The following is a 55,144-nucleotide window of genomic DNA, read 5'->3' on the forward strand; positions in this document are numbered from 1 at the left end:
CGGGACCCGCACGGCGCCAAGCTCACACCGGCGGGAGAGGCGCTGCTCGCCTACGCCGAGCGGATGCTGGCCCTGCACGACGAGGCGCGTACCTCCATCGCCGGCCGTGGCGCCGCCCCGTCGGGGCGGCGGGCGATCGGGCTGGTGGAGGACCTGGGCGGGCGCCCGTCCGCGCGAACCGATTCGGCGACGAATTTCGAAGCCGGCGTCGATCTCCCGGCACACGTCTTAGTCGTTGCGGCAGTGTGGGTAGGGCAGCACCGATTCAGGGACTGGCACGGGGGAAGCGGTCATCCGCCAAGTCCGATTTCTCAACACGTTTCTCGACACGCTGGGAGCGCGAGAGCGGGATCTTCACACCCTGTTGTTGATCACGTTGAGAAACGATCGATTCCCAACGCCTCGCCGGCCAGATGATCAGCAAGTGGCGGCTCGCCGTAGTCATGGGGTGCCGCGTTCCGTGCCATGGTCAGCATCGGGACACCGGCACACAGCGCGGGGTCACTTCGCCAGTACCCGGACCTGATCGGCCGGAGGAGCGGCCACGGTCGGCTGACCCCAATTGGAAAAGGTGATCTCCATCGGCGTCTTCGCGGTCAGCCGTTGCCGCACTGGCCGCCCCTGGCCATCGAGCCAGAGCTCGAACCTGGCCTGCGCGCCGAACTCCTTGAGCAACTTGTCGCGCAGCCGCGCCTGCGCCGCCGTGTCGCCAGCCCGGACCATGACGTACTCGTCCTCGGTGTCCTGCAGGAGCGGCAACGGGTCGTACACCTCCAGGAACGCACCGAGATCCAATCCGTCGAGTGCCGCCTGCACGTCGATGGTGACCGTGTAACGGTCGAGCCCGCCATCGAATGCCGGGCCGCTCACTCGTCCTCGCGCTGCCAGCAGTGCGTGCACCCGGTGGCTGTTCACCAGCGTCATGGCCTGGCTTGTCACCACGCCGATGCCCAACAGATTGTACGGCTCGTGCTCTTCGGTGATCTTGTCCCAGATCTTGCCCGGCGCCACCTCCTCCCCCAGCATCTGCACATACGCGGCACCGCCCGTCCGAATGAGCCGCCCGCGCAAGCCCTCGCCCAGATCGGCGAAAACGTCCTGGTCCTGCCCTTTGATGACCACAGTGGCGCTCTGGGTCCCCTTCTTTGCCACCCGCTTGACGTCCGGGTGCGCCTGCAAATACGTCCCGACATATGCGGCGACCTCGGGAGCGGTCTTCGCTCCCGAGCCGCAACCCGCCACCAGCAGCGCCAACACGGCGATCACCACATATCTGGGCATGCCCGGCATGCTCGCACAGCTGCGTGCAGAACCCGCTGGGCGGGACGTGCAGATCGCGTGCAGAAAGATCTGTCCATAACCCCGAAGCCGCGCGTCGGCTCCGAAGAATTCTTCCCGTCGGCCACGTCCCTTACGGCGGTGTTTCCACGAGTCAGAGCATCAGGAGGGCGGTGTACGGACGCCGCGAGCGAGAGTCGGCATGGGAAGCGTCGGGCCGATTTCGTGTGATCGGACATGAACCGCGTCGTCCCGGCAAGGCCGTGCTTCGTGGTGGTGATCAGCGTGATGCTCGCTCGCGCTGCCGGGCCCGTCGATAGCGACAGGCCGTAGCACGGCGGCGCGCCCGCACCACGCGCGAGAGGTCGGGGCCCGGATACCGCGGGTATCCGGGCCCTGACGCGTCAGCGGCGCGGCGCCTGCCACTGGGTGTCGAGCCGGCCGTGCCGCATTCGGCCTACCAGGCGGACGTGCAGCGTCTTCGGCGTGTTGTCGCCCGCGTCCGTGCTGATCGCCAGCGTGCTGTGCCGCACCGACAGCTCGTTGGCGTCCACCACCATGCCCGGCGCGAGGACCAACTCCACGTTGCCGCCGCGCACCCGCAGCTCGATGACCAGCTCGGGCGCGCTGCGCACCGCGCTGGTCAGGTCCAGCAGCACGTCGCACCACGCGGTGCGCAGCGCGAGCCGGTACGGCAGCGTCCACCGGCCGTCACGGCGCACCGAGCCGTGCCGCTCCTTGATGGTGAGCAGTTCGGCCGCCGGCTCGGCCGGCGTCCCAGCGAGCGGCAGCGTGAGTGCGTCGCCGCCGCCTGGCACCGCGACCAGATCGGTGATGAGCGGGGCCAGCGCGTCGATGGTGCGGGCTGCCAGCGCCGCGTCCAGCCGCTCGTCGAACTCGACCGGGTCGAGCCGGCCGTCGGCGACGGCGACGTGCAGCAGCTCGATGACCCGGTCGCGTTCCGCGTCCGACGCGCGCAGCGCGGGTGAGCTGGGTGGATCTGCCGGCATCCTGCCTCCTGGGCGGTGAGGTGGTGGCGCCGTGCCACCGAAATTGCTGACTGATCGGTCCGAGAAGACAGCTACCTAGGAGATCTTGCGGCGGTAGGTGTTCATGGCGAAGCCGTACGCGATGACGAGGATGCCGACACACCAGGCCAGGGCGATCCAGATGTCGGTGCCGACCGGCTGCTGGGTGAACAGGTCGCGGATGGCGTTGACGATGGAGGTCACCGGCTGGTGCTCGGCGAAGAAACGCACCGGGCCGGGCATGGTGTCGGTGGGCACGAACGCCGAGCTGATGAACGGCAGGAAGATGAGCGGGAAGGAGAACGCGCTCGCGCCGTCGGCGGTCTTGGCGGTCAGCCCGGGGATGACGGCGATCCAGGTCAAGGCCAGGGTGAACAGGATCAGGATGCCGGCGACCGCGAGCCATGCCAGCACTCCGGCCCCCGAGCGGAAGCCCATGAGCAGGGCGACGAGCACGACGACCACGAGCGAGACCGAATTGGCGACCAGCGAGGTCAGCACGTGCGCCCACAGCACGGACGAGCGCGCGGTCGGCATGGACTGGAATCGCTCGAAGATGCCGCTCTTCATATCCGTGAAGAGCCGGAATGCGGTGTAGGCGATGCCTGAGGCGACCGTGATGAGCAGGATGCCGGGCAGCAGGTAGTTCACATACGAATCCGACCCTGTTTTGATCGCGCCGCCGAACACGTAGACGAACAGCAGCATCATGGCGATCGGCATGATCGCGGTCGTGACGATGGTGTCCACGCTGCGCGTGATGTGGCGCAGGGATCGTCCCAGCAGGACGGCGGTGTCGCCGAAGAAATGCTTGCTCATCGGTGTTCCTTACGCGTCCGTGCCGACGTTGCGGTCATTGCCGGCGTCGCCGTCCTTGCCGTCGGTCCCGACGAGGGCGAGGAAGACGTCCTCGAGGGTCGGCTGCTTCTCGACGTATTCGACCTTGGCGGGCGGCAGCAGCTGCTTGAGCTCGGCCAGGGTGCCGTTGACGATGATCCGACCCTCGTGCAGGATCGCGATCCGGTCGGCGAGGTGTTCGGCCTCGTCCAGATACTGCGTCGTGAGCAGCACCGTCGTGCCCTGGCCGGCGAGTTCCTTGACGGCCTGCCACACCTCGATGCGCGCCTGGGGGTCGAGCCCGGTCGTCGGCTCGTCGAGGAAGATGACCGGCGGATTCCCGATGAGGCTCATCGCGATGTCGAGGCGGCGGCGCATGCCACCCGAATACGTCGACACCTTCCGCGCGCCCGCCTCGGTCAGCGAGAAACGCTCGAGCAGGTCATCGGCGATCCTGCCGGGATCCTTGAGGTGCCGCAACCGGGCGACCAGCACGAGGTTCTCCCGCCCGCTGAGGATTTCGTCGACGGCCGCGAACTGCCCCGTCAGGCTGATCGACTCCCGCACGTCCGCCGGTTGGGTGGCGACGTCGAAGCCGTGGACGCGGGCCGTGCCCGCGTCGGCCTTGAGCAGCGTGGACAGGATTTTCACGACCGTGGTCTTGCCCGCCCCGTTGGAGCCGAGCAGGGCGAAGATGCCGCCCCGGGCCACGTCGAAGTCCACGCCGCGCAGCACCTGCAGTTCCTTGTATGACTTCTCCAGGCCCTGCACGTGGATCGCGGGCCCTCGGACCTTATTGGCTGTCATTCAGATATCCGTTCTCTGTTTCGTCACGGCTTGTCGCCCGTGACGCGATCGATGGCGCGATTGATGGCGTTGGTCAGCCGTTTCCGCTCCCGGCTGGATCCACCGACCCTGCGGGTAGTTGCGAAGAAACGCCCCGGCCAACTCCACCGGGTCTTCCCCGACGACTTCGCGGAGCGGGGTTCCGTCCGCCGCGCTCTGCTCGAACAGATCGGCGAGATCCTCCAGCATCGCCGGCAGGCCGTCCGCCTTGTCCGACGGCCCGAAGAACTGCAGGTACCGCTGCAGCGCATCGATCGCCGTGTGAAAGGTGTGGCGGGAAGCCGCCGCGTGCGCGCCTTGCATGGCCGATCGCGCCCCTTGTCCTCGATCGGCCCGGTGACCGTCTCCAGGTACTACCGGTCCATGTCTGCCTACTTCCTTCGCGGAGCTGTTCGAGCCGTTCGGTGAGGAAGCTCCAGGTCCTCCAGAACTCGTCGAGATACTCCCGTCGCGCGCGTGCGTGCAGGGAATACACCTTGCGCGCACGACCTCTCCGGCCCGGATGGAGCTCGAGGCGGTCTTCGCGGTGGTCGCGCCGTGCGTGTGGTCGGCGACGATGTCGTCGGTGGCCGAGTTCACCCGCAGGTCGCCGGTGGCCTCGCCGATTCGGGTATCCGGCGGAGTTCTTGGCTACCCCGCAGGCGCCGATCGCCGGACGTGGACCTCGCCGCTGCCGGTGTGGAGGTCGACCGGGCCGCATCGAATGAGCGGCTAGAGTTCAGATTGGCAGTTCAACCGTGCTCTGCTGTAGCGGGCGCGGCCTCGGGGGGTGTTCCAGCACCCTCTCGGGGACCCGTCCTGGACGGCGCCTACTCGCAGAAGACACGCACTTGGGCATAGGCCTTTCAGCTTGGGGTCTGATCCTGACAACGGGCCGAACCGGCGCCACACTCCAGCGAGTGCGCGGTCAGCAACGAGCGTTCCGGCATCCGCGACTTGATCAGCTGATGTATGCGCTTGGCGTGGGTGCTGTCGTCCTGCGGCCGTACCGCTTGAGATGCGGGATGCCTTCCTCGTCGATGAACAGGCTCTCGTTGGTGGGATATCCGGCGTCGGGCCCGGCAGCGACTGTCCTGAGCCGGTCATGCAGCTGATCGCAGAACGTGGTGGCGTCGGAGGCCGGAGGTCTTCTGCGGGACCGACCTCGGCCAGGTAGGCGGGTCAGTCGTCGATTGCCTGGTAGAGGGTGGTCCAGAAGTCGTGGATGGCCCGCGCCGAATCCGGGGTGGACATTCCGGTCTGGGTGAGCAGGATTCCGACGAGCTGGTTGCTCGGGTCGGCGTATGTAGTGGTGCCGGCTCCGCCGTCCCAGCCGAACTGGCCGATGGGCGCGAAGTCACCACGGTAGGTGCGCACCGCCATTCCGAAGCCCCAGCCGCCGTGCTGCCCCTGGCCGTGTGACAGATGGACGACGTTGCGGGCCCAGGCTTCTCGAGCGGCTAGCTGCTCGGGCGTGAGGCGGTTGGTGGTCATCAGCTCAACGGAGGGCCGGGACAGGATCCGTTGGGTCCCGTGCATCCCGTGGTTCAACAGCATCCGGAAGTAGGCGTGATAGTCGTCGACGGTTGAGTCGAGTCCGCCGCCGCCTGACTGGAACGCCGGAGGCCGGCTGTGGTGTCCCCCTTCGACCTCGTCCGCCACGATGAACTCTCCGGTCTGCGGATCGGGGGCGTACAGGGGCGGCAGCCGGTCGATCTTGTCGGCGGGCACGTGGAAACCGGTGTCCTTCATGCCCAGCGGATCGAAGATGCGTTCGCGCAGGAACGTCTCGAACGACTGGCCGGCGACCCTGGCGACGAGAACGCCGAGCACGTCATCGCCGACGTTGTACAGCCACCGCTCTCCAGGCTGGTACATCAGTGGGAGCGTGCCAAGGCGGCGCATCCACTCATCCGGTTCCGGTGCCGGCAACATCCATTCCGTGCCGTAAACCCCCTGCTCGAAGAACGCGCTCATCATCGGGGAGCCCATCGCGGTCGTATCCAGTCCGAGCCCGAACGTGGAGGTGAGCAGGTCCCGCAAGGTGATCGGACGCCGCGCCGGCACGGTGTCCTCCAGCGGGCCGTCGGCCCGCTTGAGCACCCGCCGGTCGGCGAGCTCGGGCAGCCACCGATCTATCGGGTCGTCCAGCCGCAGCCGGCACTCATCCAGCAGGACCATCGCCGCCGCCACCGCGACCGGCTTGGTCGTCGAGGCCATCCGGAAGATGGTGTCCCGGCGCATCGGCGCGCCACCGTCACGGCGCATCGTCCCGATCGCTTCGACGTGTGTCTCCTCGCCCCGGCTGACCAGGGCGACGAGCCCGGGAATCCTTTTGGACTCCACATGCCGTGCCAGCACCTCGCGCAGTCTGCGCAGCCCTGCTTCGGAGAAGCCGCTATTGCTTTTTTCCATCATGAATCTCCTTGCATACAGTGTTCGATACACACAGATGTTCGATCTTGCGAGACCCGTCCCGGCTGGCGCTCATGGGCTTTGCATGGGCGACGCACGAGGGTCGGGGGTGAGCTCGGCGTGGCCCAGTTCGCAGCCTCGAGGGCGCAATCGCTGAACCGTTCATGGCATCCACCATCGCCAACCGCTCTGATACTGGCTGTCGCCGTGGTGATGCCGCCGCGACATGCGGCGAGAAGTAGCCAGCCGGGCATGACCCCTTGGCCGCGTAGTGCAGACAGTCGATGAGAGTGGTGCTCGGCACCAGGCACGATGTGCTGTGTCGTTATCAGACTGTCGTGACTTCTTTTCCGGTGTCTTCGCCGGCGCGCGTGATGGCGTCGGCCAGCTGCTTCCGCGCACGGGTGGGGACGTAGCCACCCTCCGAGTAGTTCTGGACGAACGCCTCGACGAACTCCACCGGGTTTTCCCCGACGATCTCGCGGATCGGCGTTCCGTCCGCAGCGGCCTGTTCGAACAGGTCGGCGAGGTCTTCGAACATCGACGCATTGCTGTCGCCGTCGGTCGGCACGAAGTGCATCAGGTACCGCTCGATCGCTTCGACCGCCGTGCGGTAGTTCGGCGGAAGTTGTCTCACGCGCGCCTGGTACTGCCGCCACCGCCGCTTGGGGCCGATCACCTTTGTGAGGAAGCCGACTTTTTCAGCGTCGAACATGGTCATCTTCCTCCTTTGCGGAGCTGTTCGAGCCGTTCTGCGAGGAAGCTCCAGGTCCTCCAGAATTCTTCGAGATATTCCTGTCCTTGAGCGTTCAGGGAATACACCTTGCGCGGCGGCCCCTTGTCGGACGGAACCTTCTCCACGTCGACCAGGCCGCGCCGCTCGATCCTGACCAGCAGCGCGTAGACCGTGCCCTCGGCGATGTCGGAGAAGCCCTGATCCCGCAGCCACGCCGTGATCTCGTAGCCGTAGGCGGGCCGGCCGGAGAGGATCGCCAGGACGATGCCCTCCAACGTTCCCTTGAACATCTCCGTCAACTGCTTGCCCATGGATCACCCCCCCTTCAGCTACCTAGTGATGCGTACTACTGGTACAAAGTAACACTGACTACCGGTACATAGCAACACCGAATAGCTGAAGTGCAAGCCGGGACCGCAAGCGTGTGGACGCAAGCGATCTGACCACTGCTTGCCAACGAGTCCGCCGCCCACCTCCTATGAGTCTTCCGAGGCGCCGCCCAGCCCAGGCTCGTCGAGATCGGTGAACTCTGCGGTCTGACCTGCGGGTGGCGCCTTGATCGAGACCTTGCCGCCCCAGCCGTCGAAGCTCGTCTCGACGCTGACCCGCCTGCCTTGGAGGATGTCCGTGTCGAGCAGGCCGGCGGCCGTGTAGGAAATGGCCAGCCGCTTGGGCAGGGAGCGGGCGTCGAGGACCAAGGAGTAGGAGACGACGGTCTTGTCGTCGTTGCGGTAGGTCAAGGTGTTGCGGAACCAGGGCGAGATCTCAGCGAGTCGCCCGAAGGTGATGGTGCCGGAGTAGCCGTCTCGCGTGCGCTTCCCATCTGCGACCAGAGTTTTGAGCGTGGCGGGCTCGGCGGGGTTCACGAGCATGCCGAACCAGCCGACCGTGCCGCTGCCGCCGTCGAGCTTGCCCTTGACCGGCACCTTGTACCAGGGTTTGCCCTTGGGCAGGTCGTCGGCCCACATGCCGCCGGACAGGTACGCCTGCCCACCAATGTTGATCATGCGCTCGTACGGCACCCGGAGCACACCCTTGCCCAGACCGCCGTAGGAGGGGTGGAACGTGGCGGTGATGCTCGCAGCGAAGATGGCCTTGCTGTCGAACTGAAGCGTGCCCTTACGCCGCAGAAGCGGCTTCGCCTTGCCCTTGTGGACGAACGACGACATATCGATGAACCGCACCCCTTTGCCCGCGCCGATCTGGCTCTTCAGCGCACGGACCGGATCCTTGGGAGCGGCGGCCTGCGCTGGCGCGGCACAGGCCAACAGGGCGGCAGTAGCCGATAGGGCCGCGGCGAGCGTTCGCATAGTGCCTGATTCCTTTCCGGCATCACTACGACGGCGGGCCCGGAACCCGCGGCGTACACCGTCTTCACCACCCCCTCCACGTCCACGAGTCGGCGGGGGAAGTCTGTGATCGCGTCGTCAAGTCGTCCGCTGGCAGCGCTCATGGTGACAGCGTGGACTGATGCCCCCGCACAAGGTGAGAGGCCAGGTCGCCATGTATGCGGGTAATCTCGCCATGGTTGGTGATGAGGAGGCGAGCGTGAGCGCGCTGCGGGTCGGTGTCCTGGCCTATCCAGGCTGCTTCGCGTCCGAGGTGTTCGGCGTACCCGATCTCTTGACGATGGCCACGCATGTTGCCGGACCGGACGGCTCCGGATACGAGGTGTCGATCGTTTCGCCTCGTCGTCGTGTCACCGCATCGGGTGGTGCGGCGCTGGACGTCTCTCCGCTGCGCGAGGTGGATGTCCTTGTCGTGCCAGGGTTCGAGCTCCTGCCGGGCCTGGACGTGGACGCGAAGCTCGCACCCCTCGCCCCTGAGATTGCGGCGATCCGCTCACACGCTGCAGCGGGCACTGCCGTCGTCTCGATCTGTGTCGGTGCGTTCCTGCTCGCCGAGGCTGGATTCCTCAACCGACGCCGGGCTACGACGGCCTGGCTCCTCGCGGACGAACTGGCTCGACGCTGTCCGGACGCTGACGTCCGACCCGAGCGTCTGGTCGTCACCGACACGGGGGTGACGACGACGGCGGCCTTCAGTGCCATGTACGACTTCGCGCTGGATCTGATCCGCCAGCACAGCGGTGCCGGCGTGGCACGGACAACCGCGCGGGTGGCGCTCGTCGACGATGCGCGATCGTCCCAGACCCCATACGTTGACGCGCGATTTCTTCCGCAGCCCGGAAACGAGTTCTCCCACAAGGTCATGCGACGGCTCGACCAGAACCTGGCCGCCCGATACGAGCTCGCCGCGTTGTCGGACACGTTCAAGGTCAGCACTCGGACGCTGCTGCGGCGCTTCGCGGACGAGACCGGCCAGAGCCCGCTGGAGTACCTGCAGACGAACTCCACCACCTCGACCGGCAACTTCCCGCGGTGTCGGGGAAACCGACCGGCGCGGGTGCAGAACTTCAGCAACAAGGCGAACCCGAGGCGCGTCGCACCCTGCTTGCCAGCGACCAGGTCCTGCTCGTCCCTCGGCACATTGGGCTGGCGGGTTGCATCCGGTACCTGGGTACAGGTTCACCGTCGGGGTATGAGTGAATCGTTGCCCCTGGCAGAGGAGTCGTGGGTACCGGCAGCGTGCACACTGCCGTACTGGCCACACCCCGACCCCACACCGACAGCCTCAGGAAGCGTTGCGGTACAGGTCCCGTCTCTCGGGCAACTGCTCGAGGCCGGCCGACCGGTAGGTGGCGACGGCGCCGACGTTGGAGCTCGGCGTGCACACGACCACACTGGACGAACCCAACTCCTGGAGTGTGCGCGCCGCGGCGACCGTGATCGCTCGGCCGTAACCGTGACCGCGGTGTGCCCGGTGCACCCCCATCGGCTCGATCAGGCCTAGCTTGCCCTCACCCGCCGACCACACCGTCACGGCCGCCACCGCCTCGCCCGGCTCATTGCGAACGACCAGGCACCGCGCGTCGACATACGGCGCACCTGCCGCCATCGCGTGCCAGCGCTCGTCGGTGAACGTCGACCCGTCGAACGACGCCCGCAGGACCGCGGCCCACTCGTGCGCCTGTTCCGGCCCGATCACCTCGACGCGAACGCCGGGATCCGGCACAGGCGCGCCGAGGTCACGCCGAAGTAGTGTCCACGGCTCGCCACTCTCCCAGCCGTCCTTGAACAACAGGTCCTGGACCAGCGCACTTATCGGCGCCTCGACGTACACCTTGCCCTCGAGCAGCACACCACGCTCAGGCGCCGACACGTCCTCGACCACCTGCTGCGCCAACTCCTCGTCCCGCAACGCCTCCGGCGCGAACGCCAACCGCAGCAACTCCGCACCATCCAGCAGCCCGACCGCCAGAACCGCCCCAGCCCGACTCCAGGTCCGCGTAGCCTCCGCCGTCCGCTCCGCACCGAACCGCCAGAACCACCCCACATCCCCCGGATGCAACTGCACAGGCCCGCCGTCGTACTGCCACTCCCCCAGCACCCGCACCACGTCGCCGAGCCCGTCGACTCCCGGCCTGCCCATCTCGATCGCCATCCCCCGATCACACACCACCCCACTGACCCTCCGCACCCGAATTTCTGACCACCCGGTCGGCGACCGCGGGAATCCCGGGCTTGCGGAGCTTCCCGCTCGCCTTGGGGATCATCACCTGCAGCACTTCGACCGGTTCGAACTCGCCCGACTTCAGCTCGTCTCGAATCCGGCCCAGGAACACCAGGCCCGTCCCATCCGGTCGTACTGGGCCGACCCGACTTCGTCGAGGCTGCTCCCACCCTCCCCGGCGACCCCCGGGTCAGGCAGCCTCCTACTTCCGCCCCACCGCTACGACGGTGAAGCGACGGCGGTCTCTCACCTCCGATCCGGACAGACAGCGCCTCGTGGCGCACTGACACGTTTCTTAACGGCACCCCAGCTCGGACCAGCGGTTCCCTGAGCGCGGGATGGTGTTCGGTAGGCGATCCGCCTGCGGAACACGTGTATGGTGGCGGGCCGGCTACGGGAGTGCTCGACTCACCCTGCACCAACGGGTCTCCGGGGAACAGCCGCAATGTCACAGACTCAGCGATGACGTGAGTGCCCGTGCTGCGGATCAGGACAGGGACGCGGTGCGCTTCGCGATATCGGGTGCGTAGACGGTCATCCAGTGCGGGTGGAGCCGGTAGTAGACCACGTCGTTGTCCCAGTCGAAGAAGTCGTCGCCGTAGAAGCCCTTGAAGTACGCGAGCAGATCTGGCCAGTCTGGGGCCGGCTTGCCGTCCTGGGGGTTGAGGGTCTCTACCGTGCCGTGCGTGAACACGCCCAGATCCTCCCCGCGCATGTGCGCGACACTGGCGGCAGGGCGGGCGGCGAGGTGGCGGGCCTTGGCGGCGCTGCGCGCCGTGCCGAAATACCACTTGCCGTGCAGGAAATGCCCGTCCACGCCGCTGATCCTCGGCTCGCCCTTCGCCGTTACGGTGGACAGGGCGAGCGTGCACATGCCGGTCAGGATCTGGGTGAGTTGCTCCGCGGTCACGGTGCTCTCGGTGACGATCGAGCGGAGGTGCGAGGTGGAGCGGGACAGGGAGGTTTCGAGGAGAGCCTGAAGCTCTTTGAGCTCTTCTGGCGTTTCGCGCATTGAGGTCCTTATCTATCCGTAGGCCCGGCCCACGTCCATTGAGGCCGACCGGTGAATCATCCTCGGCCCAGAACTCGACACCTTGTGTCCTATTTTCTGGACCCGTCTTGCGGACCACGCGGGCTCCTCACAGGCCGGGGACGCGCGCCAGCCGGAGACGACCAGCACAGCCGAGGGTCAGTTACTGATGACGGGCATGGCCCGCAGATAGCGGGTGTCGGTCAGCCGAGCAGAGCGCGAGTGCCGTCGTCGATGACCGTGGTCAGCCACGGCTTGACCGCGGGGCAACGGGGCGGAAGCACCACGAGAGTAGGAGGCGTAGGACAGGCCGCGGTCGATGGATCGCGGGCGCGCCAGATACACCGACGACTGCCGCCGCCCTTCTTCCCCGCGCGTCCAGGCAGGCGCGTTCAGCCGGGGCAACGGCTGGGCGAAAGCCTCTTGCAACGTACGCAACGCCACCGGAAGTGCGCAGCCGGCAGAAGTTCCAGCATTGATCCCGGCCAAGCTGTTCAGCGACGCCGAAAAGACGGGCCGGGGATACGGCTGCAGGGCTCAGTCAGTTGGAGTCTGCTACGCGAGGTCGATGCCGGCCGAGCGCATTCTTGCCTCGAACAACTCGGCCAGCCGTGCCCAGGCCGGCTTCTGCTCGTGTCCGTGGTGGTTGAGCAGCCTGTACCGGAGCGCGGTGCCTGCGTCCGGGTGGTGACGCGGCGGCGCTTCGAGCGACCCGGTGCATGTGCGGGCTGAGGCGCTTGGACGGCGAGCAGCCGGTGCCCGGTTCTTGGTCAGGACGTCTTCCGTGCCGCCTTGGCCTTCGTGCCGACGCCGCCGAACAGGGCAAGGCCGCTGACGACGATCCGCGGCGCCCCCCGCTTCCTGCGGACGGCGCTTCTGTCGAACCCGCCGAACAGGCCGAAGCCCTTGACCTCGACGTCGACGTCGTCGGGAACGGTGACCTCCGTGTAGCCCCAGAGGGCGAAGACACGGACCCTGATCTCGTGGTCGGTGAAGCGGGCGTCGCGCAGGTCGATCTCGCCGCCGCCGAACATCGAAAACGACGTGAACTCGCGCGGAGCGACCCACTGGCCCTTGCGGGTGAACCACCCGAACACGCTCATCGCGAAGCGGGAGCTGGGCGCGTCATTCACCACCAGCGTGTCCGTGCGGCCGGGCTCGGGAAGATCGCGGCCCGCGCGCTCCAGCTCGGCCTGGGTCTTCGCCCCGTAGACCTCGGTGAGCCGCTGGTCCAACTCGGCCAGCTCGATCCGCCCCACAGCGGCGGCCGCCTGCAGCCGTTCGGCCGCACGCTCACGGTCCTCGTCGGAGGCGCGCACCTGGTGGTCTGCGCTGGGATGCTCGACCATGCTCAGTCCTGTTCTGTTCGATCAGCGTGGCTGACGGCATCCTATTCTCCAAGTGGCCAATAAGTCATCCGGGCGGCTCCAGCCCGGACTCCTCCACCATGTGAGCCCCCAACATGGTGGCCAGCTGGACCCGGAACTCCGCCTCGTGCGCCGGATTGTCGGGATCATGTCCCATGCCTGCCAGCCACGACCGCCCGCCGATGGCGAACCCGTACGCCGCCGACAGCCCGATCAGCGCCACCGCCTCGATGCGAGACCGGCCCGGAACGGGCCGCCCCACCAGCGCGCCGCGGATCCCAGCCTCGATCGCGTCCATCAGCTCCACCAGCTCCGGCCGCGCCGCCCCCCGATAGTCGGAATGCATCTCGGCCCAGACGAACAGGCGCAGGTAGCGCTCGTCGGCCAGGGTGTCGAACAGCACTCCCATGATCCCCGCCGCGGTCGGCACACCCCGCTCGGCCCTGATCCGCTCGCGTACCCGCTCCTCGACGCGATCGTTCTCGGCCGTCAATACCTCGCGGACCAGGGCGGCATAGGTGCCGAAGTAGTGGGTCACGAGCCCATGGGCGACACCCGCCGCCTCGGCGATCTGTCTCAAGCTGACATTGTCCGGACCTCGTTCCCTGATCAGCCGGGCCGCCGCCGCCAGCAGCTCCCCCCGCGATTCCTCGGGACTGCGCCTGCGTCGTCTGGGTGTCATGAACGGCAGCCTATTGTCCACTGGACAACCGGCTGCCGCCTGTACGCCATCGTCACCGTGCCGTCGTGGGCGCTGCAGCCACAGGAGCGATCACTTGGCGTGCTCGCCACGCCCGACGAGGGCGCACAGCCCAGCCGACCTCGTAGCGCAACTCCAGGAACCGGAAGTAAACCGTCCGCGCGGCCGCCCGGCCGGTGCGAGTGGATGGCTTGATGTCGCGCAACGCCTTCCCGAAGTAGGTGTCGTCGTCGGTGGGCTCCATCTCCCACAACGGCCGACCAAACCAGGCCCGCCCCTGCTCCACGTGCACCACATCCGAAGAGATCGTCCCGTCCGTCAGCCTCGCCGCCGCCCTGGCCAGCACGAACCCGGCCGGCATGTCGGTCTCCAGCGCCTCCAGGTCCTCGGCGGTGGCCGGAGTACGCACCCCCGAAGATCCTTCACCACAGCGGGCCCGCGACCTTGCCGAACACCTCGTCCAGATCGTCGACGTGGTGCAGCGAGGTCGGGTAGGTACGTGGCTTGAGGACACCAGGAAGTTTTTGCCCAATTCCCATCGTGTCAGTGGCTGCCCACGTCATCGCCCTCATAAGCGGGTTGGTTATCGGCCCCAGAATGGGGGGTCGCCCCAGTCACGGAGCGGCTGCCTCCTCGGTCGTAGTCCGGCTCCTGTACCAGCCCCGTGGGCTTTCCGACAGGACGCAAGGCGATCACCAGCACAGCTGCTCCGAAGAGTGCGATGAGCATGATCCAGACAGCGCCGACGTGCATGGCCTGAATAAACGCATCATCGGCAGCGTGGGCAAGAGTGGGCCGGTGGATCGCGGTGGCGACATGCCGGGCCTGTTCGGCGGAAACCCGCGCCCGGTCCTGCACCGGCCCGGGTACATCGCTCAGCGCGGGTTCGATCGCGCGCCGATACACGATCGACATGATCATGCCGCCTACTGCGATCCCGATCACGCTGCCGGTCTGTCGCACGGTGTTGGTGACGGCCGACCCGGCACCCGCCCGTTCCAACGGCAGGGAGCTGATCAATGCTGCCGTCACTGGGCCGATCACCATGCCGATTGAGAGGCCCTGGACCAACAACAGGATCTCGATCCAGATGAGTGGGGTTTGCAGTCCGAGGAACCCGTACGCGCCCATGGTCAGCGCCGCCACTGTGAGCGCTGGTGCGGTGACAGGACGTAGCGACCAGCGGTGAACCAGACGCGCGCCAAGGGGCGCCCCCAGGATCGCACCGAGCGCGGTCGGCAGACTGGCCAAGCCCGCCTCCATCGGCGAAAAGCCGCGTGCGCCCTGCAGATAGAACGCGTTATAAAAGGTGACGGCGGCCACAGCAAAGAGGAGCAATCCGAGCGCCGCGTTGCCGCCACCGAATGTACGTTGCGCGAGCAGTCGGGGGTCGAAGCTGGGCACCTTGATTCGCAGTTCGACGAGTACGAAAGCGGCCAGCAGGACCAGTCCGACGGCGATCGGCGCCCAGACATCTGCACGACTCCAGGCGGCCACCTGCCCCGCACGGATCAGCCCGTAGGCCAACGCCGCGAGCCCGCTGATCGACAGCAACATCCCAGCCGGGTCCAGCGGCCGCAGGATGGGGCTGCGGAAATTCGGGACCAGCATGGCGATCCCGACCAACGCCAGCGCCACGACCGGGACATTGACCAGAAAGACCGAGCCCCACCAGAAATGGTCGAGAAGCAACCCTGCCAGCACCGGGCCGACAGCCATTCCGATACCGGCAGATGTCGAGGAAATGGCGATCGCGGTTGCCCTCGCGGGGCCGGTGAAGGTCCACATAAGGATGGCCAGGTTGGCGGGCATAATCAGCGCGCTGCCTACTCCCATCGCGGCTCGAGCGGCAATCAGTTGGCCTGCGTCGCTTGCGTACGCCGCCCACACCGAGGACCCGGCGAAGATCACCAATCCAGTTGCGAGCACAGTCCGGTGACCGAAGCGATCACCCAGTGCGCCTGCGGTGAACATCAAGGTGGCGAAGGCCAGGGTGTACGAGCCTGTGGCCCATTGAAGCTCGGCCGGGCTGGCATCCAGTCCACGGACCGGGTCTACGAGGGTCTCCAAGGTGGTACTCAGGACGGTGTTGTCCAGCCAGATCAGCAGCGAGCACAACATGAGAACGGTAAGGATCAACCGCTGCCTGAACTTCGGCAACGTTGGGGACGTTGTCATGAATACCTTCGGGTGCTATCGGTAAAAACCTGAAGATTGGACCGTAGGCAATCGTCACACCTATGTCAATTTCTGAGTTAGCGAGTCGCCGGGGGCATATCATCAGGCCGCTGTCAATTTCCGAGTTAGCGAGTCGCCGGGGGCATATCATCACGCCGCTGTCAATTTCCGAGTTAGCGAGTCACCGAGGGCATATCATCACGCCGCTGTCAATTTCTGAACTTGTTGTTTAACCGCTGCTGTTTCAGGCGGATGTGTTCGGTGAGGGTTTCGGCTCGTTTCACGGTTTTCCCGGGTTCGTGGCGCGGGGTTGGCATGCGGTTTTTCGAGCCGGGTGGGCGTCCGGGGCCGGGCCGGCGACCGCGACCCGAAGCCGGTGCACGACCGAACCGCAGCCGTGGAATCGGCCGTCACTTACTGAGGGTTTCAAAATGAGGTGCGGAGTCTGCGGAGGCAGATGATGCCGCAGGCCAGGTCGAGCAGGGCTTGGTGCGGCGCAGGCCTGCCGCCCGTAGGTCGGCCGGCAGGAGTTCGTGCAGGCGTGGCCAGACGCCGGCGGCGGTCCAGTCTCGCAGTCGTCGCCAGCAGGTCACTCCGGAACAGCCCACGATCGAAGCGGGCACATCACGCCAGGCAACGCCTTTGTGGAGAACGTAGATGACACCGGCCAAGGCCAGGGCTGTGCCTGTACTGCCCTGCTGGTGTCCGGTAACCTCACCGCGCTCAGGTCAGCGCGGTAAGAGCGGCGTCCACGTCGGCCTCGGTGGTGTAGAGGTGAAAGGCGACTCGTGATCCGCCGTTGCGTACCGACGCCCGGATGCCGGCCGCTGCGAGGCGCTCGGCAGAGCCCGGTTTGGAGACGGTGACGATCGCGCTATTGCTGGGCGCCATGCCGAGCCCGGTACGAAACCGGTTGGCCAGCCGCACATCATGCTCGTGGATCGGGTCGATGCCGATGTCCAGCAGCAACTCCAGCGTCGGCGCAGCCGCAACGTAGGAGAACCACGGGGGAGCGATGTCGAAGCGCCGGGCGTCCTTGGCCAGCCGGAGCGGCGGGCCGTAGGACGCATTGCCCTCGCCCGCGTACCAGTTGGCCGCGGTTGGGCGGATGCGGTCGCGGACGGCCGGGCTCAGGTAGCCGAATGCGGTGCCGCGCGGGCACGTCAGCCACTTGTAGGCCGACACCGCGAGAACATCGAAGCGGGTCGCATCCACCGGGAGCCAGCCCGCCGCCTGGGTCGCGTCGGCGACGAGCAGCGCACCGTGCGCGCGGGCGGCGGCCACGATGTCGTCGATCGGGGCGACCTCACCGGTGGCCGACTGGACGAGGCTGAAGGCGACGGCGGCCGTTCGCTGGGTGATGGCGGCGGGCAGATCGGCGGGCGGCACCGTGTGGACGTCGAGGTCATGCACCAGCCAGGGGAACAGGTTCGAGGTGTGCTCGATGTCGGGGACGACGACGCGGGATCCGGGCGGCAGCGAGGCCGCCACCGGAGCCAGTACCTGCGAGGCGGATGCGCCCAAGGCGATGTCTCCGGGCATGGCACCGACCAGGAGAGCGAACGCGGTACGCGCACGGCCCGTCGACTCGTCCCACTTCTCCCAGCCATTGGCCCCGCGACGCCACTCGTCGAGGGGGGCCTGCAACGCCTCGAAAGCCGGACGTGGCGGTACCCCATAGCTCGCCGTGTTCAGCCATCCCGGCTCTGGTTCCCAAAGCTTCACTGCATCGACAAATTGCATTTCGTCACACTAGCCGGTGGGCCCTGCGTCCCAGATCTCCGTCAAGCGGCGCGGTGGACCCTTCGAGCCCGCCGAGGTGATCCTGACGTCCGGTGCGTACCGCTTTACGGCTTCAGGTGTGTTCGCCGCCGATATTACGGAGATCTCCCAGTACAAATGGGCGACGGGCCGGTACCGAGTGATCAGCATCGGCCGGGACTGCTACACGCAGGACGTCGTGCGTTCCAAAGACGGCAAGTACATCTCGAAGACACCGTCGGCGGTGGGGAAATGGATCGCCGCGCGGAACCTGAGCGGAGTCATATGGGGAGAGGACCTGGTCAACGGGAGGCCGGGATGTTCTTCGGGACCGAGGAGGGCCGTGGGGTGTGGGGCGGGCGGATCGCCTGGGAACTCTGGGTGGGTCCGGACAACCTTTCCACGCCATCATGAGGTGCACCCGGCCGGAGGGCGGTGACGCCAAGACCAAGACGATGAACATCATCTATCTCGAGGATGGGGAACCCCCGTCAGGATCACGGTCCCGCCCAAGCACCTCGATCACCGACGAATGGTGATCGACGATCCCTTGCGAAGAGCCTCGCCCCCACATGTCTGCCGCGAGCGACACCGGGAGTCAGCCGGCCCGGCGCAGGACATCAGCGAGGCTCACCAGGCCGACCGGGTCGAGGTTCAGGGCGGAGGCGATCGGACGGGATCTCGTCACTGCCTGCAGGCGGGCCGGGGAAACCCACTGGGAGCAACGGCAGAGCGCCCCGGTCCGACCCAACCCGGCCCCCACAAGATCCCGCCCGCCGACACCGTGACCAGCACAGTCTCGACGGTGCCGCTGGTCAGGCATATGCGTTGAGCACTCGACCTCTTGGCCGCTGGGGACACGTTCGGGAGAAGAGGTTCCGGTCAGCGGAGGTCGCGGATGAGATTGCCGATGACGGAGTTGACCTCGTCCGAGTTGAACGTATCCGTGCCGATCAGCAGGGTCACGGCCCGTTGGCCGTCATCGGTGACGGCGTTCCTGAACTTGTGGCCGCTGGCCATACTGCCGCTGTGTCCCCAGGTGACGAGACCTGGGGCGAGCCGATAGCCCTCGACTCCCAGGCCGTAGTCGTCGCCGAAGTCGTCCAGAATGGTCTGTTTCATTTCGGCGAGCTGGGCTGTGGCCAGCAGTTGCCCGGTCAACAGCGCGGTCCAGAAGGCGATCGCGTCGGCACCGGTGGAGATCAGCTCACCTGACGCGTCGGCCTCTGAGGTGTTCCATTCCGTCCTGTCCACCAGAGTCCCACCCTGCTTCACGTAGCCCCGCAGGTCCGGCTTGGGGATCGTGGTCCGGTCGCCAGGCCAGGAGGTCTCACGCAGTCCGAGGCGCTTGATGATCCGCTGGTCGATCTCGGTGGCCATGCTGCGACCGGTGACCTTCGTGACGATCAGCCCGGCCAGGTTGTAGTTGGTGTTGGCGTAGGCGAAGCCCGACGGAGCCCTGTCGGGCGGGGGCAGAGTCAGCGCCTGCTCCACCGTCTGCAAGGGCTCGATGTGATCCCAGCGGTGCGCCTCCTCGTTGTCCCAGAACGGCGCGTCCAGATAGTCGGGCAGGCCACTGGTGTGCTGCAGAAGCTGCCGGATCGTGATCTTGCGCCCGTCGTAGAACTTGGTGCGGATGAGATCGGGCAGGTAGTGGTCGACGGTGTCATCGAGCTTGATCTTGCCTTCGCCGACGAGCTGAAGCACGATCGTGGCTGTCCAGGTCTTGGTATCGCTGCCGATTCGGCTGTGCTCATTGCCGACGACCCTACGGCCCGTCCTGCGGTCGGCGAGGCCGACGCCGCCGTTCCAGACGCCGCAGCGCGGACTCTTCACCGTCACGGCGATCCCTGCGCCGACACTCGCCAGCGCCTTCAGCGCTGTCTGGATGGGCTTGATGTCACACCGTGGTGTCGCGGCCGACGCGGCAGGCGCCACCACCAAAGAGGCCGTGACCGCTAAGGCCGCGACAGCACTCGTCCTACCTCGCATGATGTCTCCTTTCACCGGGCGGCGTAACTGGTTTCGTTTTCGTGCTGGGAGTGCGGCCGCTACCGCGCCGAGCCTCGCTCGTACAGCTTCCGCGTCGAGACCGCGTATCGGCCGAGCGCTGCGGGGAGCACGGTCACGCCGCTGCCCGGTTGGTCTGGCACAGGCAGGCAACCGTTGTCGAGTTGGAACGCGTCGGTGAGGTCCTCGGTGTAGTAGCGGCTGGAGGCCGAGATGTCGCTCGGTAGCACGAAGCCGGGAAGTGCGGCGAGTGCGAGGTTCTGCGCGCGACCGATACCGGTCTCGAGCATCCCACCGCACCAGACGGGTATCCCGTGTGCGGCGCAGACGTCATGGATCCGCCGGGCCTCGAGGTAGCCCCCGACCCGGCTGGGCTTGATATTGATGATGCGGCAGGCGCCCAGTCCGATCGCGGCGGCGGCCTCGCGCGCGGAGCGGATCGATTCGTCGAGGCAGATCGGCGTGCGCAGCAACTTCGAGAGCTCGATGTGGCCGCGCAGATCGTCCTCGTCGAGCGGTTGCTCGATCTGGACGAGTCCGAACTCGTCGAGCCTGCGCAGGTGTTCGGCATCAGCGAGCGAGTAGGCGGCGTTCGCGTCGACCTGCAGCGCCAGCTCGTCACCGAACTCGCGGCGGACCGCGCGAACGGGCTCGATGTCCCAGCCCGGTTCGATCTTGAGTTTGATCCGAACATATCCCTGCTCCAGGTAGGCGGAGACCGATTCCAGCAGTTCCGCGATCGTGTCCATGATCCCTACGGACACCCCAGCTGGAACGCGGTCGCGCACCGCGCCGAGGTAGGTCGCCAGCGGCATCGCGTGCGCGCGGCACTCGGCGTCGAGGACCGCCGTTTCGAGCAGTGCCTTGGCCATGCGGTGGCCCTTGATCGGGGACATCGCGGCGGCGATCCGGGCGGCGCTCGGCCGGTGCAGCGCGGTGACCCTCGGCACGAGGTGATCGCGCAGGACGCGTTCGGCGTTGGCAGCGAACTCCGAGCTGTACACCGGTCCTGGGTCGCCGCCGAATTCGGCCCAGCCTTCGGCGGCATCCGTCACTACGTGCAGCAGGAAGGTGTGCCGTTCGGTGTCGGTTCCGCACGAGGTCCGGAACGGGCGGACGAGGGGAAGGCGGATCTCGATGAGGTCGATGAGTTCGATCTTCACGACTGTTCCTTCCTTGTCAGGTAGTACCAGCCGGACCTGCTGAACCCGGTCGCGGTGAAGCCCGCGTCGAAGACCGGGAGCAGGGCATCGCGTACGGCTGCCCGCCACTTGGCGGCGAGCGGCTGATCCTGGCGGCGCATTGTGACGACGTCCACTGGGACTCGGCACCAGTGCCCGTTTTCGTCACGTGCGCTGAACGGCTCGCCGTCCGGCGCGGGCCGTGGGTCGAGTTCCGCGCTCTCGAGGTCGGGTCCTGCGAGGTGGACGGGATGTGGATCGGAAAGCGGCCAGACGGCGGTGAGCCGGTCGGTCTCGTCGTGCCCGTTGATGCCGTCGTCGATCTGGCCGTAGAAGTCCACCGTGTACTCTGTGGCGCTCGCGCCGAGCTTGGCGAGGTTGAAGTGAGCGTTGCGGCTCACCAGCGGGTCGAAGGTCCAGACCATGGAGGTCGCGCCGCGTTCGAGCGCCCAGGCCCGCTGCGCCTGCTTGAGAGCGAAACCGACTCCGCGATCGCTGGTGCGGGCGGCTGCGATCATCGAGTAGACGGCAAGGGAAGTCGGCGAGCAGAAAAGCAGTACGGATGCGGCTGCGACGCCGTCCCCGTCGCTTGCATAGTGCACGGCGCCTCCAGCGTGCGCGAAGGCCCGCAGCACTTCGGACGCGGTCGGCGGTTGGGATTCGGGGGTCTGCCATACACCGGCGAGGAATCGCGATACCGGCTCGAGCGTGGGGAGGTCCTCGGCCAGCCGGATCCGGACACCCGCACGGGTCGCGGCGCGCATGGCGGTTTCGGTTGCGCTCGCCTGGGCCGAGGCGGGTACGGTCGCAGGGGCTGCCCGCGGCACCCTTGCTGGAACGTGCATGCTGACAGCGTCGCGTCTGTACTGACCATGTGCATTCGGCACCCGTCCAGAGATTCCGCGAATGTCTTGTACGTCTAGCCAAAGAGGTGAGGATGCTCGATACCGGAGTACCCGAGCTCGGACAAGTCCTCGATGCGTTGGGTTCTTCGCTGCTGCGGCCGTTGACCGTACTGCCGGAAAGGCCGGTACCGGTCTCGGGCGTGCTCATCTTCGAGCGGCGAGCCCCGCTTCCACCCGGCAGGGACGCGATCCTGCTCGCCGTCGGCGTAGGGACAGCCGAAGCGCAAGCGAAGGAGCTCGCTGCTTCGGCGGCCGCGGTCGGGTACGCCTGCCTGGTGGTGAAGAGTTTCGGCGAGCCGGTCACCGAGCTGGTGGAAGCCGCGCAGCGGTCCGGAATCGTGCTGCTTGCCGCCGACGAGGCCGTGGCCTGGCACCACCTGGACGCCATGATCACCTCAGCCCTTGCCTCCACGGTGCGTCTCGCGCAGGCCGCGGCCGCCCCGGCCATCGGCGATCTTTTCGCCTTGGCCAACGCGATCGCGGGGATGGTAGGAGGTGCCACGGTGATCGAGGATCCGCACCGGCGCATCCTCGCGTACTCGACTTTGCCCAGCCAGGCCATCGATGAGGGCCGCCGCCAGGGCATCCTCGGCCTCCAGGTGCCGGACGGCCCGGACTACGACGAGCAGTACCGCGCGCTCGTCCAGGTGGGGCGCACCTGCCGGTTCCCAGCCGTTCCCGGCGGTCTTCCTCGTCTCGGTGTCGCGGTCCGCGCGGGAAGAGAGGAACTGGGTTCGATCTGGGTCGTCGATGCCGAGGACGGCCTGGACTCTGCTGCCGAACAGACCCTTTCCAACGTGGCGGACATCGTATCGCTGCACCTGCTCGCGGCCCGTACCGCGGTCGATGCCGTCCGGCGCAGGCGCGCCGACCTGTTGCGGCGGCTGCTCGCCGACCCGAGCAGCGTCACCGCGGTGGCCCCACAGCTCGGTCTGGACCCGAACCTGCCCGTCGCGGTGGCCGCGTTCGCCGTCGCCTCGAGCAGTCCCGACGATGTTCTGGCGGCACACGCGGCCACCCGGCTCGCCGACTTGGTGAGCCTGCACTGCGAGGCCCACTACGGCAGGCACGGCTGCGCCTTGATCGACGGAACGGTCTATGCGCTGCTGCCGAGCAGATACTGGCCGCGCACGAGGCGCTGCCCCGCAGGCTCGGGCCGGCGGTCCGCGCCCACGATCTCGAGCACGGCACCACCTATGCGTCCACCATCCTCGCCTACCTGGACGCCAACAGGGATATCGCGGCCGCCTCCAATCGGCTGTCCGTGCACCCGAACACGATCCGGTACCGGCTTTCCCGCGCCGAGGAGATCTTCGGGTTCGATCTCGCCAACCCGGACGAGCGCCTGGTGCTGTGGCTGCGGTTGCGGCTCGGCGACCAGCTCGGCTGGTGAGCCTCATCGGCGACGGCGAAGGTCTCCGTTGGTATGCGTGGAGGACTCCGCCGAGCCGGTCTCGTCTGCGTACGTTGAGGTCCACAATTCTGGCTGGATCGGTGATCGGATCCGGGACGGCGCGTGGTAGGGCCGCCTGTTCCAGGGCTTGATGGGTTCGGTGCTCGTGCAGAAGTGTTCGTACTCGCCTGTGCAGCAATCGGGCCAAGCCGCCAGAACGGCCCGATTGGCCCAGTCCGGCTTGGGCCGCCCGGCCTGACGCCGCAACACCAAGATCTCCACGTCTTTAGACGCTTGGCCACGGCCTGGCAACATCAGCCAGCCGAACACCCGGACCGTGAGCAGATAGAGCAGGCGAACAGGCACAAGACGTGATCTTGTCGGCGTGGAAGGGCTCGGGTCAAACCGCAGCTCAAGGCGGCAGCTACGGCGTTTGGACGCGGTACAGGCGGGCGGAAGACCACCACCTGCGGGACTCGCGGGTTCGGCCCATCGAGCCGAGCGTATAGGCCATCAGGACCACCGTGCGGGCGTTGACGCGCTGCCACGGCGCGGCTTCCGCCGTCGGCACCTTCTGCATCCGCCGCTGAAGATCTCGCTGAGGTGAGCTGGCTGCTGATCGGGCGGGCGCCCGCACCCGTGTCGGCGATCAGGCGGATCTTCGCCGACATCACCACAAGCCCTGCCTTGAGGCTCGAGACAGGGCGCCTGCTGATCGAGCTGGTGAACAGCTGAGCGGACACTCAATTTGGGCGGGGCCTGAGCAGGTCCTCGACAAGGGTGTCCACCAGACCGCGGGGAATGCTCGACCCCGTCAGGGCGCAATAGACGATCGGGCCGACAAGAGCGTCAATCGTGGCGTCGGGGCCGAGTCTGGGCGAGACCTCGCCGGCGTCGATTCCGCGCGCGAGCATGTCGCGTTCTTGGCCACGGCGTGGACCGAGATAGCGCTCGTGAAAGCTCTTGGCTGTGTCGGGATCGTGCTGCGCCTCGGCGATGAGCGCGAGCAGGACCTTGCCGGCAGGGTCGCGGGTGAGGAATCGCGCGAAGCCGCGTAGGTAGCCACGGATGCTCTCTGCCGTGGGCTTCTCCGTCGGGACGGGAAGGCGTTTGTTGCTGTCTTCGATGAGCGTGTCGAGGAGGATCTCGACCTTCGAGGGCCACCAGCGGTAGATCGTCTGCTTGGCGACGCCGGCACGACGCGCGATCGCCTCGATGGTCAGAGCGCCGAAGCCGTGCTCGACGAGCAGATCGTCTGCGGCATGAAGCACAGCAGGCCCGCAAAACCTGTCGGCGAACAAGCCCCCCGCCATCCGGGCCTGGGCCGCGGCCAACAAGGTCGAGCTGTGCCTCACCCCGACCAGCGCCTCGTGGGCCAATCCGATCGAGGCGCAATTCGGGCCGCTGCGCACTTTTGTGATGAGCAACTCCAACCATCCCAACCACACCGTGCAGACCCGCAAGCTTCAGGCCTACCTGCGCTGGCGCAACGCCAACGCCCGCCACCCGGACGTCCTCGCCGCACAACGGCGCGAACGCGCGCGGGTCAGAAGCGAAAACCAACGCCGTTGGGGACGTCCAGCCGCCCAAGCAGCATGATCACCCAACCCGGCCAACGTTCATGGTCACCGCACTAGGGCCTGTTGCGAAAGTGCTGGTCACAGTCGCTGGTGCGTCTGACCCCGTTGCGGCGTGTGTCGGTGCGACCTCGTAGGCTCTCGGCCACGTAGTCGAAGGGATTGCCATGGAAGACCCGACGGGTATCGCAGCGCTGGCCAAGATCCTGCCTCCAGATCTCGGCGCGGACGAGGAAATCGACTGGTCGGCAGCAGAGGCGCGGTGGGGCACGCGGTTCCCGCGCGACTACATGGCCTTCATGTCCATCTACGGCGCCGGCTCGGTCGCCGAGGTCGGCATCCTCATGCCGTTGCCCAAGGAGTACATCCAATGGGACCCCGGGACCTTCGAGGAGGAGACGGAGAACGCCCGAGACACCTGGGAGATGCTGGGCGGTCAAGAAGGCCTCGACATCGACCCGAACCACATCCTCGCCTGGGGCATCACCTCGGGCCCTGACATCCTGTGCTGGCTAACCACCGACCCCGACCCCGACCAGTGGCCCGTTCTGGTCTGCGGCCGACATACCCGCGAGGATTTCACACTCTTCCCCTGTGGCATGGTCGAATTCCTCCGCAGGCTGCTTCTGAACGAGTACGACCCCTATCCCCTCAGCATCGACCTGCGCGACGCCTCGCCGCGCTACGTGCACTGGCTCGAAGAACAAAGGCGCTGGAAAGCAGGCTTGGACCCCGACTCCGGTGTTCTACGATCAGCCGACCACTAGGGTCTGTCGCGAGAGTGCTGGTCACAGCCACTCGTTGATGGCAGCGACCAGCACGGTCGCCCCATAGCGGACGGCCAACTTGTCGTATCTCGTGGCCACGGCCCGGTGCCTCTTCAGCCGGTTGATCCCGCACTCCACCGCATGGCGCTCGCGGTAGTCGATCTTGTCGAACTTCGGCGGCCTGCCACCTCGCGAACCGCGCTTCTTGCGGTTGCGGACCTGGTCGGCCTTCTCCGGGATCGTGCAGCCGATACCGCGTCGGCGCAGGTAGGCGCGGTTCTCGCGGGAGCCGTAGGCCTTATCCGCCCGGACCTTGTCCGGCCGGGACCGCGGCCGGCCGGGACCGATCCGAGGCACCCGGATGGCCTCCAGGACCGGCTGGAACTGCGGGCTGTCGTGCCGGTGGCCGGCGGTGACGAGCAGTGACAGCGGCTTCTGTCCCTGCTCGACCGCCAGATGCAGCTTGGTGGTCAGCCCGCCGCGCGAACGCCCGAGGCCGTGGTCGTCTGGCTCGGTGTCGACGACGCCACCGGGAGGTTCCTTCTGCAGTGCCCCTTTTTCCGTGCCCCGGCAGCGTGTTGGTGCGCCCTGGCGATGGTGGAGTCCACACTGACGTCCCACGTGACGAGGCCCTGCGCGTCGGCTTCGGCCTGCAACTGCTCGAACATCCGCTTCCAGGTGCCGTCGCGCTGCCAGCGCCGGAACAGGTCGTAGGCCCGGTCCCATGGCCCGTACCGCTCCGGAACGTCCCGCCACGGTGCACCGGTCCTGGTCCGCCACCGTATGCCATCGATCAGCTGCCGACGCGTCCACGTCGGCGGCCGGCCCGGTTCTTGCCCGAAGGCAGCAACGGCTCAAGCCGAGCCCACTGGCTGTTTGTCAGATCTCCGCGCCCCACGGCGCTTGATCATCTACGTCTTTGATCGACTTTCGCAACAGGCCCTAGTAACCCTGGCGGGCCGAGGGAGCGTCCAGGCCGGCGGCGTGTTCCGCAAGTCCGGTCGCCATGGCCTGCATGAAGCGGCGGAGATACCACTGGAAGACCCAGCGCATCCCTCGGCGAGCCAAGTACGTGCCGTGCCAGCGAATTCGTGTTCCGCCGCCGGGCAGTTCGTATAGTTCCACAGCGGCGTGGTAGTCGGCCATTTGCCGGTTTTCCACACCCTCGTACGCGAACCGACGTCCGGGGTCCAGAGCGGTGATCCGCTCCTTGGTGACGACCTTCCCGGTACGGAAGGCGCGGATCGCGCCGACGCCGTCTCGTCCATCGGGTGAGAGGCCACGCGACTGACCGGTTTCCAGCGCGTCGATACGCGACCATGCGGGCCAACTCTGCGGGTTGAGCAGTAATGTCCACACTGTCGCTGGCAGCGCCATGGATTCGGCTGAAACGTCGTACGACTGCATTCCGGGATTCCTCACGCTGTTCGGCTGTTGCCTTGGGTTGGTTGATCACGATTGGGGTCCAGCTGCGACCCGAGCCGGTGGTGCGGTAGAGCTGCGACGAACCGACAAAACTTTGGGGCAGGTTGCCGGTCTGACCCGACACCGCGTAGCCAACTCATCACCACCAACGGTGCGCTCTCACCGCCAGGGCGCAGTAGCCGACCCGACCCGCTCGGCACGGGCACCGACGCGCTCGACGCCGCTCGTTTTGCGGAGTTGTGCCCCGCTAGTAACGGCGGTCTGTTTCCGCAGCCGCGTCATCTCGTTGTTCGAGCGAAACTCCCGAGATCATTGGGAGTTCAGGGGTGGGTCGGCTGATCTCGCACATGGCGAAACGCGTCTCTGATCTCGGACACCAGAAGATCCGGCTGTTCCAGGCCAGGGAAGTGTCCGCCGCGGTCCAGTTCGTGCCACGTGCGGAGGTCCTGGTAGCGCCGTTGCGCCCAGCGACGTGCGGTCGGCCAGGGATCGGCCGGGAACAACGAGCAGGCGGTGGGGGTGGTCACTGGTTGTGCGTTCTCGTCTTCCGCGCTGCGCGGTACCCACCTCATCGCCTCCCAGTACCACCGAGCAGTGGAGGCGCCGGTGCCGGTCAGCCAGTACAGCGCAATGTTGTCGACTTGCTTCGACACGCTCACACCACCACCGACCTCGGGCCGGGTGTCGGCGTAGGCGGCGAACTTCTCACCGAGCCATGCGGCCAGGCCGGCAGGTGAGTCGAGCAGAGAGTAGCCGAGCGTCTGCGGGCGCGTGCTCATCAGCATCCCGAAGCCGTAGCCGTCCGTCAGATGCACGTCACGCCTGTCCAGCAAACTCTGTTCCGCCGGGCCCGGTGCGATCCGGTCCTCCGGCAGGGGAGATGCCAACGGCGTCGTCAGGTGCAGGCCTGCGACGCGCTCAGGAGCAAGACGCGCCAGTTCGGTGCTCACAAAAGCACCCCAATCCCCGCCGTGCGCCCCGAAACGCTGGTAGCCAAGCACGGTCATCAACTCGGCCCACGCCCGCGCGGTGCGGCCCGGGTGCCAGCCCCGCTCACGTGGACGGTCACTGAACCCGAACCCCGGCAGCGCTGGTACGACCACGTGGAAGGCATCGCGTGCGGAACCGCCGTGAGCGACCGGATCGCTGAGCGGCCCGAGCACGTTCTCGAACTCAAGCACCGAGCCGGGCCAGCCATGTGTCATCAGTAGCGGCAGCGCTGTCGGTTCCGGTGAGCGAACATGCCAGAACGCGATACCCAAGCCGTCAAGACGTACCCGGTAATGCGGAATCGCGTTCCACTGGTCTTCCCTCGCGCGCCAGTCGTGCTGTCGCCACGCATCGAGCAACGTCGCCAGTTGCTGCAACTCGATTCCTTGCGTCGAGTCCGGCACGGTCTCGGGTTCGGGAAGCCGGACCCGGTCCAGGCGAGCCCGCAGATCAGCCAGGTCGTGATCAGGGACGTGAATAGCGAAGGGCTCGATTTCAGGCACCGTCGCCTCGCCCGAAGAGACATCGATCATGGAACAAAACCTAGGGACAGATTGTCACTGACCCAATGCACGAGATTGCGGTGCAACGGTCAAGAATTGCGATAGACCGAGGGGCGCGCTCCGGTGTGCCGCAAGAAGGAAGCCGACAGAGCGCCCGGGCTGGCGAAGCCACACCGCAGCCGCAATCTGGGCGATGGCCAGGTCGGTGTCGCGCAGCAGCCGCTTCGCCTCCTCGATCCGTAGCCGGGTGAGGAACCGGCTACGGTGTCACCCCGGTCGCCTCCTTGAAGACCCTGACGAAGTGGTAGACGCTGAGGTGCACCTCGCCGGCGATGTCAGCCAAGGTGACCGGATCGGCCAGCCGCTCGCGCATCATCGCGACGGCTGCACGGACGCGTGCATCCTCCCGCGTCAGCGTCCGAAGAGCCGCCCGTCGCGAATGGCGGGTGAGCAGGTGCGCGGCAAGGAAGGCGGCCGCGGACTCGGCATACAGATCATCGGCCTCGCTCAGGCAATCGACCGCTCGAACAGCCTCCTCGATCAGCGGGTCTCCCCCAGCCAAGGACGCGGCCATGGCCTCATAGTCCACCGCGCGACCGCCCAGTTGCACCGCGACCGAATCGACGGTGCCACGCGGGATGTGAACCTGCACGCTCCGCATCGACCCGTCCCCGCGATAACGGCGAAGGACGGGCTGATCCGGGATCCCCAGCTCAAGCCGTCCCGGTGCCCACGTGTAGCGGCTCCACCGGCCACCACTTCGCGCCTCCATCACCGCCCGTCCCGCGACCGGCAGCACCAGGTGCAGATCCGCTGCGCCTGGCAATTCCATGTCCTCGGCAACAGGGACATGCTCGAACCGCTGAACAAGCAAGGACTGCCAGCCGGCGTCCTCCCAGCTGCAATACGTGCGCCGAACGTAACGAGCCATGTCGAAACCGACATATGGCTGGAGATCGAAACGAGTGGAGTCGAACACCATGACATCGAGGTTACCGACGGGGGCGCCGAAGAGCGCTGGTGTCAAGCGTCCTGGCCTGCTCGCCGTGGTCGTGCCCGGCCACGACGATATTTCCGTCCCGCGGGTACTCGTCGATGTCCGTGACTATCTTGAGCTGCTGCGCGATAACGGGAACACGAAATCGCCGACCGCAAGGTCAACGGATGAGCGAGCTGACGGAACGGGCGAGCTGCACACCGCGCCCGCTCGCGCCGTCCGACTTCGACGCCGCCACCAGCAAGCCGAGTTCGCCACCGGATCCGACCCCGGCCCACAAGCCGGTCCAGCACCGGCATCGGTGACCGCACCACCCTGGTTCGCGCACGCCGCGTTGAGCGCGCTCTTCTGCCGCATCGCGCGCCTTGCGCGTGTTCGACGGACATTGCCTGGCCAGGTCTAGCACTGTGATCTACGACGTCGTCACCTCCGTTCGGGTCGGTCGGTGCGGCGGCGGCTGGCGAGGTCTGCGACACCGCTGTATGCGGTGAGCTGCTGTTTCAGGGCGGTGTTGGTGTGCTGTGGGTGCTGGTTCTCCAGCTCCAATCCGTGAACGACGCGGGCCGGTAGCTGTGTCAGGATCCGCAGGTCGTCGCGTTCGGCGCGGATGAAGCCAGATCCTGCTTCGCTTCTCGAAACGTTCTGCGACTCCAGAGGCCTGCGGGCGCTGATCATCGCCACGACAGCATGAGTGCGGCCGGTGGAGCCATGGAGGTGACCGGCGTCCAGGATCAGTTGTCTCGGGTCCTGCGGGCGCTGTCGCGAAGCTGGGCCACCGCGCGGGCGATGAGGTCGCTGCGTCGTCGATCCTGGCGGGCGTGGACGACGATGCGCCGCGAGACGGTGGGGCGAACCAGGGGCCTGGCGACGACTCCGTGGGGGAGCTCCGCAACGGCCAGGCGCGGCAGGACGGTGACACCGATGCCCGTCTCCACCAGTCGCAGCGCCGCCCTGTGGTCGTCCAAGCGAGCGGCATGGCGCGGCGTGAATCCGGCGGCCCCGCAAGCGGCCAAGATGATCTGTCCGATCGGGCTGTCGTAGATGTCGTGGTCTATCCAGGGCTCACCTTCGAGGTCCCGGAAAGCCAGTTCACGGGCATCGGCAAGGGGGTGGGCACCGGGGAGCACGGCGACGAGCTCCTCGATAGTGAGCTCATGACGCTGGTAGCCGTCAAGGTGTACTTCGACTCCGTTGGCGGGCTCAGTCCGGATGTCGAGGTCAGGTCGTCGTCGGCCGCGCCCGTCGACGGGTTCGTTGAGGCTGATCTCGACGGTGAGGTTCGGTTGGTGTTGGCGAACGGTCCGCACGACCTCTGGGATCCACCGCTCGGCCGCTGAAGCAAAGCAGGCGATTGCCAGATGCTGCGCCTGACCGCCCCGGAGGTCTGCAACGACTCGTTCAAGGCGTCCGAAGTCGGCGAGGAGCGACTGAGCTTGATCTGCCAAGTGCCGTGCGGCATCGGTGGCGCTGATACCGCGTCCTTGCTTCTCGAAAAGGACTAGTCCGGTTTCCTTCGCCAGGGCGGTCATGTGCTGGCTGATCGTCGCCGGAGAGTAGCTGAGGTTCCGCGCCGCTTTGTTGATCGACCCGGCTGCCAGGACTGCGCGCAAGATCGCGAGGCGTTGCGGGTTGAGCATGGCATCGATAGTAAGGCAATGCCGAATTATAAGGCGTATTTGTTTGCTTGTTACGAGTCTTGTCGTCGATCGAAGATGGCATCGAGCAGAAGATTCGCCGTCGTTCGGACGCGGTGAGAGAGGGTTGGCGATGGACACGACGTTTTGGGACGAGGCGGACCGCCTCCTGATCCGCTATGGAGCCGGCTTCACCCCGCGGGTCATCGAACGTGCCTCTGGTGTGTATGTCTTCGATCGCCAGGGCAGGCCGATTCTCGACTTCACCTCAGGACAGATGAGTTCCATCCTCGGCCATGCACACCCAGACATCGTGGCAACGGTTTCGTCCGCGGTTGCATCGCTGGACCACCTCTTCAGCGGCATGCTCAGCACTCCCGTGCTGGAGCTCGCCCAGAGGCTCACCGCGACCCTGCCCCCAACGCTCAGCAAGATGTTGCTGCTCACCACAGGAGCCGAGGCGAACGAGGCCGCTATCAAGATGGCCAAGCTCTCCACCGGCCGGTTTGAGATCATCTCCTTCGACCGCTCCTGGCACGGCATGACCCAAGGGGCCGCCGCCGCGACCTTCTCCGCGGGGCGGCGCGGCTACGGTCCGCCGACACCGGGAAATTTCGCGCTGCCCGCGCCGAATGCCTATCGTTCGCCGTTCCGATCCTCCGACGGGTCACACGACTGGGAGGCTGAGCTCGCCTACGGCTTTGCCATGGTCGACCGGCAATCCGCCGGGAGTCTCGCCGCCTGCCTCATCGAGCCCATCCTGTCGTCAGGCGGGATCATCGACCTGCCGGCCGGGTATCTGCGTCGCCTCAAAGAGATGTGTGACGAACGCGGGATGCTGCTCATCCTGGACGAGGCGCAGACCGGTCTCGGCCGTACCGGAGCGATGTACGCGTTCGAGCGCGACGGGGTCGCACCCGACATCCTGACGTTGTCGAAGACCTTGGGAGCCGGATTGCCTGTGGCGGCCGTCGTCACGACTGCCGAAATCGAGCAGGTCTGCCACGACCGGGGTTTCCTGTTCTACACCACCCACGTCTCCGACCCCTTGGCGGCTTCCGTCGCGCTGACGGTTCTTGACGTCATCGAGCGCGAGAACCTCACAGAGCGTGCTGCGACGCTAGGCGATCAGCTCACCGACCGGCTGCTGGCGCTTCGCGACAACTACGAAGTCGTCGGTGACGTTCGCGGCCGTGGCCTGCTCCAAGGTGTCGAGCTCGTCAAGGACAAGAAGAGCAAGGCGCCCGCCGACGCACTGGGCAACGCGATCACCTCGGCCTGTCTCGAACGAGGCCTGCACATGAACATCGTCCAGCTACCTGAGATGGGCGGTATCTTCCGCATCGCCCCGCCTCTCACGATCAGGGACGACGAACTACACACCGGCGTGGACATCATCGAGGCGTCTCTCAAAGCCGTGCTCGCCGCCGCCAGGTGATGTGAATCACTATCCCACGCCCGTCGCCGACGGCATTCACCAACTGGCGGGCCAGGACCTGTTTGGTCGCGAACGCCGAATCGTCCGGCACGCCCGCCTGTCGTCGACCGCAGGTTCTGTGCGGGAAGGCTCGCTGTTGACGCGAACAGACGGTCATCTCGCTGAGCTCACCGCTGGATCCCGCCGTGAGACTACCGACGAGGGCCGGCGCGCACGTGCACACGCGTCCCTTGCAGGCCGAACAGGATGAGAAGCTCGACCACGCCGCCGTCTGCACTGCCCAGCCAGTGTGGCAAGGACGTGTCGAACTCGGCTGCCTCACCGGCCGACAACGTCAGGTCGCGCTCGCCGAGCACCAGCCGCAGGCGACCGTTGAGCACGTACAGCCATTCGAAGCCTTCATGAGTCTGCGGGGTCGGTTCGAGCGGTTTCGGCTGAGCGGGGATGATCATCTTGAACGCCTGCGTACCGCCCGGCCGCCGGGACAACGGGACGAAGATCATCCCGAACCGCCGGATCGGCTTCAGGTGGATCCGGGGGTCGCCCGTGCGCGGGGCACCGACGAGGTCGTCCAACGGAACGTCGTAGGTACGGGCCAGCGGCAGCAGCAACTCCAGGGTCGCCCGGCGCTGCCCGCTCTCCAGCCGGGACAGGGTGCTCTCCGACACCCCGGTCGTCGCCGCGAGGTCTGCGAGGGTGATCCCCCGGTCGCGACGTAGCGCACGCAGCCGCGGCCCCACCGCGTCGAGCACGTCTTCCGTTTCGCCGTCCACGAGACCATCTTGCCAGAACAGCAAGAATCCGTGCCAGATCGCGGTGAGCCTGGCAAGACTGAGCGCGTCCCGACAGAAGGAGCCTCGATGAGCACCACCGATATGATCACGTTCTGGGACGGCGTCTACGCAGCCCGACCAGCAGCCACCGACCCGCAGCCGAACGACCGTCTCACCGAGACGATCACGGGCCTGCCGCCCGGCGACGCGTTGGACCTCGGATGCGGCGACGGCGGCGACGCGCTGTGGCTCGCCCGCCGGGGGTGGCACGTCACCGCCGTCGACCTCTCGGCCGTGGCGGTCGAGCGGCTCGCCGGCCTTGCCCGCTCACACGGCCTGGGCGACCGGGTCATCGCCGAGCGGCACGACCTGCACGAGTCCTTCCCGCAGGGCGGGTTCGACTTGATCTGCGCCCACTACCTGCACACCCCCTTCGACCTGGACAGAGCAACCGTCCTGCGCGCGGCCGCGCACGCGCTGCGCTTGGGCGGGCGGCTGCTGGTCGTCGACCACGGCTCGACCGCGCCGTGGTCATGGAACCAGGATCCCGAGGCCCATTACCCGACCCCACGGGAGGTCGCCGCGGGTATCGATCTGGACCCCGCGACGTGGATGGTCGAGCGGGCCGACGCACCCCGCCGGATCGCGACCGGACCGGGCGGGCGCACCGCCGAGGTCACCGACCACGTCCTGCTCATCCGCCGCCCCGCCTGACCCGGCGCCAGAGCCGCTCCCCCACGAAAGAGACCACCATGCCCACCGTCTCCCGCCGCAACCGCCGCCGCGACACTCCGCCGCCCCGGACCGGAAGCAGCGAGATCGAAACCCTGCGCGGCTTCCTCGACTACCTACGGACCTCGATTGCCGCCAAGGTCGACGGTGTCCCCGAACCGCAGGTCCGAAAAGCCGGAGTGCCGTCGGGCACGAACCTGCTCGGCCTGCTCAATCACCTTACTTTCGTCGAGCGCTCGACGTTCCTCGGGGACGAAGTCACCGACTGGCAGGCGACGTTCCAGGCCGCACCAGCGGACAGCGTGGCCGACGTCGTCGCCCGCTACCGAAAGACGGTCGAGCGCGCGAACGACGTTCTCGACGGGTGCACCGATCTCGGCGCACCGGTCCCCCGGCCGCGGCCGGAAAGACCCGCTCCCAGCATCCGCTGGGCACTCACCCACATGATCGAGGAGACCGGCCGCCACGCCGGCCACGCTGACATCCTCCGCGAACTGATCGACGGCGCGACCGGGCGCTGACTCCACCACCTTCTCCAGGACAGGAACCCATGATCACCGCAACACGGCCGTCGTCGCGCCGCTCCCTCCAATACGCGCGCATGGTGGCGACCGTCGCACTCACCCTCCTGCTCACGATCTGTACCGCGGCCTGCTCCACACCAGCCGCCGACGACGTTCCCCCCTACGCCGTCGCCACGCGGGACGACGCCCAGTTCACAAGCACCTTCCGGCACGAGTTCGCCGATGTCGACGGCGTCCGGATGCACTACGTGACCGGCGGAAGCGGCCCGCCAGTGGTGCTGATCCACGGTTGGCCGCAGACCTGGTACGGCTGGTGGCCGATCATGCCGGCGCTCGCCGAGCACCACACCGTCTACGCCGTCGACCTCCCCGGGCTGGGCGACAGCACCGGCTCCCCGACCGGCTACGACAAAGCCACTCTGGCGCGGTACGTGCACACCCTGATCGCCGATCGGCTCGGGGTGCGCGACGCCCGCGTCGTCGGGCACGACTTCGGCGCCGCGGTGGCGTTCCATTACGCCACCCAGTTCTCCGCCGACACCGCACGCCTCGGCTACCTCGACCTGCCGCTACCCGGGCCCGCGATCGATGCGTCCACATACCGCTCACTGAGCTGGCACATCGCCTTCCACTCCCAGCGCCGGATCCCCGAGACGGTGGTCAGCGACGACGTCCGCGAGTACCTGGCAATGTTCTACCCCCAGGTCTCGTTCGGCGGCACGGCGTTCGGCGGCACCTCAGATCGATCCCCGTTCACCGACGCCGAGATCAACGAATACGCACGGACCTACCGCCGGCCCGAGGCCCTGTCGGGCGGCTTCGAGCTCTACCGCGCCCTCGACAAGGACGTCCGCGACACCGTCGCAGCAGCACCGATACGTGTCCCGACCCTGCTCATGACCGCCCAGGGGCAGCTCAACCCGATTCGGGCCACCGCGGCCCCGCGAATGACCAACATCGTGCGCGCGGTGGATGTGCCGAACGCAGGGCACTGGCTCGTCGAGGAGAACCCCAAGTTCGTCACCGCGGAGCTGCTGCGCTTCCTCGACGGATGACCCCGCCCCCAGCTCTCGGGTACGCCGTCCGATCGATCGACGCCACCCGAAGCTCCGGAAACCGCCACCAACCAGCAGGAACGCCAAGATACCGTCCTCCCGATCGCGGGCTACCTCGGCCGCTTCGGCCTTCTCGACGAGGCGGCGGTTCTCCCTCGAATTTCAACGGGGCGCGTGGTTCCTGCGGCAAAGGAGGGATGTTGGTAAGAAGCGTGACGGCAGCCGTCCGGCAGCAACAGGCGCCCACGGTGTCAGCCACCGCGCCGGCCCGTCCATGCTCAGTTCGCCGACAGTGCTCAGTGCGTCAGCAGGTCGTCTAGTTCGGCCGCGAAGAGCAGGGCGGGGTCGAAGTCCATTCCGGCGAATTGGCCGGCGAGTTCCAGGGACAGGACGCCATGCAACCGGGTCCAGAAGCTCAGGGCCCGATGCAGGACCGCGGGCGGGGCGGGGTGGCTGCCCGCCCAGTCACGGTGGTCTGCCAGGTGTGCGTCGAACGGCGTCGCGGGACTGTCCGAGGGCAGCGCTGTGCAGGCGTCGAGCAGGACAGTCATGATCTCGGATGAGATGAGTGTGATGTCGTCGGGCGCGTGGTAGCCGGGGACGGGGGTGCCGTAGATGAGGAGGTACCGCTGGGGGTCCTCCAAGGCCCAGCCGCGCACGGCGTGTGCCAGCGCCGCCAGGTCAGCACCTGCGACGGCGGCCGAGTGGAGGGTGTCGGCGAGGCTTCGGTAGGCGTCCCTGATGAGTTCGGTGATCAGCTCGTCGCGGCTGGCGTAGTAGCGGTAGAGCGCGGGTCCGCTCATGCCCATCTGTTTGGCGATCGCATTGAGGGAGAGCGCGGAGGCCCCCGTCGTGGCGATCTGCGCCCACGCGTGTTCCTTGATCTCCGCGCGCACCTGCGTGCGGTAGCGCTCGCGGGGGGTCTTCGTGTCCATCTTCGCCATGATCTGCCGCCTTCCCCACCCGTGAAGCTACATCTTGAAGATTCAGTTAGAAGGTATCACGAATCTTATTGACCCTCCGTACCCGTGGCTGTTATAACTTCTAACGAAAGCAAGATGTTGTAGCCAATCGTGGGTGTGCGGCGCGGATCGCAGCCGTGCACCCGGCAGACGAAGGGAAACGCCATGACGACCGTGTCCACGTCACTCGCCCGCACTGGCCGGCCCACTCCGCTGGCGGTGACCGTCTCCTCCTGGGCGGTCCCCGTCATGGTGCTCGGCCAGTTCGCCCTGATGGCGATCGTCCCGGTCGCCATCGCGTTGGTCGGCGCTCTCCGCCACGCCCGCGACCGGACGGTCCGCTGGGCGGCCGCGCTTCTCGCCCTCACGTACGCGATCCCGCTCGTCATCTGGCTGACGCGGCCCGACGGCGCGCCGAGCCTGTCGAAGGACATCCACCCCGCGTTCGTCGGGTTGATCGTCGCCGCGTCCGCCGCACTCATCGTGGCCATCCTTCGAGCCCGCCGGCACTGATGGAGCGTGCCCGCCCCGGCACCCTCGCCTCCTACGGCAGCGCCTCTACCTCGTCCGGATCTGGCTGTGGCACGCCCTGCCCAAGCGGTGACGTCACCACCCCGATCGCCACCCGACTGCCCCCACAGCCGCGTCGCCGACGCCTGCGGCCGGCCGAATCCGGCACCGTCACCGGAACGGCCGTCCTGACCTCGTAGTGCCCGGCGACATCTACAGCAGCACCCCATCCCGGGCACCCGAGCGTTCGCTCCCGGTCCCCCGCAACGAAAGGAACACCATGTCCAGCAATGCCCCGTCGAACACGCGAACCGTCCACCCCAGGACCCGCACTCGCGTCGCCGCGCTCACGACGTCACTCGCCGTCGCCGGCGTCCTCGCAGGCAACATCCCGGCCGCACAGGCCGCCACCGCAGAGCCCCGCCCCACCCACCACGGTGGTGGACTCCAGTGTCGCGGCGCAGGCGTCGACCCCACCGCCAAGGTCCGCTACCGGACCAAGATCTTGATCAAGGCGCCGCTGAGCACCATCTGGAAACTGCAGACCGACGTGGAACGCTGGCCCACCTGGCAGAAGCCCGTGGCCAGCATGAAGCGCCTGGACCCAGGCCCGCTCCGCAAGAACTCGCAGTTCCAGTGGACCACCCCGGTGCCCGCCACTCCCGTCAGCCCGCCCACCACGCTGGTCATCACCTCCACCGTCCGCCAACTGCAGCACCACACGTGCATCCGCTGGACCGGGCCCGCGATCGGCAAAGGGCTGCGCATCGACCGGGGCGTCCACGTCTGGACCTTCACCAAGGTCAAGGACGGCATCCTCGTCCGCACCGAGGAGACCCATGCCGGCGACCAGATCGAAACTGACGTGCCCCTCGCCACCGACTTCCTCGGAAAAGGTCTCGAGGCCTGGCTGCGCGACCTGAAGACCACCGCCGAGGCCCGCACCGGCCACCAGCCACGCGGCCACCGCTGACACAGGACGACCACGGCCCGGGATCTGGACCGGGCTCTGGAACTCGTGGGCTCCGGCAATCCCGGAGCCCACGAGACGTAGCACCGAGAAGGGCCCTGCCGATCACCTCGCGAGCTTCCTCGGCGTAGCTGCTCCAGCGGCCCAGCGACAGGCCGGCAGGGTGATGCTGCGGCTGCGTACTGCAGGCGGCCCGCGGTGCCGTAGCAGCCCAGCAGCGGTGTCAGCCCTTGTAAGAGCCTGTGATTGCGCCCCTGGAATCGTGCTGTGACTGCCAACCGTGGATCAGTAGGTCGAACACTGTCTCCACCGCCGCGCGTGGATCGTGTCGGCCCTTGGCCAGGGTCGGGATTTGCAGGACGAACCGCGCGAGTGCTGAGCATGCGAGGTCGTCCGTCTCCCGGCCGAGTTCTTCCGCGATCACGGTGCCGAGGGTGGCCGCATGCCGCATCCACATACGCTCCGCGTGCTTGCTGAGCGCGGGCGTTTGGTCCACCAGTGCGGTGAACCGATGCAGACGCGGATCCGACGCGATCGACACCCAGGACTTCAGCGCGTGGGCGCGGAGCGCCTCGACCACGCCTTGGCCCGAGGGCCGTTCGCGGACGGCGGCGACCAGCTCCGCCTCGATGTCCTCGTCGCGGTCGAAGACCAGTGCCTCCTTGCTCGGGAAGTGAGCGAAGAGGGTCGTCGTCGATACGTCGGCCCTTTCGGCGATGTCGCGGACGCTCACTTGTTCGAAACCCTGCTTCAGGAAGAGCTCCAGGGCGGCATCGGCGATGGCCTGCCTCGTCGCGGCCTTCTTGCGCTCGCGACGGCCAACGGTCGGAGAGTCGGGCATGGCGTCACTGTATCCCACAACTGGAACGGAGCCGAAACTGTAACGGTTGCACTTATGGACTCGTTTCTCGTTTGGTGGCCTCCGAAGGGGTTGCCGCCCCGTGGGGGCGCGGCACCGGTCATCGCCGCGCCATGGCACCACCGGGCACCCCGCCCGACGAAAGGAATCCACCGTGGACTCTCCGACGCCCGCAAACGCGCGGATCAGCATCATCGGTGCCGGCCCGGGAGGCCTCACGTGTGCACGCATCCTGCAGCAGCACGGCATTCCGGTGACGGTGTACGACCGCGCTCCGGATGTGCACTCCCGCAACCAGGGAGGCTCGCTCGACCTGCACGAGGAAGACGGCCAACTCGCACTCCGTGAAGCGGGCCTGCTGGAGGAGTTCTTCGCGCTCGCCAGGTTCGAGGGTCAGGAAATGCGCCAGATGGACCCGGCGGGGAGCGTCCTTGCCCACCATGTGCCGGAGGAGGGCGAAACGGTCAGTCCTGAGATCGACCGCGGACAGCTTCGCGATCTCCTGCTGCGCTCACTCGCTGCGGGGACGGTTCAGTGGGGACGCACTCTCGAATCAGTGGGCGGACCGGCCGACCGCACGTTGACGTTCACCGACGGGACGGCTGTTGAGGGGGATCTCGTGATCGGTGCGGACGGCGCCTTCTCCCGCGTCCGCACCGCGGTGTCACCCGCGACACCGCGCTACACCGGGGTCAACTTCCTCGAGGCATGGTTCGACGACATGGAGAACGCGCACCCCGAGCTTTCCGGACTGGTCGGGAAGGGCAGCGCCCATGCCGCCGACGGGGAGCGCGGTCTCTTCGCTCAGCGGAACAGCGGCGGCCACATGCGCGTCTACATCATGCAGCGCGTCCCCGTGGACTGGATCGCGGCGAACGGGCTTCGTCCCGAGGACACCCAGGGCATCCGCGCGCATCTGCTCCGCGAGTACGCGGCCTGGTCACCGCAGATGCTTCGAATGATCACCGACAACGACGGCGCCTATGTCGATCGTCCGATCTTCGCCCTGCCGGTGCCGCATACATGGGAGCACTCGCCCAGCGTGACGCTCCTGGGAGATGCCGCACACCTCATGCCACCGCTGGGTGTCGGCGTCAACCTCGCCATGCTCGACGCCAGTGAACTCGCGCTCGCACTCGTTAACTCCTCCACCATCGACGACGCCGTACACAGCTACGAGAAATCGATGCTCCCACGCTCGGCCGAAATGGCCCAGATGCTCGAACACGGCGCCGAGTCCCTTCTGTCCGTGCCCGACGCCGACGAGATCGCGCAGTTCGGTCAAGCCCAGCACTGACGTGCGCTTCGCCCCCCTGGGCGTATCACCTCCCCCATGACCCGCGCCCTGACCTGCCGCGCAGGGGCAGCACGACAAACCGCATGCTGTCGAGATGCCCGGTGGGCACACCCGGCGGCAGCCACGGCGCGAGCGCCACGACGCGGCGCACCTGAGGGTGAGCCGCCGCCCGCGGGGCCGCCCGGCTTCCACGGAATGCCTGAACAGGACGACGGGCACGTCGCCGACGAGCCGGCCGAGTTCGATCAGCGCCCGGCATGCGTCCTGGGCCGGGTCGCCCTGGTTCCAGCCGCGGTGCTGGTTACGCTGAGGACGTCGTTCAGCGGGTGCCACCGAAAACGGATCTTGCTACAGGACTGACGACGTCCCAAGATCAGCGACAGAGCGGGCACGGAGTACAGGGTCATGGAGAGCATGGCGGGGTCGGTGACGGTGCGTTCGACCTCGCCGGTTGTGGTGTGTTCAGATGGTCGGCTTCAGGTGCCGGCTCAGCACCTCGGCCTCCGCGCGGAGCCGTTCGGCGAGGTCGTCGCGGCCCAGCCGCTCGTACTCCTGCGCGGCGACCGAGCGCTCCCGTACTTCCTTCTCGACGATCGACAGCAGATCGGCCTCGGTGAGGTGACGACGTTCTGTGTCGGCGGCGCCCATGCCGGCGGTCGATCCTGCGATGTGTTCGTTCCCGGTGACCTCCTTCTCCGGGGCGCTGGGCGACGGGGGGTCGACCGGGACGGCTTCGGCGTTCTCGATCGCCGCCAGGGCGGAGCGGAGTGCTGTGATCGCGATGTGGTCGCGGGCCTTGAGAGCGGTTTTCAGGTTGTCGCGCAGGTTGGCGCGCATGTGCCGAACTCCTGATCCGGTGAGGGGATGGCGTCGAGCCGCTGTACCGGCGGGGTGACGGTAGCAGTACGGCTGTACGATAGCGGGGTGCCGCGGGTTGCCGATCATGATCAGCGTCGCGTCCAGATCGCACGGGCATTCCAGCGTCTGCTCGCCGCGGAGGGGGTGGCCGGCGTCTCGTTCTCCCGCGTGGCGGCAGAGGCCGGGGTTTCGGTTGGGCTTATTCAGCACTACTTCGCTGGTAAGGATGAGCTGCTCCGCTTCGCCTACGACGACGCCGCGCGTCGCATGAGCGAGCGGGTGCGGATGCGCGTCAATGAGGGTTCGGCCGCCGGTCTCCAGGTCGCGCAGGTACTGCTCGACAGCCTTGTCGAGCTGTTGCCGCTGGACGAGGAGCGGGAGGTCGAGTATCGCGTCCGGCAGGCCCTTTCGGCTCAGGCACTACATCATCCTGGTCTCGCCGATGTCGCCCGGCGGGCAGGCGGTGACCTGCTCGGACACGTCACGATGGCGGTCGAGAACGGCAGAATGCGCGGTGAGGTCGATTCCGGTGTGGACGCCGTGCTCGCCGCCCGCATGATCCTCGCGACCCTGCAAGGCCTGGCCGATCAGGTCGCATTGTCGGGTGCGAACGCGTTCTCGGCGCTCGACGTATTGCGCCCGGTCGTCGCCACGGTGTTCGCCGGGCGTGGCGACGCTCACGATCACTGCCTCCCCTGACTGCGATACGCCGCGCAAGGGACTCCTTTCACAGCAATACGGTCATACTGCTATCGTAGCAATATGATCGTATTGCTACGGAGTTTTGGTGCTGTCGCCAGGACGGCGTTCGACCGGAAACCTGCGACGCTGGCACGAACCATGCCCCGCACAGCGACCGGGGAGTTCACACGATGACCCAACACGTGACCGTACGGCTGAGCAGTGGTGCCATCCGTGGTGACCGGCTTGACGGCCATCTCTCGTTCCGGGGGATCCCTTATGCCGAGGCCCCGATCGGAGACCGGCGATGGCGGCCGCCCGCGCCGGTCGAACCATGGTCCGGGGTCCGAGACGCGACCGTGCCAGGAAACCCGGCGCCGCAGTTGGCCCAGTCGTTCGCGGACATCACCTCCGTGGACGAGGACTGTCTGACGCTCGACGTCACCGTGCCGGAGACCCAGGGCATCGGGCGCCCGGTGATGGTATGGCTGCACGGCGGCGGCGGGACGAACGGGAGCGCCGCGGCCTATGATGCCCACCGGCTAGCCGTAACCGGCGACGTCGTTGTCGTGGCACCGAACTTCCGGCTCGCCGTGTTCGGGTGCTTCGGCTATCCGGGTCTCGCCGACAGCGGCACCTTCGGTCTGCAGGACCAGCAGGCCGTACTGCGCTGGGTGCAGCGGGAAATCGCGCAGTTCGGCGGCGACCCGGCGAATGTGACCCTGGTCGGAGAATCGTACGGGGCCCTCATGATCGCGGCGCACCTCGTGTCACCCGCATCGGCAGGGCTGTTCCACCGCGCGATCCTGCAGAGCGCGTTCTCAGTACTGGGCACGACGCCGACACACACCTTCATTCCCGGTGTTCCGGCGCTCCCGCCGAGGTGGTCCCCGATGGCCGAACTGGAGCAGTTCGGCGCCGCCATCGCGGCCGAGCGCGGTTGGGTCACGCCGGGCAGTGATCCCGAGTCGGCGCTCGCGCAGCTCCGGCGGGTTCCGGTGACAGACCTGCTCCAGGCATCGGACTCCTTCATCCGGCCCGCCTTCGGCGGGATCACCCTGCCAGAGTCACCCTCGACGGCGATACCCGCCGGGCGCTTCCACCGGATACCGCTGATGCTGGGCACCACGCGCGACGAGGCACGTTTCTTCGTCGGGCTCTTCGCCGACCTCGCCGGCAACCCGGTCACAGCCGAAAGCTACCCGCGACTGATGGCCGAGGCGTTCGGTGACTCGGCTGATCAAGTCGCCGCCCGGTACCCACTCGACGGCTTCCCGACACCGAGCCTCGCCTGGGCCCAGATCGCCACGGACCGAGCCTGGGCGCGACCGACCTGGGAACTGGGCCGCGCCTTCGCCGCGCACACCGACACCTGGTTCTACGAGTTCGCCGACCGGGCCGCCCCACCGCTCGTGCCTCTCCCCGGGTTCCCAACCGGCGCCCAGCATTCGAGCGCCCTCGCGTACCAATTCGACTTTCCCGGCGGTACGTCGCTGTCGGCGGAACAACGCGAGTTCGCCGACCGGATGAACCAGTACTGGACGACCTTCGCCGGCCACGGCGATCCCGCCCGCGCGGACCTGCCGGACTGGCCCGACGTCAGCACCGGTCACGTCCAATCCCTGGCACCCGAACGGATCGGTGGCACGGACTACGTGGCCGAGCACAGCCTCGACTTCTGGGCACGAATGCCCTGACCTCTCCGGCGGTAGTTGTCCTTCATTAGGCGGCCCGGGGAGCAGGGGGACCTCAGAGAACACGCTTGTCGAAGACTGTGGAGAGGCTGAGGTCCAAGGCGCGGGAGATCCCGGTGTTGTCGAGGCCGGTGGCCATCAGACGGCACACCTCGACCTCGCGGGGCGTGGGTTTGCCAACAGTATCGATGCACTGTTCGCCGACTCGCAGCGCGCTCAACCGGCACCTACCGGGTCGCCGTCGACGGCCGGCACGGGCCGCCACCCGTCAGTTCCAGGCCGACCGGAGGCTGGTCGTCGCCTTGGACAAGACCATCCAGGCGAACGGCGACGCCCAGGCCCTGTTCTGGGTTCGGATCATGCGTTTGAGGACTCGCCCGCACAGTGCTCTCCGGTCGAGGCGCACGAGGCGTGGCGCGTGAAGCCGTCGACCTGGCGGCCCTCCGGGGTGATCCAGCCCTGGGCAATCTGCTGCTCGCGGGGGATGCGCCGTTGCAGCGGGGTGAGGATGCTGCCCGGGTGCACCGCGAAGGCATGCACGCCACCGGCCGCGCCGAGGGCGTCGAGATGGACGGCGAACAGGGCGTTGGCCGTCTTGGACTGCCCGTAGGCGAGCCAGTGGTCGTAGCCGTGGCGGAAGTGCGGGTCGTCCCAGCGGATGTCCGACAGGAAGTGCCCGGACGAGGCGACGGACACCACTCGCGCCCCGGTAGGGGCCAGGGCCGGGCGCAGGCGGTTGACCAGGGCGTAGTGCCCGAGGTGGTTGATGGCGAAGTGCGCTTCCCAACCTGGACCGATGAGCGTGTTCGGGTAGGCCATGACACCCGCGTTGTCGATGACGATGTCGAGGGGCCGGCCGGTCTCCAGGAACCGGTCACTGAACATCCGGATGCTGTCGGGGTCTGCCAGGTCGAGTTCCCGCACCTCCGTCCGCGGAATGCCGCACAGCGCCTCCGTCGCCACGGCAGGACGGCGAGCGGGCACGATGACGTGCGCCCCGGCGCGGGCCAGCGCGCTCGTGGCCTCTAGCCCAAGCCCTGAGTAGCCGCCGGTGATCAGGACGTTCTTGCCGGACAGCTCGATGCCGGCCAGGACTTCGTCCGCCGTGCTGTGCGCGTTGAATCCCGAGCCGATCTTGTGTTGCGTGATTGCCATGTACTCGACGTTAAAATCTAGAGTGCGATCTAGGTCAAGCTATGGCGGTGCGGCATGAGCAGGAACGCGGACGGCCTTTCCATCGGAGACGTCGCGAAGGCGACCGGCCTGGGCGTGCACGCCTTGCGGTTCTTCGAACGTGAGGAGCTCTTCATCCGTCCGATTCCGCGCACGGCCGGAGGGCAGCGCGTTTACGAACCGGCGGACGTGGAGTGGCTCCTGTTGTGCAACCGGCTGCGAGAATCCGGCATGCCCATCGCCACCCTGAAGAGGTTCGCTCGGCTTGTCCGATCCGGTCCGGGCAACGAGGCGGAGCGGCTCGCGCTCCTGGAGGAGCACGAAAGAACCGTCCAGGACAGGATCGCCAATTTGACGGCCAGCCTGGAGATCATCCATGGCAAGGTCGTCACCTATCGCAAGCACGTCGAGGAGGGAACCGCGGCCGGACTCTGGTCGCCGACACCCTCCGCATAGCCGTGGCCACGCTGTCTTTCGGACGTTTCTTCCGTACGTCCTCCACGGTGTCCACCGGCGCTTACAGGCCTCTTAGAACGCTCTTTTAGCCGGCACGGCGCCACTTTCGAGGGGCACGCGCGCCTCTTTGTCCCCATAGCCTCTGTGCATGCGGATTGAGGTGCTGGGACCGGTCCGGGCCTATGCCAACGATGGTGCGCCGATCGATGTCGGTGGCGTCATGCTTCGCGCGCTGCTGGCCCGGCTGGCACTGGCCGGGGGCGAGATGGTGTCGGTCGATGCACTCGTTGACGGCCTGTGGGGGGAGCATCCGCGCGGGGGAACCGTCAATGCGCTGCATGGACTGGTGCATCGGCTGCGCAAGGCTCTGGGCGGGGCCGGGGTCGTGGAGAGGGCGGCCGGCGGGTACCGCGTGCGCGTACGCGCCGAGGACGTCGACGCCTATCGGTTCGAGGAGAAGGCGAAGCGGGGCGGTCGCGAACTGGCCGCGGGCGCCGCGCAGCGAGCGGGCTCGCTGCTGGACGAGGCGCTGGCGCTGTGGCGGGGAGACGCGCTGGCCGACGTGCGCGATGCCCCCTTCGCCGGTACGGCAGGCGCGCGGCTGGAGGAGCTGCGCGTCACGGCCATTGAAGACCGGTTCGAGGCGGAGCTGCGACTGGGCCACCACGACGAGATCCTGGCCGATATGGCGGCGGTGGCCGCCGGCCACCCGTTGCGCGAACGGCTGGCCGGATTGCGCATGCGAGCCTTGCACGCGGCAGGCCGCCAGTCCGATGCGCTGGGCGTGTTCGAACAGGTCCGCGGCACGCTCGCCGAGGAACTGGGCGTCGACCCGTCAGAGGAACTGCGCAAAACTCACCTGGCCGTGCTGCGGGGCGAGCTGGAGACCCTCGAGGCGGAACGGCCTCGGCCGGAGGCGGTGCCGGGACGCCTGCCGGCCCAGTTGACCAGCTTCGTCGGCCGGACGGAGGAGCTGAGATTGCTGGCCGGGTTGCTGGAGACCTCTCGGCTGGTCACCGTTGTCGGTCCTGGGGGTGTGGGGAAGACCCGGCTGGCCGTGGAGGCGGTGAGCCGGCATCGAGCCCATCGGCGTGGCCGGGTCTGGCTCGTCCCCCTGGCCGGGGTGACCACGGCGGACGGGCTGCCCGAGGCGGTGCTGGGCACGCTCCGCGTCGCCGATGCCCGGCCGTCCGGTACTCCGCTGGAGCGGGTGGTCGATCTGCTCGCCGGTGGTGCAGGCGTGCTGGTGCTGGACAACTGCGAACAGATCTCCGGACTCGTCGCGGAGTTCGCCGGGCAACTGCTGGAGCGCCAGCCGTACGTGACCATCCTGGCCACGAGCCGGGAGCCGCTTGAGGTCATGGGTGAGGCGCTGTGCCGTCTGGGCCCGCTCGACCTGCCGCCGGCGCGCGCGGATTGCGCTCGGGCCGGCGAGTCGGCCGCGGTACGGCTGTTCCTCGATCGCGCGGCAGCCGTACAGCCCGGCTTCACGCTGGACACGCCGACCGCGGCCACGGTCGTGGACATCGTGCGCCGGCTGGACGGGCTGCCGCTCGCCCTCGAATTGGCCGCGGCGCGACTGCGGACCATGAGCGCCGAGCAGATCGCCCGGCGGCTGGATGACCGCTTCCGGCTGCTCAGCACCGGCAACCGGACCGCCCAGCCCCGCCAGCAGACCCTCCATGCGGTCATCGAATGGGGCTGGGACCTCCTCACCTCACAAGAGCGCACACTGGCCCGCCGGATGTCGATATTTCCGGCGCGTACCGGTATCGCCGTGATCGAGGCGGTCTGTGCTGATTCGGATGGGGCGCTTCCCGCGGACGAGGTCATCTATCTGGTGGACTCCCTGGTCGACAAGTCCATCGTGGAGCGGGCCGGCGACGGCTACCGGATGCTGGAAACCATCCGGGCCCATGCGGCGGGAAAGCTCCGGCTCGAGGGGGAGACCGAAGCCGTCCTGTGCGGGCTCACGCGGCACTTCGCCGACCTGGCCGAGGAACACGAGCCGCTGCTGCGCTCGGATAAGCAGGCGGAGTCGCTGCGGCTGTTCCAGGCCGAGTACGACAACCTGATGTACGCCCTGCAAACGGCCATCGACAGCGGGGACGCCTCGGGCGCCGCCCGTATTCTCGGGCCGCTGTACTGGTACTGGGTCATGCACCGCTACGACGCCCGCGCCGATGTCTACGTCGCCAAGGTCGCCGAGTTCGGCGACGCGCTGCCCGTGAACGCCCGGGCCGCGTTCACGGCAATTCACCTGGTGAGCATCGAGGGCGGGCCGCTCACCGACCCCGAACGGCTGCGCGCGCTCATCGACGACTGCGTGCGCACGGGCGCGCTGCGGCGTTACCCGATGCTGCTGACGATCGTGCTGGTGATGGCGCCGCTGCTCGGGCTGGATGAGCTGGCCGATCAGGAGATCGCCCGGGTGCGCGGCGGCTCGGACCGCTGGGCGATCGCCTGCACCTTCATGATCGAAGCCATGCGGTATCGCGAACGGGGCGACCGGGAGAGCTCCGCGACCGCGATGACCACGGCGTTGCACGCGTTCGAGGAGGTGGGCGATCGCTGGTGGGCGGCGAAGGCGCTGTACGGCCTGGCGCAGATCCACGCCATCGGCGGCGAACACGACGAGGCGATCGCCGCCTACGAGCACAGCATCGCGATCGCCACCGACCTCGGCTCTCAGGATGAGGTCTCGACCCGGCTCGGGCTCGCCACCGAACGCATGCGCGCCGGCGACCTGATCGGCGCCCAGCACGACATCGAAACCGCCGAACGAGCGGCCTGGGAACGTGGTCAGCCCATGCTGGAGATCGAGGTCCTGGGCAGCCTGGCCGAGCTGTACCGCCGCTCCGGCAAGATCGAACGGGCCGACCAAGAACTCGACCGGATGGAGACACTCGCCCGCCGGCTGCGCCTTGCGGCGGAGACGATTGAGAACCTCCTGGTGCCCGCCAGGATGGCGAACCTCCTCACCGCCGGAGACGCCGCACCCGCGCGCGAGCTGCTGCCCCGTGCCGTGCAGGCGGCGCAGGCGAACATGGACACCCCTTGGGCCGCCCAGCTCCTGGCCCGGCTGCTGTTTCTGGAGGACGATCCGGCCGGCGCGGCCACCGCGCTCGGCCTGAGCCAGGCCATCCGCGGCACCTTCGACCACGGCGACAACGAACTGCGCTCTCTTGCGGAGGTGCTCGAGGAACGGCTCGGCCGTACCGACTACGACACCGCCTACCGACGGGGCGCCGACATGACACCCCACGAGGCCACCGACCGGCTGACAAAGCTGCGCGAATAAGGCCGCGCATCGGCGGCCCGCGGGGTGCTGGCCCGGATCGCGGGTGAGCAGCCCTCGACCCTCAACCAGGTGTTCGCCGGCCAGTGCATCAGCCTGGGCCGACGTGCCGGCGTCTTCCAGTTCGCCACAGGTACGACGTCGCGCTGTGGTTCCACATCGACGGTCGCCCCGGCGCGAGGCTCAAGGAGTTCGTGTGCAGAGGCATCGTCAGGCACCTGGCCGACGAGGCACGCAAGCCCTGTTCGTACAGCTTGCACCGCGTCTCAGGAGGTGCCAAGCGCCAGCAGCTGCTGCAGGCCAAGCGCGGCGAGGCGTCGCCGCACGCATGCGTTTCATCGGCGGTTCCCCTGAGCAACGGATCGTCGTCAACTTGGCGTGTCACAGCCGTGCGCCGGGAGGTGTCCCACTCACGACCGCACCAAACAACGGCTACCAACGAATAAGGACCTTGCTGTGGATGCACGAATTGAAGGCCTTCGGCAACCAGGGCCGGCCGCGAAGGAGAGGGGTCGAGATATGAGCGACCACGCCACCGACACGGCGACCGAGACGTTCGTCGCCCACCGCAAACGGCTGCGCACCATGAAGCGCCGCAAGGAGTCGTACGTCGGCCCCTGGCTGCCCGAGCCGCTGCTCACCGCGCCTGACGTGGCCCAGGACGTCGAGCTCGCCGAGAGTGTGTCGATGGCGATGATGCTCGTCCTCGAAACGCTCTCGCCGACCGAGCGCGCCGTCTTCCTGCTGCGCGAGGCCTTCGATGTCGGCTACGACGAGATTGCTGCCGCCGTCGACAAGAGCCCCGCGGCCGTCCGTCAGATCGCGCACCGCGCCCGCCAGCACGTTGATGCCCGCCGCCCTCGCAAGGTGGTCTCTCCGAGCGTGACCAGGGCGGCTCTGGAGTCGTTCCAGCGCGTACTCGAGACCGGGGACCTGCAGGGCCTCCTTGACGTGCTCGCCCCGGAGGTCGTCCTGATGAGCGACGGCGGCGGCATCAAGCAGGCCGCGATGCGGCCGGTCACCGGCGCCGACAAGGTGGCCCGCTACATGATCGGTGGTGTCGGCAAGAACGCGCGCCGGATCACCTTCGCTCCCACCCTGGTCAACGGCCACCCGGCACTCTTCATGCACCTGGACGGTGAGATCGACGGCGTGATGGCGATCCGGGTCGAGGAGACCCGCATCACCGGCCTCTACTACGTCCGCAACCCCGAGAAGCTGAACCGCGTCGAATCCGAGACCCCGCTCACACTGCGATGAATACGGTCCACTGACCGCAGTTCGTATCCGACTTCCCCCTTTAAAGAGGTAATGAGAAGTTCTCGATGGCTGGCGGCAGCGTGCGCTCTCAGCGCGCCGGCAGTGCTCACCATCACAGCCAGGGGTATCCTCAACGTCCATTGCGCAGCTCTCCCCCGCCGGCTCGAGCGGACAGACCCAGACGGTAACTCGACTCGCCCTGCGTCTGGCAGGAGACTGGGTCCCGCTCCGGCCTTGGAGGCAGCCCCCGACGGCTGGTCGCCGCATCGGATTCGCCGTCTGCCTGAACCCTTTCTCGCCAAATCGGGGTGTTCTGGCTCGAGAAACAGCTGTTCGCGCCGCGGTGATTTGCCAAGATATTGCCATCTGCGGGCGACACCCTCCCCGAGCCGGGACAGGGCCTTCCGTCGCCACGGCATAGCAAAATGTCACAACAAGTAATTCTTATGTCTCTCTACGTGGCGAGAGGTAATCCGACCGCCTCCAGGCTTTGCATTTCCCGAGGTGACCGCCGGAGTTCTCGCTCACTAGCGTGAAATTCCATTCTTACGTTGAACCGGCGAACACCGATTCGGCGCTCCGTCAGCCCGGGCAGCACCCGGCGCGACTGATTCACCATGGAGCCATCAGTCATGATCAAGATTAGGTACGCGCTCGCGGCCGGAGTGATGGGGGCCTCGGCCCTCGTCATTCCAGTGACGATGTCAGCACAGCTCGCCAGTGCCGAACCCGTGGCCGGGACCACTTTCGCGACCACGCACGTTCTCGCTTCCGCGGAGGACCCCTGCGACAAGCACAAGAACCCGCAGAAATGCCGGGAACAGCGCGGCGGCGGGGACGACGAACTCGGCGACGACAACATCACGCGTCCTGAAGGTGGCAGCATCGACGACTGACGCTGGAGCAGCGTCGTCGAACGCCCGTACAGAACCGCCCTCCCCAGCCCCGGGTGCCCTGGACAGCCGGGAAAGGACTTTCGTACGGCAGGCTCCGGGGAAAGCGTACGCATTCCGAGGAGCTACATGATCACCTCGTTCTCGGCGAAGTCGGTAGACAACCCACTCGGCGCGGACCGATCCGAAGGCGGCCCGAGGCCCCGGACGGCGACGAGATCGGCGTGACGGCCTCATCGACGAGCTCACCGGCGTCCGGCGCGGACCCCCACACGAACTGTGGTGAACCCAGCAGCGGCGCTCGACCTGTACGGCACGGCCCGGCAGGCCGAGCGCCGCCAGATCTGTGCGAGGCCGGCAGCTAGCTCGGCTGGGTGAGGGGACAGCGGCGTGACTGCCGGGGGGCTCTCAGTCATGGTCGGCCGTGACCGACCAGAAGCGCTGCCCGGCACGAGAAGGGTCAGAGTCTGGCGCGTCGATGTAGGCCAGCGCCACGTTGGGGTGGGTACCGGCCTCGCTCTCAGCAGACCAGCCTTCCTTGAATACCTTGTCGAAGTCCCCGGCCTCGGCGGCCGACAGGGTGCCGCGGGCCTCGTCCCAGCTTGCCGCGGTCCGGAGCCGGGCGTCGCTGTGGGCTGCCGCCGTCGCCTCCAGGGCGCCGGCGAGCTTGGCCCGCGCCTGGCTCAGGCGACTGCGAACCGTCCCCACGGGCACGCCGCAGACCTGGGCGATGCGGTCGTAGCCGGTCATTCATCTCGGTCAGTGATGACTGCACTTCATAACCGGTTCTGGTTCGCGGCTTCTTCCCGGGCTCCAATGGATCCCGATCCCGAAAGGAGCTCACGTGACTGCCACCAGATCGCAGGCCATTGTCGTGCCCGCCGGAGCCGCGGAGATCGTCGATCTCCCGGCGGGCGGCGCGTTCACGCTGCTCGCCGACGCGAGCCATACCGCGGGCGCGCTCGGCGCCAACCGGCTGACGCTGGGGAAGGGGCGCGACGGTGCCCGACCGCACTTTCACGCGCTTTCCACCGAACTGTTCTACGTCCTGGCGGGGGAGATGGAATTCCTCCTGGGACATGAGAAGGCGACCGTCTCCGCGGGCGGGCTGGTCGTCGTGCCGCCGCGGCTGCCTCACGCGTTCGGCGCGGCGCCAGGGGCCGAAGCCGCTGTGCTCGCCGTCCTGACGCCTGGGGTCGAACGCTTCGGATACTTCCGGCGGCTGGGGCGCATTCAGCACGGGTTGGAGTCCTTCGACGGACTGCTGCCGGAGCAGGACCGCTACGATGTGCACTTCGTGGACGGCGACGGCTGGCAGTCGATGCGGGGTACCCGATGAGTGCCCCCACGCCGTAAGGCAGTTCGGGGCGCTGTCGACGGCTCTGTGGCTTGGGGATTGTTCGGCCCGATGGTCTTCGGCGTCACGGCGGCCGCTGTGAAACCCTCCACGCGTCGGGACGTGCCTTCGCCGGCTGGTCCGTGCGGGAGAAGAAGCGGGTCCACGCCGCCCTCGACCCGGATCTCGAACGGCTCCGCGCCGCGTGTGACCGTCTCGTTTGCTGGGCTGCTACGTCTACTCCGCTCCACTACACACTGGACGGGCCGCGGCCCGTATGTTCGCCCCATCGATCGGCGTCGCGGAGGACATCGCCAACGCCAACAGCACCGCCTGCCTCGCTGCCTACCTGGCAGGTCAGGGCATCACCGACATCACCGTCGACATGGGCGACTCCCTCCGCACACCCTCCACGATCACCGCCACCACACGGCACAGTCCGTCGGGCCCACTGGTCCACCTGGGCGGTACCGCGGAGATCACACGTCGTCCGCCTGCCGTAGCTCTCCGCAGGCATCGCCCGCCGGCAAGAGGGTCGCGATCCGGCGGCCCGCAGACGCTTTGACCTCCGAGGATCCTGATCGCAGAAATCAGCGGTAGAGCTGATCACGGCCTCCCGAGATGCAGGACACCGTCCGAGCCCGACCTGACAGTGTCAGGGCACTCGCGTGAACGCTCGGCCGAGGAAGGTGTCGAGGCTGTGGCGCGCGGTGTCGCCGTGCGGGCCTGTGAAGATCTCCGCGGCGTGCAGTTCACCGGGTAGGACGGTGAGCTCCGCGGAGGGGAAGAGCCTCGCGACCTCGTTCAACCGCTTTTCGTCGGCCAGCGGGTCGTCGGCGGTGCCCAGGACGAGGAGCTCGCCCCTGTACCTCCGGCCGCTCGCCGCTTCCGCGCCGCCGAGCACGGCCAGCGGGCTGATCCCCGCGACGCCGACGGGAGGCTGTCGGGAGCTCTCCGCCATGCCGAGCATCACTGTGCCGCCCATGCATCCGCCCACCCAGGCGACCTGCCGGGCGCCCCGCTCGCGCAGCAGGCGTGTCGCCTCGGACACGGTCTTCTCGCGGTCGCCGCTCCAGTCGAACGTGACAACCTGGTGTCCGGCGCGGGCGAGCCGTATGGCCTCGGACGCCCACTCACATGCGTCCCCCCAGGAGATCGGGGCGAACACGATCCCCCGAGGACCGGAGCCCAGCGTCACCATGCGGGTACCGCCGAGCTTCGTGATCTGGTGCGCCGTCGCTCCGCTCCCGCGGAAGCAATCGGGGACAGCGGCCCCAGCCGAATGTGCAAGGCCGATCCCTGGACGGGGAGGCGTCATCGTCTGCTCCGCTCCTTTCGTTCCGCACGCCGACGAGGCTGCGAACACGCCGAGAGCCGTCAATAGGGCAAGCGCACGCATCTGCCGGACTCCATCGGGCTATGCCGGTCTCGCAGCTGCATATGGGTGATCAGCAAACCACCGAGACGGTTGATCTGCTCGGAGCCGCCTTGTGAGAGGTTCCAGATTGACTCACCCAACTCATGCGACAACGGCCTGTGCCTGCCTGGCGGCGCGGCCGTAGCCGCGGTGACACCCGAACACCATCTGAGTCTGCATGATCTGACCTCTCAACCAAAAGCTGTATATAAAGCTTTATCTAAAGGTAGATGCTAGCGGCTCGGCTTGCCCACCCACAAGAGGTACGGGAGACCTGCAGCCGGTCGGCCTCGGCCCTTCCCCGGGGAGCCGCCCTCCAGCTGCCTGACCTGTTCCACGAGCGCGATGGCCCGCGAGGCGCGCTCGACATGGCCGCCGATCGTGACGACGCCCTTGTCGACGGTGATCGTGAAGCCGCCGCCGATCAGTTGCCTGACGTCGGCTTCCAGTTCCTCGGCGGGGCGGGTGAAGACCCGCAGCACGTCCGCCTCGTGCAGGGTGCCGATCATACGGCCCGTGACCACGTCGATCACGGGAAGCTGCTTGATCCGGCTGTCGTGCATCGTCTTGGCGGCGTCCTTGACGAGCGTCGCCGGCCGTGACGGTGATCGCGGGCGAGGTCATCAGTTCGGCGGCAGTCCTGGCCGTGGCCTTCTTGTGCTCGGCGCGCGTCCTGCCACTCTCGAAGATGGTGACCGGGCGCCGTACCGTGTCGATCTCCTTGAGGATCAGGTCGTCCTGCGAGATGTCTGGATGTGCTCGGCCGGCAGCGGCGCAGGCGGGATCGCCCATCCGGGTCGATCGGGCCGCGGGCGAGTGGCGCGCGACTCGCCCACAGGCGCCGACTCGCCACACTCACCCTACCGCCGCGGGTGTGGAACTCAGCTCCTCACCCGCGCGGGCTGGTGCACGTTCTTGGTCGGGCGCACCCTCTAGGCGGTGCGGATCACGGCGACCGGGCAGTGCGCGTGGTGCAGCACTCCCCTGCTCACCGAGCCGAGGAGCGCCCGCTCCAGGGCGTTCCTGCTGTGACTGCCGACGACCACCAGATCAGCCTGCGCTGACGCCTCGGTGAGCGCCTCCACCGGGTGCACCTGCCGGACGTCCTCGATGACGCGCACGTCCGGGTGCTTCTCGCGGTGCGGCGCGATGGCCTCGGCGACGAGTTGCAGCTGAGAGGCACGCAGGTCGTCCAGGTCGTAGGCGATCGCCGGGGAGTACATGTGCATGGGCAGCTGCCAGGCATGGATCGCGCGTAGCATGCTGCCCCGCAGCGCTGCCTGCTCGAAAGCGTAGGCGAGCGCGGGCACGCGGTCCGACGCGTCGTCGACGCCCACCACGATCTCACCGCGCAGGGGCCCCTGCTCGCCGCGGATCACGATCACAGGGCAGGGGACCTGGCCCGCCACGTGCATGCTGACCGATCCGATCAGCGCCCCGGCGAACCCGCCCAGGCCACGGCTGCCGACGACGAGCTCGGCCGCCTGTTCCGCCGTCTCGCGCAGGACGGCCGCCGGCGCCCCCTCGATCAGGCGTGTGTCCACGGCCACGGTGGGCTGGCGGGCGTGCGCGACCGCCTCCGCCTCAGCGAGGAGCTTCTCACCCGCGCGGATCATGGCGTCCGGCCACTCCTGCGGAGGGAACTTGGCGATCTGGTACGGCCAGCGGTCCACCGCGTGCACGATCCGCAGCGGCACGCCCATGCGCAGCGCGTCGTCGGCGGCCCACTGCACCGCGGCCCTGGCGGCTGCCGAACCATCGAACCCAGCAACGATCATGACTCCTCCTTCGTCCCTCCCATCGCACCCCCCTCAGCCCGGGCAGCGACAGAGTCGAAGGTCCCTGTGG

General features: G+C 67.5%; 55 protein-coding genes and 5 pseudogenes (1 of these 60 cut by a window edge). 21 read left to right on the plus strand and 39 right to left on the minus strand.

Annotation, left to right across the window (positions count from 1 at the left end; genetic code table 11):
• Nucleotides 1–501: 501 nt before the first annotated feature.
• The 9 genes from AB0B45_RS44600 to AB0B45_RS44640 form a co-directional block, all read right to left on the minus strand.
• The gene (locus AB0B45_RS44600; RefSeq protein ID WP_358143932.1) at nt 502–1,281 is read right to left on the minus strand and encodes a hypothetical protein; all 780 of its coding nucleotides are present in this window, start codon (nt 1,279–1,281) and stop codon (nt 502–504) included.
• 401 nt (nt 1,282–1,682) lie between these two features.
• Complete coding sequence (locus AB0B45_RS44605; protein ID WP_358143933.1) at nt 1,683–2,288, minus strand: DUF1707 domain-containing protein; 606 nt, start codon at nt 2,286–2,288, stop codon at nt 1,683–1,685.
• A 75-nt stretch (nt 2,289–2,363) separates the two neighbouring features.
• A complete protein-coding gene (locus tag AB0B45_RS44610; RefSeq protein ID WP_358143935.1) occupies nt 2,364–3,125 on the minus strand; it encodes an ABC transporter permease in 762 nt (253 codons plus the stop codon).
• A gap of 9 nt (nt 3,126–3,134) precedes the next feature.
• Nucleotides 3,135–3,950, minus strand: a complete 816-nt coding sequence (locus AB0B45_RS44615; RefSeq protein WP_358143936.1) for an ATP-binding cassette domain-containing protein — start codon at nt 3,948–3,950, stop codon at nt 3,135–3,137.
• Entirely contained in the window at nt 3,951–4,292 is a 342-nt protein-coding gene (locus AB0B45_RS44620) for a DUF1048 domain-containing protein (RefSeq protein ID WP_358143937.1), read from the minus strand.
• Between the two features lie 858 nt (nt 4,293–5,150).
• Nucleotides 5,151–6,383, minus strand: coding sequence for a serine hydrolase domain-containing protein (locus AB0B45_RS44625; protein WP_358143939.1), 1,233 nt, complete (start codon nt 6,381–6,383; stop codon nt 5,151–5,153).
• Between the two features lie 328 nt (nt 6,384–6,711).
• Nucleotides 6,712–7,104, minus strand: a complete 393-nt coding sequence (locus AB0B45_RS44630; RefSeq protein WP_358143940.1) for a DUF1048 domain-containing protein — start codon at nt 7,102–7,104, stop codon at nt 6,712–6,714.
• Nucleotides 7,101–7,430, minus strand: a complete 330-nt coding sequence (locus AB0B45_RS44635) for a PadR family transcriptional regulator (protein ID WP_358143941.1) — start codon at nt 7,428–7,430, stop codon at nt 7,101–7,103. Before AB0B45_RS44635 ends, AB0B45_RS44630 begins: the two co-directional genes overlap by 4 nt.
• Nucleotides 7,431–7,595: 165 nt before the next feature.
• Nucleotides 7,596–8,429, minus strand: a complete 834-nt coding sequence (locus AB0B45_RS44640; protein WP_358143943.1) for a hypothetical protein — start codon at nt 8,427–8,429, stop codon at nt 7,596–7,598.
• Nucleotides 8,430–8,748: 319 nt separating this feature from the next.
• On the opposite strand from AB0B45_RS44640, the pseudogene AB0B45_RS44645 reads away from it, so the two are divergent.
• Nucleotides 8,749–9,138: pseudogene (locus tag AB0B45_RS44645) on the plus strand (DJ-1/PfpI family protein); the annotation flags it as partial.
• Nucleotides 9,139–9,753: 615 nt separating this feature from the next.
• Here AB0B45_RS44645 and AB0B45_RS44650 read toward each other — a convergent pair.
• The 12 genes and pseudogenes from AB0B45_RS44650 to AB0B45_RS44705 all read right to left on the minus strand — a co-directional run bounded on the left by AB0B45_RS44650 (nt 9,754) and on the right by AB0B45_RS44705 (nt 21,683).
• Nucleotides 9,754–10,623 (minus strand): GNAT family N-acetyltransferase, encoded by an 870-nt coding sequence (locus AB0B45_RS44650; RefSeq protein WP_358143944.1) that lies wholly within the window; start codon nt 10,621–10,623, stop codon nt 9,754–9,756.
• Nucleotides 10,624–10,630: 7 nt separating this feature from the next.
• Nucleotides 10,631–10,804: a hypothetical protein gene (locus AB0B45_RS44655; RefSeq protein ID WP_358143945.1), complete on the minus strand. Its 174-nt coding sequence runs from the start codon at nt 10,802–10,804 to the stop codon at nt 10,631–10,633.
• Nucleotides 10,805–11,179: 375 nt separating this feature from the next.
• A complete protein-coding gene (locus tag AB0B45_RS44660) occupies nt 11,180–11,704 on the minus strand; it encodes a pyridoxamine 5'-phosphate oxidase family protein (protein ID WP_358143947.1) in 525 nt (174 codons plus the stop codon).
• A 788-nt stretch (nt 11,705–12,492) separates the two neighbouring features.
• Nucleotides 12,493–13,071, minus strand: a complete 579-nt coding sequence (locus AB0B45_RS44665; protein WP_358143948.1) for a DUF1707 domain-containing protein — start codon at nt 13,069–13,071, stop codon at nt 12,493–12,495.
• Between the two features lie 64 nt (nt 13,072–13,135).
• On the minus strand, nt 13,136–13,771 hold the full coding sequence (locus AB0B45_RS44670; protein WP_358143950.1) for a helix-turn-helix domain-containing protein: 636 nt from the start codon (nt 13,769–13,771) through the stop codon (nt 13,136–13,138).
• A 52-nt stretch (nt 13,772–13,823) separates the two neighbouring features.
• Nucleotides 13,824–14,198 (minus strand): hypothetical protein, encoded by a 375-nt coding sequence (locus AB0B45_RS44675; RefSeq protein WP_358143951.1) that lies wholly within the window; start codon nt 14,196–14,198, stop codon nt 13,824–13,826.
• Nucleotides 14,199–14,332: 134 nt separating this feature from the next.
• Nucleotides 14,333–15,949 carry an MFS transporter gene (locus AB0B45_RS44680; RefSeq protein WP_358143953.1) on the minus strand — a complete coding sequence of 539 codons (1,617 nt, stop codon included), beginning with the start codon at nt 15,947–15,949 and terminating at the stop codon, nt 14,333–14,335.
• Between the two features lie 521 nt (nt 15,950–16,470).
• A pseudogene (locus AB0B45_RS44685) lies at nt 16,471–16,647 on the minus strand (transposase); the annotation flags it as partial.
• 43 nt (nt 16,648–16,690) lie between these two features.
• Nucleotides 16,691–17,710: an aminotransferase class V-fold PLP-dependent enzyme gene (locus AB0B45_RS44690; protein WP_358143954.1), complete on the minus strand. Its 1,020-nt coding sequence runs from the start codon at nt 17,708–17,710 to the stop codon at nt 16,691–16,693.
• Between the two features lie 900 nt (nt 17,711–18,610).
• Complete coding sequence (locus AB0B45_RS44695) at nt 18,611–19,570, minus strand: serine hydrolase domain-containing protein (protein ID WP_358143955.1); 960 nt, start codon at nt 19,568–19,570, stop codon at nt 18,611–18,613.
• A 209-nt stretch (nt 19,571–19,779) separates the two neighbouring features.
• Nucleotides 19,780–20,901, minus strand: coding sequence for an o-succinylbenzoate synthase (menC, locus tag AB0B45_RS44700; RefSeq protein WP_358143958.1), 1,122 nt, complete (start codon nt 20,899–20,901; stop codon nt 19,780–19,782).
• Nucleotides 20,898–21,683 carry a hypothetical protein gene (locus AB0B45_RS44705; RefSeq protein ID WP_358143959.1) on the minus strand — a complete coding sequence of 262 codons (786 nt, stop codon included), beginning with the start codon at nt 21,681–21,683 and terminating at the stop codon, nt 20,898–20,900. The genes menC and AB0B45_RS44705 overlap by 4 nt, the downstream gene beginning before the upstream one ends.
• A gap of 1,399 nt (nt 21,684–23,082) precedes the next feature.
• Here AB0B45_RS44705 and AB0B45_RS44710 point away from each other — a divergent pair.
• Both AB0B45_RS44710 and AB0B45_RS44715 read left to right on the plus strand, forming a co-directional pair.
• Nucleotides 23,083–23,217: a helix-turn-helix domain-containing protein gene (locus tag AB0B45_RS44710; protein ID WP_358144077.1), complete on the plus strand. Its 135-nt coding sequence runs from the start codon at nt 23,083–23,085 to the stop codon at nt 23,215–23,217.
• A gap of 603 nt (nt 23,218–23,820) precedes the next feature.
• Entirely contained in the window at nt 23,821–23,952 is a 132-nt protein-coding gene (locus AB0B45_RS44715) for a hypothetical protein (RefSeq protein ID WP_358143962.1), read from the plus strand.
• Between the two features lie 8 nt (nt 23,953–23,960).
• On the opposite strand, the gene AB0B45_RS44720 is transcribed toward AB0B45_RS44715, so the two are convergent.
• Nucleotides 23,961–24,530, minus strand: a complete 570-nt coding sequence (locus tag AB0B45_RS44720) for a TetR/AcrR family transcriptional regulator (protein ID WP_358144080.1) — start codon at nt 24,528–24,530, stop codon at nt 23,961–23,963.
• On the opposite strand from AB0B45_RS44720, the pseudogene AB0B45_RS44725 reads away from it, so the two are divergent.
• Nucleotides 24,502–24,816: pseudogene (locus AB0B45_RS44725) on the plus strand (IS630 family transposase); the annotation flags it as partial. The gene AB0B45_RS44720 and the pseudogene AB0B45_RS44725 sit on opposite strands and share 29 nt — an antisense overlap.
• A 145-nt stretch (nt 24,817–24,961) precedes the next feature.
• Entirely contained in the window at nt 24,962–25,561 is a 600-nt protein-coding gene (locus AB0B45_RS44730; RefSeq protein WP_358143964.1) for an SMI1/KNR4 family protein, read from the plus strand.
• 21 nt (nt 25,562–25,582) lie between these two features.
• On the opposite strand, the pseudogene AB0B45_RS44735 reads toward AB0B45_RS44730, so the two are convergent.
• The 4 genes and pseudogenes from AB0B45_RS44735 to AB0B45_RS44750 all read right to left on the minus strand — a co-directional run bounded on the left by AB0B45_RS44735 (nt 25,583) and on the right by AB0B45_RS44750 (nt 29,461).
• Nucleotides 25,583–26,459, minus strand: a pseudogene (locus tag AB0B45_RS44735) (IS5 family transposase).
• Between the two features lie 44 nt (nt 26,460–26,503).
• Nucleotides 26,504–26,968, minus strand: coding sequence for an SRPBCC family protein (locus AB0B45_RS44740; RefSeq protein WP_358143966.1), 465 nt, complete (start codon nt 26,966–26,968; stop codon nt 26,504–26,506).
• A 338-nt stretch (nt 26,969–27,306) separates the two neighbouring features.
• A complete protein-coding gene (locus AB0B45_RS44745; protein ID WP_358143968.1) occupies nt 27,307–28,509 on the minus strand; it encodes an epoxide hydrolase family protein in 1,203 nt (400 codons plus the stop codon).
• 229 nt (nt 28,510–28,738) lie between these two features.
• Complete coding sequence (locus tag AB0B45_RS44750; protein WP_358143971.1) at nt 28,739–29,461, minus strand: helix-turn-helix transcriptional regulator; 723 nt, start codon at nt 29,459–29,461, stop codon at nt 28,739–28,741.
• Nucleotides 29,462–29,643: 182 nt separating this feature from the next.
• On the opposite strand from AB0B45_RS44750, the gene AB0B45_RS44755 reads away from it, so the two are divergent.
• Complete coding sequence (locus AB0B45_RS44755) at nt 29,644–29,781, plus strand: hypothetical protein (RefSeq protein ID WP_358143973.1); 138 nt, start codon at nt 29,644–29,646, stop codon at nt 29,779–29,781.
• 118 nt (nt 29,782–29,899) lie between these two features.
• Here AB0B45_RS44755 and AB0B45_RS44760 read toward each other — a convergent pair whose 3' ends face one another.
• Complete coding sequence (locus AB0B45_RS44760; protein WP_358143976.1) at nt 29,900–30,151, minus strand: hypothetical protein; 252 nt, start codon at nt 30,149–30,151, stop codon at nt 29,900–29,902.
• Between the two features lie 56 nt (nt 30,152–30,207).
• Nucleotides 30,208–31,113: a LysR family transcriptional regulator gene (locus tag AB0B45_RS44765; protein WP_358143977.1), complete on the minus strand. Its 906-nt coding sequence runs from the start codon at nt 31,111–31,113 to the stop codon at nt 30,208–30,210.
• 130 nt (nt 31,114–31,243) lie between these two features.
• Here AB0B45_RS44765 and AB0B45_RS44770 point away from each other — a divergent pair, with 130 nt between their 5' ends.
• Nucleotides 31,244–32,548, plus strand: coding sequence for an aspartate aminotransferase family protein (locus tag AB0B45_RS44770; RefSeq protein ID WP_358143979.1), 1,305 nt, complete (start codon nt 31,244–31,246; stop codon nt 32,546–32,548).
• Nucleotides 32,549–32,739: 191 nt separating this feature from the next.
• Here the strand turns inward: AB0B45_RS44770 and AB0B45_RS44775 are convergent, their stop codons facing one another.
• Nucleotides 32,740–33,321 carry an XRE family transcriptional regulator gene (locus AB0B45_RS44775; RefSeq protein ID WP_358143981.1) on the minus strand — a complete coding sequence of 194 codons (582 nt, stop codon included), beginning with the start codon at nt 33,319–33,321 and terminating at the stop codon, nt 32,740–32,742.
• An 87-nt stretch (nt 33,322–33,408) separates the two neighbouring features.
• On the opposite strand from AB0B45_RS44775, the gene AB0B45_RS44780 reads away from it, so the two are divergent.
• The 3 genes from AB0B45_RS44780 (at nt 33,409) to AB0B45_RS44790 (ending at nt 35,632) form a co-directional block, all read left to right on the plus strand.
• The gene (locus AB0B45_RS44780) at nt 33,409–34,035 is read left to right on the plus strand and encodes a class I SAM-dependent methyltransferase (protein WP_358143983.1); all 627 of its coding nucleotides are present in this window, start codon (nt 33,409–33,411) and stop codon (nt 34,033–34,035) included.
• Nucleotides 34,036–34,073: 38 nt separating this feature from the next.
• A complete protein-coding gene (locus AB0B45_RS44785; RefSeq protein WP_358143984.1) occupies nt 34,074–34,574 on the plus strand; it encodes a DinB family protein in 501 nt (166 codons plus the stop codon).
• A gap of 80 nt (nt 34,575–34,654) precedes the next feature.
• A complete protein-coding gene (locus AB0B45_RS44790) occupies nt 34,655–35,632 on the plus strand; it encodes an alpha/beta hydrolase (protein WP_358143986.1) in 978 nt (325 codons plus the stop codon).
• A gap of 296 nt (nt 35,633–35,928) precedes the next feature.
• Here the strand turns inward: AB0B45_RS44790 and AB0B45_RS44795 are convergent, their stop codons facing one another.
• Nucleotides 35,929–36,567, minus strand: coding sequence for a TetR/AcrR family transcriptional regulator (locus AB0B45_RS44795; protein ID WP_358143989.1), 639 nt, complete (start codon nt 36,565–36,567; stop codon nt 35,929–35,931).
• Between the two features lie 192 nt (nt 36,568–36,759).
• Between AB0B45_RS44795 and AB0B45_RS44800 the strand changes: the two genes are divergently transcribed.
• Both AB0B45_RS44800 and AB0B45_RS44805 read left to right on the plus strand, forming a co-directional pair.
• Nucleotides 36,760–37,107, plus strand: coding sequence for a hypothetical protein (locus AB0B45_RS44800; protein ID WP_358143991.1), 348 nt, complete (start codon nt 36,760–36,762; stop codon nt 37,105–37,107).
• Nucleotides 37,108–37,384: 277 nt separating this feature from the next.
• Entirely contained in the window at nt 37,385–38,077 is a 693-nt protein-coding gene (locus AB0B45_RS44805; RefSeq protein ID WP_358143994.1) for an SRPBCC family protein, read from the plus strand.
• Nucleotides 38,078–38,297: 220 nt separating this feature from the next.
• On the opposite strand, the gene AB0B45_RS44810 is transcribed toward AB0B45_RS44805, so the two are convergent.
• On the minus strand, nt 38,298–38,915 hold the full coding sequence (locus AB0B45_RS44810) for a TetR/AcrR family transcriptional regulator (protein ID WP_358143996.1): 618 nt from the start codon (nt 38,913–38,915) through the stop codon (nt 38,298–38,300).
• A gap of 172 nt (nt 38,916–39,087) precedes the next feature.
• Here AB0B45_RS44810 and AB0B45_RS44815 point away from each other — a divergent pair, with 172 nt between their 5' ends.
• On the plus strand, nt 39,088–40,230 hold the full coding sequence (locus AB0B45_RS44815) for an NAD(P)/FAD-dependent oxidoreductase (RefSeq protein WP_358143998.1): 1,143 nt from the start codon (nt 39,088–39,090) through the stop codon (nt 40,228–40,230).
• Between the two features lie 462 nt (nt 40,231–40,692).
• Here AB0B45_RS44815 and AB0B45_RS44820 read toward each other — a convergent pair whose 3' ends face one another.
• The gene (locus AB0B45_RS44820; RefSeq protein ID WP_358144000.1) at nt 40,693–41,067 is read right to left on the minus strand and encodes a GatB/YqeY domain-containing protein; all 375 of its coding nucleotides are present in this window, start codon (nt 41,065–41,067) and stop codon (nt 40,693–40,695) included.
• Nucleotides 41,068–41,154: 87 nt separating this feature from the next.
• Here AB0B45_RS44820 and AB0B45_RS44825 point away from each other — a divergent pair, with 87 nt between their 5' ends.
• On the plus strand, nt 41,155–41,787 hold the full coding sequence (locus AB0B45_RS44825) for a TetR/AcrR family transcriptional regulator (protein WP_358144001.1): 633 nt from the start codon (nt 41,155–41,157) through the stop codon (nt 41,785–41,787).
• A gap of 185 nt (nt 41,788–41,972) precedes the next feature.
• On the plus strand, nt 41,973–43,466 hold the full coding sequence (locus tag AB0B45_RS44830; protein ID WP_358144004.1) for a carboxylesterase family protein: 1,494 nt from the start codon (nt 41,973–41,975) through the stop codon (nt 43,464–43,466).
• A 52-nt stretch (nt 43,467–43,518) separates the two neighbouring features.
• On the opposite strand, the gene AB0B45_RS44835 is transcribed toward AB0B45_RS44830, so the two are convergent.
• A complete protein-coding gene (locus AB0B45_RS44835) occupies nt 43,519–43,683 on the minus strand; it encodes a LuxR C-terminal-related transcriptional regulator (protein ID WP_358144006.1) in 165 nt (54 codons plus the stop codon).
• 137 nt (nt 43,684–43,820) lie between these two features.
• Nucleotides 43,821–44,618, minus strand: coding sequence for an SDR family NAD(P)-dependent oxidoreductase (locus tag AB0B45_RS44840; protein ID WP_358144007.1), 798 nt, complete (start codon nt 44,616–44,618; stop codon nt 43,821–43,823).
• A gap of 54 nt (nt 44,619–44,672) precedes the next feature.
• On the opposite strand from AB0B45_RS44840, the gene AB0B45_RS44845 reads away from it, so the two are divergent.
• The 4 genes from AB0B45_RS44845 to AB0B45_RS44860 all read left to right on the plus strand — a co-directional run bounded on the left by AB0B45_RS44845 (nt 44,673) and on the right by AB0B45_RS44860 (nt 50,546).
• Complete coding sequence (locus AB0B45_RS44845) at nt 44,673–45,092, plus strand: MerR family transcriptional regulator (RefSeq protein WP_358144009.1); 420 nt, start codon at nt 44,673–44,675, stop codon at nt 45,090–45,092.
• Nucleotides 45,093–45,240: 148 nt separating this feature from the next.
• The gene (locus AB0B45_RS44850) at nt 45,241–48,393 is read left to right on the plus strand and encodes a BTAD domain-containing putative transcriptional regulator (protein ID WP_358144011.1); all 3,153 of its coding nucleotides are present in this window, start codon (nt 45,241–45,243) and stop codon (nt 48,391–48,393) included.
• 516 nt (nt 48,394–48,909) lie between these two features.
• Entirely contained in the window at nt 48,910–49,650 is a 741-nt protein-coding gene (locus tag AB0B45_RS44855; protein ID WP_358144014.1) for a sigma factor-like helix-turn-helix DNA-binding protein, read from the plus strand.
• Between the two features lie 632 nt (nt 49,651–50,282).
• Nucleotides 50,283–50,546: a hypothetical protein gene (locus tag AB0B45_RS44860; RefSeq protein ID WP_358144015.1), complete on the plus strand. Its 264-nt coding sequence runs from the start codon at nt 50,283–50,285 to the stop codon at nt 50,544–50,546.
• A 405-nt stretch (nt 50,547–50,951) separates the two neighbouring features.
• Here AB0B45_RS44860 and AB0B45_RS44865 read toward each other — a convergent pair whose 3' ends face one another.
• A complete protein-coding gene (locus AB0B45_RS44865) occupies nt 50,952–51,293 on the minus strand; it encodes a sigma factor-like helix-turn-helix DNA-binding protein (protein WP_358144017.1) in 342 nt (113 codons plus the stop codon).
• 94 nt (nt 51,294–51,387) lie between these two features.
• Between AB0B45_RS44865 and AB0B45_RS44870 the strand changes: the two genes are divergently transcribed.
• A complete protein-coding gene (locus tag AB0B45_RS44870) occupies nt 51,388–51,882 on the plus strand; it encodes a cupin domain-containing protein (protein ID WP_358144019.1) in 495 nt (164 codons plus the stop codon).
• A 274-nt stretch (nt 51,883–52,156) separates the two neighbouring features.
• Nucleotides 52,157–52,444 carry a PhzF family phenazine biosynthesis protein gene (locus tag AB0B45_RS44875; protein ID WP_358144022.1) on the plus strand — a complete coding sequence of 96 codons (288 nt, stop codon included), beginning with the start codon at nt 52,157–52,159 and terminating at the stop codon, nt 52,442–52,444.
• A 90-nt stretch (nt 52,445–52,534) separates the two neighbouring features.
• Here the strand turns inward: AB0B45_RS44875 and AB0B45_RS44880 are convergent, their stop codons facing one another.
• From AB0B45_RS44880 to AB0B45_RS44895, 4 genes and pseudogenes are all read right to left on the minus strand, one after another.
• Entirely contained in the window at nt 52,535–53,080 is a 546-nt protein-coding gene (locus AB0B45_RS44880; RefSeq protein ID WP_358144024.1) for a hypothetical protein, read from the minus strand.
• Between the two features lie 449 nt (nt 53,081–53,529).
• A pseudogene (locus AB0B45_RS44885) lies at nt 53,530–53,880 on the minus strand (hypothetical protein); the annotation flags it as partial.
• 348 nt (nt 53,881–54,228) lie between these two features.
• On the minus strand, nt 54,229–55,074 hold the full coding sequence (locus AB0B45_RS44890) for a universal stress protein (RefSeq protein ID WP_358144027.1): 846 nt from the start codon (nt 55,072–55,074) through the stop codon (nt 54,229–54,231).
• Nucleotides 55,071–55,144: the end of a hypothetical protein gene (locus AB0B45_RS44895; RefSeq protein WP_358144082.1), read on the minus strand. The gene runs 250 nt beyond the window's last position; only the last 74 of its 324 coding nucleotides appear in the window; the start codon falls outside the window, past its right edge; its stop codon occupies nt 55,071–55,073. The genes AB0B45_RS44890 and AB0B45_RS44895 overlap by 4 nt, the downstream gene beginning before the upstream one ends.

The sequence above is a fragment of the Nonomuraea sp. NPDC049152 genome (assembly GCF_040648355.1).
GTDB lineage: Bacteria > Actinomycetota > Actinomycetes > Streptosporangiales > Streptosporangiaceae > Nonomuraea.

What these genes read in the sequence shown, in the direction of transcription:
- AB0B45_RS44860 (WP_358144015.1), top strand. Translation starts at nt 50,283, where the DNA reads ATGATCAAGATTAGGTACGCGCTCGCGGCCGGAGTGATGGGGGCCTCG.
- AB0B45_RS44875 (WP_358144022.1), top strand. Translation starts at nt 52,157, where the DNA reads ATGTTCGCCCCATCGATCGGCGTCGCGGAGGACATCGCCAACGCCAAC.
- AB0B45_RS44720 (WP_358144080.1), bottom strand. Translation starts at nt 24,530, where the DNA reads ATGGCGGGGGGCTTGTTCGCCGACAGGTTTTGCGGGCCTGCTGTGCTT.
- AB0B45_RS44770 (WP_358143979.1), top strand. Translation starts at nt 31,244, where the DNA reads ATGGACACGACGTTTTGGGACGAGGCGGACCGCCTCCTGATCCGCTAT.
- AB0B45_RS44600 (WP_358143932.1), bottom strand. Translation starts at nt 1,281, where the DNA reads ATGCCCAGATATGTGGTGATCGCCGTGTTGGCGCTGCTGGTGGCGGGT.
- AB0B45_RS44890 (WP_358144027.1), bottom strand. Translation starts at nt 55,074, where the DNA reads ATGATCGTTGCTGGGTTCGATGGTTCGGCAGCCGCCAGGGCCGCGGTG.
- AB0B45_RS44780 (WP_358143983.1), top strand. Translation starts at nt 33,409, where the DNA reads ATGAGCACCACCGATATGATCACGTTCTGGGACGGCGTCTACGCAGCC.
- AB0B45_RS44810 (WP_358143996.1), bottom strand. Translation starts at nt 38,915, where the DNA reads ATGCCCGACTCTCCGACCGTTGGCCGTCGCGAGCGCAAGAAGGCCGCG.
- AB0B45_RS44605 (WP_358143933.1), bottom strand. Translation starts at nt 2,288, where the DNA reads ATGCCGGCAGATCCACCCAGCTCACCCGCGCTGCGCGCGTCGGACGCG.
- AB0B45_RS44730 (WP_358143964.1), top strand. Translation starts at nt 24,962, where the DNA reads ATGGAAGACCCGACGGGTATCGCAGCGCTGGCCAAGATCCTGCCTCCA.
- AB0B45_RS44745 (WP_358143968.1), bottom strand. Translation starts at nt 28,509, where the DNA reads ATGATCGATGTCTCTTCGGGCGAGGCGACGGTGCCTGAAATCGAGCCC.
- AB0B45_RS44615 (WP_358143936.1), bottom strand. Translation starts at nt 3,950, where the DNA reads ATGACAGCCAATAAGGTCCGAGGGCCCGCGATCCACGTGCAGGGCCTG.
- AB0B45_RS44865 (WP_358144017.1), bottom strand. Translation starts at nt 51,293, where the DNA reads ATGACCGGCTACGACCGCATCGCCCAGGTCTGCGGCGTGCCCGTGGGG.
- AB0B45_RS44790 (WP_358143986.1), top strand. Translation starts at nt 34,655, where the DNA reads ATGGTGGCGACCGTCGCACTCACCCTCCTGCTCACGATCTGTACCGCG.
- AB0B45_RS44640 (WP_358143943.1), bottom strand. Translation starts at nt 8,429, where the DNA reads ATGCGAACGCTCGCCGCGGCCCTATCGGCTACTGCCGCCCTGTTGGCC.
- AB0B45_RS44785 (WP_358143984.1), top strand. Translation starts at nt 34,074, where the DNA reads ATGCCCACCGTCTCCCGCCGCAACCGCCGCCGCGACACTCCGCCGCCC.
- AB0B45_RS44670 (WP_358143950.1), bottom strand. Translation starts at nt 13,771, where the DNA reads ATGACACCCAGACGACGCAGGCGCAGTCCCGAGGAATCGCGGGGGGAG.
- AB0B45_RS44805 (WP_358143994.1), top strand. Translation starts at nt 37,385, where the DNA reads ATGTCCAGCAATGCCCCGTCGAACACGCGAACCGTCCACCCCAGGACC.
- AB0B45_RS44650 (WP_358143944.1), bottom strand. Translation starts at nt 10,623, where the DNA reads ATGGCGATCGAGATGGGCAGGCCGGGAGTCGACGGGCTCGGCGACGTG.
- AB0B45_RS44610 (WP_358143935.1), bottom strand. Translation starts at nt 3,125, where the DNA reads ATGAGCAAGCATTTCTTCGGCGACACCGCCGTCCTGCTGGGACGATCC.
- AB0B45_RS44760 (WP_358143976.1), bottom strand. Translation starts at nt 30,151, where the DNA reads ATGATCAGCGCCCGCAGGCCTCTGGAGTCGCAGAACGTTTCGAGAAGC.
- AB0B45_RS44690 (WP_358143954.1), bottom strand. Translation starts at nt 17,710, where the DNA reads ATGCAATTTGTCGATGCAGTGAAGCTTTGGGAACCAGAGCCGGGATGG.
- AB0B45_RS44880 (WP_358144024.1), bottom strand. Translation starts at nt 53,080, where the DNA reads ATGGTGACGCTGGGCTCCGGTCCTCGGGGGATCGTGTTCGCCCCGATC.
- AB0B45_RS44755 (WP_358143973.1), top strand. Translation starts at nt 29,644, where the DNA reads ATGAGCGAGCTGACGGAACGGGCGAGCTGCACACCGCGCCCGCTCGCG.
- AB0B45_RS44845 (WP_358144009.1), top strand. Translation starts at nt 44,673, where the DNA reads ATGAGCAGGAACGCGGACGGCCTTTCCATCGGAGACGTCGCGAAGGCG.
- AB0B45_RS44620 (WP_358143937.1), bottom strand. Translation starts at nt 4,292, where the DNA reads ATGCAAGGCGCGCACGCGGCGGCTTCCCGCCACACCTTTCACACGGCG.
- AB0B45_RS44665 (WP_358143948.1), bottom strand. Translation starts at nt 13,071, where the DNA reads ATGGTCGAGCATCCCAGCGCAGACCACCAGGTGCGCGCCTCCGACGAG.
- AB0B45_RS44820 (WP_358144000.1), bottom strand. Translation starts at nt 41,067, where the DNA reads ATGCGCGCCAACCTGCGCGACAACCTGAAAACCGCTCTCAAGGCCCGC.
- AB0B45_RS44840 (WP_358144007.1), bottom strand. Translation starts at nt 44,618, where the DNA reads ATGGCAATCACGCAACACAAGATCGGCTCGGGATTCAACGCGCACAGC.
- AB0B45_RS44850 (WP_358144011.1), top strand. Translation starts at nt 45,241, where the DNA reads ATGCGGATTGAGGTGCTGGGACCGGTCCGGGCCTATGCCAACGATGGT.
- AB0B45_RS44705 (WP_358143959.1), bottom strand. Translation starts at nt 21,683, where the DNA reads ATGCGCGCCGCGACCCGTGCGGGTGTCCGGATCCGGCTGGCCGAGGAC.
- AB0B45_RS44765 (WP_358143977.1), bottom strand. Translation starts at nt 31,113, where the DNA reads ATGCTCAACCCGCAACGCCTCGCGATCTTGCGCGCAGTCCTGGCAGCC.
- AB0B45_RS44660 (WP_358143947.1), bottom strand. Translation starts at nt 11,704, where the DNA reads ATGCGCGAAACGCCAGAAGAGCTCAAAGAGCTTCAGGCTCTCCTCGAA.
- AB0B45_RS44635 (WP_358143941.1), bottom strand. Translation starts at nt 7,430, where the DNA reads ATGGGCAAGCAGTTGACGGAGATGTTCAAGGGAACGTTGGAGGGCATC.
- AB0B45_RS44855 (WP_358144014.1), top strand. Translation starts at nt 48,910, where the DNA reads ATGAGCGACCACGCCACCGACACGGCGACCGAGACGTTCGTCGCCCAC.
- AB0B45_RS44800 (WP_358143991.1), top strand. Translation starts at nt 36,760, where the DNA reads ATGACGACCGTGTCCACGTCACTCGCCCGCACTGGCCGGCCCACTCCG.
- AB0B45_RS44750 (WP_358143971.1), bottom strand. Translation starts at nt 29,461, where the DNA reads ATGGTGTTCGACTCCACTCGTTTCGATCTCCAGCCATATGTCGGTTTC.
- AB0B45_RS44740 (WP_358143966.1), bottom strand. Translation starts at nt 26,968, where the DNA reads ATGCAGTCGTACGACGTTTCAGCCGAATCCATGGCGCTGCCAGCGACA.
- AB0B45_RS44795 (WP_358143989.1), bottom strand. Translation starts at nt 36,567, where the DNA reads ATGGACACGAAGACCCCCCGCGAGCGCTACCGCACGCAGGTGCGCGCG.
- AB0B45_RS44630 (WP_358143940.1), bottom strand. Translation starts at nt 7,104, where the DNA reads ATGACCATGTTCGACGCTGAAAAAGTCGGCTTCCTCACAAAGGTGATC.
- AB0B45_RS44625 (WP_358143939.1), bottom strand. Translation starts at nt 6,383, where the DNA reads ATGGAAAAAAGCAATAGCGGCTTCTCCGAAGCAGGGCTGCGCAGACTG.